Origin of the sequence: Microbulbifer sp. MI-G (assembly GCF_030440425.1) — a bacterium.
GTDB classification, from domain to species: Bacteria; Pseudomonadota; Gammaproteobacteria; order Pseudomonadales; family Cellvibrionaceae; genus Microbulbifer; species Microbulbifer spongiae.
Window position 1 is genome coordinate 1987507 of the sequence record NZ_CP098023.1, and the last position, 57671, is coordinate 2045177.

Here is a 57671-nt window from a genome sequence, read left to right on the forward strand (position 1 = left end):
TTTTCGGCAGCAAGGTCCAGGTTACTGCCGCACAGGCCCAGTTGAGACAAACGCAGTCGCCAGAGTGTACGTTGCTGCACGAGGCGTGCCTCGTTCCACCGGGCGATATCTGTCTGTGCAATGGTGGCCAGGGTTTCGTGGGCCACGGTACCGGCGTGGCGCAGCCAGCGCTGGGCAACCTGGCCCAATTGCGGAATATTATCCTCCCCGTGCTCCCCCGGCTGGTAATCGCGCATACGGTACTGCGCCAGCCAGTGCTGTTGCGGTATCGGTTGAGGTTGCCACCGGGCGGGCATGCGCAGCAGGTAATTGTGATTTTGGTTGATAGGGCTTTCGGATTCCGGGGCGGGCTGGGTTTCCAGCCAGTGGCACCAGCGGCTCTCCCGGTTTTGTATCACCGAGGGCCAGATACTGGCGAGCAGTGCGTCGCCTCCCGGCGCCTGCAAGGTCCCTTTCTTTTCATCGCGACTGACGCAGGCAAACAGGTGCAGGGAACGGATGGCGCGGGTACAACCAACGTAGAGCAGGCGTGTGCCCTCCAGGCGTTCGCGTTCACTATTGTCGTACTTGAGGTACTCGTAGAGTGGATCAGTGTCGCCGCGGGCATTGTTCGGAGCCAGCAGGAAACGACTTTCCCCGCTGTGGCTGAGCCACTCGGTCCAGCGCAGCAGCTGGCCGCTACCGGGCCTGTCGCACCGGTCGAGACCGGGTATCAACACATGCTCGAACTCCAGCCCCTTGGATTTGTGGATGGTCATCACCTGTAGGCGGGCATCCCGGGCCGGGCGTGCATACAGCGTATCCAGGGCGTGGGTGAACTGCAGCCAGTCGGAAATGGTACCGCCGCTGTCAAAGCGCTCCAGCAACTGCAGGAAATCCTGCACATTGTCCAAGTCCCTTTTATGTGCCACGGAGGCGGGGCCGCCCAGGGCCAGCCAGAGACCTTCAATCCAGTTGCGCAGGGGTTTGCGGCTGCGCTGCTCCCAGGCCTGCAACAGCTTCCGAGCAACCTGGGCCAGGCGCGCTCGCCCCTCTTCACTGAGCAGGGGGATCTGGTCTGCCTCTCCCAGGGCCAGCAACAGGGGGCGTGCGCTGCTATCGGTGGCCGCGATATCGCCGTTACCCCAGTTGGCCAGAGTAAACAAATCCGGCAGCTGCAGCCCGCACCAGGGTGCGCGCAGCACCGCGAGCCAACTGGTGCGGTCGCTGGGGTCGAGCAGGGCGCGGGTGAGGCTGAGCAGATCCAGTATCACCATTTTACTGGCCAGCGGCGCCAGTTCGGGCGCCTGGAAAGGGATTCCGGCGGCACTCAGGGCCGGCAAAATCTGCTGCAGGTGACTTTTCCTACGCACCAAAATGGCAATGCGTCCCTGCGGGTCGCGGCCCTGCAGGCGCTGAACCAGCTCGGCAGTGTGTACTGCCTCGCTGGTGCGGGCCCGATCATCGATACAGCCGTAGACATTCACTGCAGGACCAGTCCACTCGGTACCCTTGAATGCCCGGGACACGCGGTAGCGCACGGCCCCGCGACCGATATTGTCGGCTTGGGGGAAAGCTTTTGCAAAAACCTCGTTGACCCAGTGTACCAGCGCGTCCTCGGAGCGGAAGTTTACCTGCAGGTCCAGCGCCTCCAGGGCGACTTCGCCAATACCCTGTGCGCGGGCATTCAGGAAGATGCCCACGTTGGCATTGCGGAAGCCGTAACAGGACTGTGCGCCGTCGCCCACAATAAACAATGTGCGGCCGTCACCGGGCTCCCAGCCGGCAGTGAGTTTTTCCAGCAGCTGTAACTGAATTTGTGCGGTGTCCTGAAATTCGTCGACCAGAATATGTCTGGTCTTAAGGTCCAATTTCAGGGCCAGGTCTGTGGGGGCCTCACTATTTCCCAGGGCAGTCAAGGCGGCCTGGGCCACTTCCGCATAGTCGGTGGTGCCGAGTTGCTGGAAGACCAGTTTCAGTTCGGCCACCAGTTTCGGCAGTATTCGGGCGAGTGCCTGCAAGAGCTGCCACTGGCGCTGTTGCAGCCCGGAAGGCAGTTTGCCCATTTCCCTGAGCGCAGCATGCAAGGGCGTATTGTCTGCCATTTCTGTCAGCAATGCCTGCATACGCTGCTTGTATTCTTCCGCCAGCGCGCGTGTCGGGTCGCGCTTGCCCGGCAGGCCGAAGCCGAGTTTTCTGTTGATACCACCGATTTTACGCAGATCCCCGCTGGCGGTGAGCAACAGCCCACCCAGCGCCAGCCAGCTGTGCAGACCGCTGCTGGTGGTAGCGGGCAGTGCAGTGAGTTCTGCACAGTCGCAGAGGGGGTGGGCGGGGTTGTCCCGCTGCAGGTTGTGGGCGGCATAGCGCGCCAGCTCCAGTAATTCGCCCGTGTAGCAGCCAAGTGCGCACTGGAGGCTTCCGAGTCTTTCTGCCACCAGCTCATCAATGACAAAGTGGAAATAGTCCTGGGCATCTTCATGGCGCACGCTGAGCAGGGGCCCCAGCCACTGCTCGCGTTTCTCCAGCAGGAGGCGCAGCAATTTATTCAGTTGGCCCAGATCGTTGTCCAGATGCAACAGCAATTGTTGCAGGTCGCGATCGGGTTGATCACCATCCAGGTGTTTGAGCAGATTCACCACGGCCAGTTCGAAGGGGATACGGGTGTGTTCCAGGGGTTCTCCCGGGGCACCCAAGCCACTCTCGATGGGGAGCTGGCTGGCGAGACTTCGGCACAGACCATCAATGGTCTGTATACGCAGGCGCTGCGGTGTTTGCAGCAGCTGCCAATTGCGTTCGCGATCCCGTTCCAGCAGTGTCCGGGCCAGATCCCAGGTGGCGGCTTCGTGGGCACCTGCCGGCCGTGGATTGTGGTGAGCGCAGTGCAGCGCTTCGAGCAGGCGTGCGCGCATTTCGCCGGCTGCCTTGCGGGTAAAGGTAATCGCCAGTACCTCTTCGGGCTGCTGGCAGGTGGCCAGTAGCTTCAGTATCCGCTGTGTGAGCAGGCCGGTTTTGCCTGAGCCTGCCGGTGCAGAGACGGCAAAGCTACCGGTGATATCCAAGGCGCGGTTGCGAGCTTTGGCATCGATAGGGCTCTGGGTCTGAGCGGTCGCTGTATCGTTCATTCGTATCTCTGCGCCCTTTCGGGCCAGCGGTTGAGGGGCCAGAACTCCGTGGCGTTGTCCGCGGGCCGATCGAAGGTGAGGGCAGCGGCACCGCTGCGGTATTCGCCCGCGAGCGTTTTCAGGTTTTCGCGCCAGTGTGCCACCAGGCTGTTCCAGTTGCCAAAGGCGGTATTCTTCTCAATATCTGCCACGGCCTTGATCCCTGCTATGGGCTGCTCAAGCGCTCCGCAGCCATGCCATTGACAATCGCCACTGCGCACCTGGCCGAAGGTGATAGCACGGGCGCGGGGTTGGATCAGTGCATAGAGTGGCAGCTGGGGTTCGCGAATACGCGGAGTGAGCCAGTCGCGAATAGAGGGGGTGCCGGTCTTGTAATCAATCACCAGCCGCTCTCCGCTGGGCAGTTGATCCAGGCGGTCCAGGCGCAGGTTGAAATGCAGCCCATCAATCTGCACTGCCTGTTCCCACTCAATGGCCTTCACGGAGAAAGCGGGGCGCTGCAATTCTGTGGCCAGCCACTGGTGCATCAGCCGCTGCAGGCGCTGTGCCTCCAGGGCCCAGAAACCACCGGGGAGGTGGTGGTACTTCCGGCGAACACCAGCCAGCGCACGCTCTATGGCATGGGCTATTTGCCCATGGCGCTGCGTTTCATCCATGGCCTGCAGTTGCGCCAGGGTGCCACATCGCTGCCAGAACTCCGCCAGCAGCCTGTGCACTATATTACCCCGCTCGGCCGGGCTCAGGCCGATATCCGGCGTGCTATCCCTGCCAGCACCGAGGCGATAACGCAATTGCGCGTTGAGCGGGCAGAGCGCCTGTGCCTTGAGGACAGAGGCCCCGCCGCGCACCTGCTGGCAGTCTTTTGGTGCCAGAGGGGGGAGCCATGCATCGTCGATTTTTTCCAATGGCACAGCCTTGGCCAATGTTTTGAAGTGGCATTGCAGGGCATCACCGGCAAAGTACTCCGCCGGCTCGGGATGTCCGAACAAACTGCTCAAGCCCTGTTGCGCGCCGTCTTCCTCACAGGCATAACTCACGACAATATCGCCACTGGCATTCAGCAGATCGGTTGTGATTCCCTGCGCCAAAGTCAGTTCCCGCTCTACACTGGAGCGGGGCATTTTCCAGTGCTTTTGCCATTGGATTGGCAGCAGGGGGTTGGGCGCGGGTGTCGGCGGCCACTGCTGTTGGCCGAAGCCCACCAGGCGCAGGTGATCGAAGGCGAGGCCACCGGCTTCCAGCACGCCCAGAATCTGCAGGGGGCCGTCGCGGGTCTCCGCCTGAAACGGTGTGCGTTTGGCGATCTGGTGCAGCAGCTGCAACGCCTGTGCCAGGGTCAGGTCGCCGGCGTAGGCGTTGAGGGCTGCGAGGTTTTCCAGGGTGGTTTCCCAGAGTATCAGTTGTTGGTATTCCTGGCTATTGGGGGTGCGGGTACCGGGCCAGCCGAGATCGGCCAGGGTACTGGACAGACGCTTCGCCCAGATTTCTGCAGGTGCATGCTGCCAGCGGCGGGAGCGTTCGGCAACAAGCGCCAGTTGCCCGGGGAGTCGGGGGGACTGCAGGTGCAGGGTTTCTGCAATGTGCTCCGCCCAGTAGCGCAGGGTAGCGCCATCGATACGGCGCAGCTGCAGCTTTTGCAGGCGCCGATACAGCGCACTGCACAGCCAGGTTTCGCCGCTGCCGCTCCAGAAGGGACAGAACAGTGTATTGCGCAGCGCATCGCAGTCCCATTCATCGCGCAGGAGATCCAGCAACTGCAGGGCCGCACTGCCAACGGGGGTCTGCGCCAGTGGCACACCGGCAGAAAAATTAAAGGGCAGGGTGTAGTGCGGTTGCTGGGGGTCGAGGCACTGAGGCTCCAATACCTGCGAAAAAACCGTTTCCACCCGGGCGCGGCACTGACCCAGGTTATTCACTACGATACCTATACTGTCCCCCGGGTGTTGCGCCAGCATTTGCGCAGCCCAGCGCGCGGCCTGGCACAGTTCTTCTTCGCGATCGGCACAGGCGGCGGCGCGCAGCTGGCTCGACTGCCGGACAGCGGCTGTCTTGTATACCTTATGGGTGGCGGCCCGGATAATCTCCCCGGCCAGCGGCGATATCTGCGTAAATCCGGCCATAGTGATTTGCGGTAGGGGTTTCAGTACCCCCTCCCGCAGTGCGCGCAGGATCAGTTGGTCACGCTGGTCCGGGGTAATGGCGGCATACGTGTGCAGCGTTTCGGCAAAGGCCCTGATCATAGTGCACAGAGGCAGTTCTTCCTCCTGCAGTGACAGGGCAAACTGCTCCATCAACGGAGTGATGGCTTTATCGAATGTCTGGATGTCGGTAACCAGCTGCCACTGTATCAGCTGCGACACAGCGCGATCGGCATCCCGACACAATTGCTGGCGGTTGAGCAGTTGCCGTTTCAGTGACTGGTCCAGAGCGCGGTGCCAGAGCAATTGCCGCTGTTCGCGGTTGAGAACCCGCTTGAGCGCAGGCCGCCAGTGACATTGCTGCAGTTCAAACCAAAGTTTGTCCAGCCAACTTTGCAGGGATTCCACCGGCGGCGGCAGCCAACAGCTGCCGGGCGGTTGCTGCACAGCATAGACCTGCTGGCAGCGATTGCGCAGGCGGTTGTTGGGGGTGAGCAGCAGTCCCCCGGGGGGGAGCTGCGCGAAAATCTCAAGGGCGGGAAATGCCGGTTTCAGCATGGATTTGGGTACCGGTGGGGTCCTGTTATGAAGGGAAACGGTCGCGGTTTGTGCTTACACTGTCAAGGGCATTTGGCGGCGCTGTGAGTTCAGGAGTCTGGTGCCAGAGGTTCGCTGAGGGGGGCAAACTCCTGAAAAGCCTGCGCGATGCTTCCGCTGTGATCGGCGGCGCTGGTAATCAATCGGCTGGGTTGTGGTGTACCTGGCAGGGTCAATTGCAGTTCCTCAACCCACCAGCGTACCCGGCGCGCTATGGCCTCGCCGGAGTCCACCCATTGAATCGAGCGCGGGGCAAATTGCTGCAGCTCGTCGCGCAACAGGGGGAAGTGGGTGCAGGCGAGCACCGCGATGTCCACCTGGTCGCCACCGGCGGTGCGGAACACCCGCTGCAACACCGGCTCCAGATCCCCGGCGGACACAGCCTCGCCGCGCAGCTTTTTCTCGGCCAACTGGACCAGTTCAGGCGCCGCTATATTGATGATCCGATTGCCATTGGCGAACTGTGCGATCAGTTCGCGGGTATAGTTGCGGTTTACCGTGCCCTCAGTGGCGATCAGTGCGATGGTACGGGAGCGACTGGCCCCCGCGGCGGGTTTGACCGCAGGCACCACGCCCACTACGGGTGCCTCCAGTGTGCTGCGCAACTGCGGCAGGGCCAGGGTGCTGGCGGTATTGCAGCCCACGATCAGGATATCGGCTCCGCAGTGGGCCATCATGGCCTTTACCTGCTCCACGATACGGGGGCGCAGTTCCTCTTCGCTTTTGTTGCCGTAGGGATAAAAGCCGTTGTCAATACCCAGATGCAACGTCAGCCCAGGCATCAGGCGGCGTATCTCCCGTGCAATACTGATGGCACCCACGCCGGAGTCAAAGACCAGTGCGCTGGGAGTGAGGGGGGAGAGGGCGCTTTGCTTGTACATCTGCTTGCTTTGGGTTCCAACATCACAGGGCCACTCCCCAAGAATACCTCAAATCCCCCAAAAAATTCCTGTCGCGCCAGAATATGGGCGTACTTTCCTGTTGCCGTTGGCAGTTCCGGTCGTTGTGGGAGGCTAAACGCCGCGGCAGCTCCAATTGCGTTTTGGGTTGTATAAGAACCGGGTTCTGTGTTGATTTGCTGCAATCGCGGCACTTTCGATGGGCAAGCTGTTAGAATGGACATTTCACCCGGGCGATCATCTGGGCCTGCCAGGCGCGAATGGCCTGTTTCCATGGAACATCCAAACGGATACCGCATTCGGGGTCTGGGAGTGTCTCTCTATGGCTGCGTTTACACTACAACTGAATGCCGATCACTTGGCACTGGCGGCACTTGTCCTGCTCATTTTATTGGGGATTGTAATTTGGCTGTCCCGTGCCGGCAGTCGCCGCAGCCTCTCACGTGCTGAAGCCGCACTGCAGGTGGCCGAGGCCCGCCTGGACAGTTGTCGCCAGCGGGAGGCCCAACTCGACAGTGAGATAGAAGGCCTGCGTGCAGAGCTGGCCGATAAACTGCAGCAGCTGACCCGCAGCCAGGTATTGGTTGAAAAGGGCGAAGCGGCCCTGGTGGAGCAGCGACAGGTCATGGAGCAGATGCGCCGTGCCCTGGGTGAACAGTTCGAGAATCTGGCCAACCGTATCTTTGAGGAAAAGCAGCAGAGCTTTATGCGCCGCAGTGAAGACAGCCTGCGCAAAAGCCTCAATCCCCTGGAACGCCAGTTGGGGGATTTTCGCAAGCGCGTGGAGCATGTCTACGATCGCGAAAATGCCGAACGCAATACCCTGCTGGGGCAGATCAAGGCCCTGCGCGAACAGACCCAGCGTATCGGCGATAAGACCCTCGACCTCACTGCCGCCCTGAAAGGGGATCGCAAGTTCCAGGGCAGCTGGGGCGAGGTGGTATTGGAGCGGCTTCTGGAAGAGTCCGGCCTGAGGAAAGGGTGGGAGTATGAAACCCAGGTCAGCCTGACCAGTGACGGCTGCCGGCGCCAGCCCGATGTGATTGTGCGCTTACCGGAAAATAAAGACCTGATTATCGATGCCAAGGTCTCCCTGGTGGGTTACGAGCGGTACAATGCTGCCCAGACCGACGAAGCGCGTGCCCAGGCCCTTAAACAACATGTCAATGCTCTGCGCAATCATATCTCGGGCCTCAACAAAAAGGCCTATGAGCGGTTGGAAGGCGTGCGCACCCTGGACTTTGTATTTATTTTCTTACCCATAGAGGCAGCATACCTGCTGGCCATGCAGGCGGCCCCGGACCTGTTCCGCTTTGCCTATGACAAGCAGATAGTCTTGGTCAGCCCCACCAGCCTGATGGCGACCCTGCGCACCGTGGAAAATATCTGGCGCTATGAAAAGCAGAACAAGAATGCGGAGAAAATTGCCGACGAGGCAGGCCGGTTGCACGACCAGTTTGCCTTGGTGCTGGAGTCTCTGGATGCGCTGGGTGATCGCCTGCGTCAGGCGGAGGACGCTTACCAGCAGACCTACAAGCGCTTGGCCAGCGGCCGTGGCAATGCGGTAAAACGTATCGACAACCTGCGCAAGCTGGGAGCCAAAACCCGCAAGCAGATTGCCCCGGAATTGCGCGAGAGGGCAAATGCGCCGGAGGCGGGGGTGTTGCCCCAGACGGCGACAGTCGTTGCGAAAGAATAACCCTCTATGGAACACCTTGCCTTTGCGCTCTCGGTCACCGGGCCTATTTTCCTGATGATTATTGCCGGTTACCTGCTGTCCATAAGAGGTGTGGTGCGTGAGCGCTTTATTGACGATGCCTCCAGGCTAGTTTTTCACATTACCTTGCCGGCGTTGCTGTTTATCAGTATTTACACTTCCAATGCAAAACCAATGGAAGAAATCCCGCTGTTAACAGCAGGGATTTTGGGGTCTTTTATTATGATCCCAATGGCCTGGTTACTGGCTCGCCCTGTAATGCCAGGTGACCGGAGTGCCTTTATCCAGGGCGCCTATCGGGGAAATGTTGCGATCATCGGCCTGGCCTGGGTGGAAAAGGCCTACGGTGTTTCCGGGGTCTCCCATTCGGCTGCATTGGTGGCGGCACTCACCATCCAGTTTAACGTGATTGCAGTCGTTTTATTCGTGCTTTACAACCAAAATACAAGGTTTGGTTGGCGAAAGCTGGCGTTGGAACTCTTTAAGAACCCGCTGATCCTGGGAGTAATTGCTGCGATCCTGTGCCGGATACTGGAAGTCAAACTGCCGGTTATGTTACGCGATACCATTCAGTACCTGGCCTCTGTCAGTTTGCCTTTGGGGCTTATCTGTATCGGGGCCAGCATGAAACTCGGATTGCTGCTGCACAGCTCACCCACGGCGCTTGTCGCTTCCCTGCTCAAGCTGGTTGCAGCGCCGGCCATTGCACTTGTGATTGGCTGGATGATGGGGCTGCGCCCTGAATATCTGGGTTATCTATTGTTGATGACGGGGGCTCCCTGTGCCATATCGGCCTTTGTCATGGCGCATTCAATGGGCGGCAACAGCCAGCTTACCGCCAATATTGTTGGACTCAGTACATTGCTCTCTGTGGTTACCGCCAGTATTGGACTGGCGCTACTGAAGGTGTATTTTTGATGGCGTTATTCCCAACTTGGCTGCTGATTGTGGCAGCCACGGTTGTTGTTATTCTCTCTGTGCTGGCAGGTTACTTTCTGCACAAACTGTCTGTGGCACAAAAGCAGCAGGCAGAGCAACTGTCTGCACTGGCACAGGCGGCGGCCGGCCAGCGCCAGAGGGCCAACGAGAGTATCCAGATCATCGCGCGCGCACTTCTCGATAAAGGGATCGGTTTGACAGAAGCATCAATACGTATCCGTGGGCTTCTGGATGCGTTACAAGTGGATCAGGCGGTGCGGGATGAATTTGTGGCCTTTTATACCCTTGCAGAGAAAACCGCGCATATTCCCATTTTGCAGGAATGGAAACAGTTGTCCCGTAAACAGCAATTTCAGTTTGAACTGGAAATGGCCCGCCTGGAGGCGGAGTACGGGGATTTCGCCCTGGATGCCGCTGAGCGAATGATTGGCCGCTCTTTCTGACAGTCAGGCGAGGGTGAGGAGGGCTTCGAAGCCTCCACGCTCCGCTGGCGCACGGCTCAGAATGGGGTCTGGCGAGCTCCGACTATACAGTCAGGGGCGCTTTGGATTTGAATGGAGTTTATGCGATCAGTGCGTTTGAGTTGTGCAATAAACTATAAGCCCAGCCTTTACCTGTCTTAAGACAATACGGGATAATTAGCGCCAGAGTTGTCCTGAGTCAATGGATATTACGGTCCGTATTCCATTGGGTGCAGGTGGGCATTAAATTTGAAAGTCTGGAGTGATGGGTGACAACAACAGTTGAACGCAAGGCGACCAATGTTCATTGGCACAAGGGGGATGTGACCCGTGAGAAACGGGCGGAGATTCTCGGCCACAAGGGAGTGACCCTATGGTTCACAGGCCTGTCCGGTTCCGGTAAGAGCACAGTTGCAGTCGCTTTGGAACGGGCACTGACCGCCCGTGGTGTGTTGAGTTACCGGCTGGATGGCGACAATATTCGCCTGGGTATCAATGCCAACCTGGGTTTCTCTGCGGCGGATCGCCAGGAGAATATCCGCCGTGTGGGTGAGATTTCCAGGTTATTTGCGGATACTGGCATTGTGGTATTGAGTAGCTTTATCAGCCCTTACCGGGAGGACCGTGAAAAGGTCAGGAAAATGCACGAGGTAGGGGGGTTGCCTTTTATAGAGGTGTTTGTTGATTGCCCCTTGGATGAGGCGGAGTCCCGCGATCCCAAAGGCCTATACAAGAAGGCCCGTGCAGGAGAGATCAAAGGATTCACCGGGATTGATGACCCCTACGAAGTACCGACTTCGCCAGAATTGCACTTGCATACAGCTGAGATGACCCTTGAGCAGGAAGTGGCGCTGATATTCTCAACTCTGCAGGAAAGAGGCATTATTCCCAAAGATTGATCTACTGAGTCAGGGTGGGAGGGGAACCCTAATCGGTCGTCTTCTACCTCCTATTGTCTGAAACCATGGCGTGTGGTTGCCGCCTTGCGCTATGTACTACGCTTAGCCCTCCTTTTTGTCTATTTAGACGCCAACTGGCGGCTGTCCTTTCCATCCCTTCATATACTCAACCTGTACCAGATAGCGAAGTTGCCAGTTGTGGAGGCGTCTATGTCGGTAAGGGGAGCCTGGTTTGTCACTGTTTTTCTGCTGGTAGTGGCAGGATTGCTGGGTTTGGGCGCTTGGTATGGATATCAGAAGCTGCCAAAGGTGCACGGAAAGGCCAATGCGCCAGTGCTGGGTGTGCCGAGGGGCGCGCTTGACTATCCCGCCCTGCCGGCCTATGCCGGTCCACACCCGAGGATGATGGTGCGCCCGCCGGAATACTTTCCCTTTCCTATTGCCATTGGCGAAGTCGGGCCGGTGGAAACCCTGTTTGCGGGCGCCTCAAGGTATCCTTTTTTCTGCGGCTGGAATGCGATTACCGGCAGACAACCGCTGGTGGATAATCAGGCGGGAGAGGGAGTCCCTGTGTTTGCCCTGGATGGTGACGGGCAAAAGACAAAAGAGGTCATTGGGTACAGCCGTGATTGCAGTCATGCCACTGAGGTCACCTATTTCTACCGCAGTACAAGGGATGGCCAGTTTTACAGTCTGCATGAAGCCCGTAACGATGTGCAGAAAGTGACCGTTAATGGCCGGCAGGTGGATTTTATTGTGCGGGTTGAAACAGGAACCATTAACCGGCATTTCTATGCTATCGCGGTATTGAAGGGAGAGGGGGAAGTTGCGCAGGTACCCAACAGCAGCAATTGGAACCGGCGCTTGATCTACCAGTTCCGCGGGGGTGTTGGTATTGGATGGCGCCAGGGAAATATCAGTAAGGGGGATATCACCACCCGGCGCGTGGACCAGCTGGCACGGGGATACGCCATTATCTATTCGACTGCAAATCAAACCAGAAATCATTACAATATATGGTTGGCGGAGGATGCCGCACGACGGCTCAAGAAACAGTTCGAAGCTCTCTACGGTGAGCCCATGTACACGGTGGGTATCGGTGGCTCGGGTGGGGCCATTCAGCAATATTTGTTTGCACAAAATGCTCCCGGCCTTTTGGATGCAGCGATTCCGCTCTATTCGTACCCCGATATGGTTACCCAGACTATTTACGCGTTCGACTGTGAGCCTTTGGAATATTTCTTCGATGTCCTCGATGCCGCCAATACCCGTTGGCGCAACGCCGAAGAGCGCTCGATTATCCAGGGGCTTTCGGCCAATTCTAAAGCGAACAGCCGCTTTGATTTGATGAGTATGGCGGCGGGGTTGTTTGATAGTCGCTATAGAAGCCGTGCGCGCGGTACTACGGAATGTGTGGAGGGTTGGCGCGGTCTGGTGCCGCTGGTCAATAATCCCAATTTTGTGCACTTTTTCAAAAGTTTTTCTGAGGACTTGGTGAGTAAGGTCCACTGGACACACTGGGAGAACCTGCGCAACTTCTACGGCTCCGGTACCAATGGATATGCCAACACCACTTGGGACAATGAAGGTGTGCAATACGGATTGAAGGCCCTTGTAAATGGAGATATTAGTATTGATACCTTCCTGAAACTCAATGCGTCGGTTGGTGGATGGAAGTCTCAGGAGAATCAGACCGAAGAGTATCTTTGGTTTTTAAATGGCAGTCTACTCCCTGTTCGCCTTTCTGTCTGGAGTGAGCAGAACTTGAATATGGGAAGTCTCGAAAGCCCTGCGAGGCGGAGTCGGGCCAGTCTGGAGGCCATCAAAGGAATTTACCGCTCCGGCCATGTATTTCTGGGTGATGTAGAAATCCCGATTATTGATTTGCGCCACTACTTGGATAAAGAGCCCGATATGCACCACAGCTCCGCTTCCTTTACTGCGCGTGAGCGTATTCGCCGCGCTCGTGGCCATGCCGACAACCAACTGATCTGGATAAGCCACAAAGAGTATTATCCCCTGGATGAAGCACTCGATGTGATTGATCGCTGGATGGGGAATATTATCAGAGACCCTACAGCGGGCGTGGTGGGCAATCGCCCTGCAGAGGCCAGTGATCGCTGTTTTGACCGCGAGGGCAATGTGCTGGCAGCGGGCCCCGAAGTTTGGGATGGGGACTGGAATCGCCGGTCCTCGGGAAAATGCACCAGGATGTATCCAATTTACAGCACTGCGCGCCAAGTGGCTGGAGCGCCAGTGACAGATGACGTTTTTAAGTGTGCCTTGCAACCCATAGAGCGCGCGTTGGCAAAAGGCATATACGGTTCGCATACTGAGGAAATTGCCGGGCGCGTTGAAGACTTGCGACGAATTTTTCCTACCGGCGTGTGTAATTACAATGAGCAGGATGTGGCGCGTCCACGGGAGCAGTTTATTCCCAGGGAAATCCCTGTGAAAATTGCAGGCCATTTGATCGACCCCGACTATCGGCAGGGTAAGATGCTGCAGGAAGCCAGAATGGGTGAGGGCGAGATCGGGCACACGCCAGTGTCGCTGTCCGACGAAGTAAACCCGAATCTCAAATAACGCTTTTGGCGCTAAAATTATTGACAGAAAAATCCAGTCCGGTAGTATGCGCTTCGCTCTGGGGGCAACCCTTCTGAGAGCAGAGGAGGGTGGTTAGCTCAGTTGGGAGAGCGGCGGCCTTACAAGCCGTAGGTCACAGGTTCGAACCCTGTACCACCCACCAACTTCTCACCGGGAAGAATGCTATCGGGGACCGGTAGTTCAGTTGGTTAGAATGCCGGCCTGTCACGCCGGAGGTCGCGGGTTCGAGTCCCGTCCGGTCCGCCAGACGATACAGGTATTTCATTTGTTCTAAGTCTGGATATTACTTCCCTGATCCCGTTTTTCTATTTGCTTTTGCTAAAGTTGCCCGTCTTCCATTAGAAAAGACTCTTATGGAGAGCAGGGTTATCCTCAATCCTTCCTGGCACACGGTTCATTGCCGATTGTCTGTCAATGGTTTATATTTTGGGCGCCTAGCCACTCAAAGGCAAGATGTATGAGCCCCACCTCAAACTTCCGCCCGCAGTCTAGTGCTGGTATGGTACTCACAGAAGACCCCCTGAATACAGTCGCTCATTTGGCAATGAAGAAGGGAGAGCCTGTAGCTATCATTCACCTGGATGAGCGGATCTTGAGACGAAAGTCGGGGCAGGATCCGGCCAGCGCCCCTGGCCAGCTTGCATTGTTATTGGCCCGTGCTTACCGGGTGGCCTGTATACTCTGAGGCAATAAAGAGGGTGCCCCGCCGCTGGTTTGTTACTGCTTACCGGGCATTGAATGACGTTTTTCATGAACTGGTGAACCGGATGGGAGATCGGGTGCGAATTGTGACTTACCCCTAGTGCAGACGTGGTTTTCCTGGTGAAATCAGGCGACAAGATAGAGATTGTCCATTTTGTATTGGATGATTTTCTGGTAGATGGTCTTTTACTCAGGCCGGCATAGCAATTAAGGTACAAAGGTTAGTCATGTCGCTTCGCTTTTGGGATTGTCTGGATCATCAGACCTTTACAGATACTGCCTGCGAGGTTCCATATCAGCAGATTAAGGGCGACTTTTTTCCCGGTTTCGATGTTTGGGTGCGTCGAGACGATTTAATTGATCCAATCATTTCAGGAAATAAAGCCTACAAGCTTTTTTTCAATCTGATTGAAGCGAAAGATCGAGGTGCAAAAATACTGATTACCTGTGGCGGTGCCTGGTCAAACCACATTCATGCTGTTGCGGCTGCGGCTGCGGCTGCGGCTGCGGCTGCGCGTTTTGGGTTTCAAACTATCGGTATCGTACGTGGTGAAAGACTTGCCATATTAAATGCCAGCTTGCAGGATGCGCAGCGATTTGGTATGAAATTGAAATTCGTTACACGAACTCAGTATCGAAAAAGAAATCAGTCTGATTTTCTTCACGAGATGGGTTTGGATTCCGGTGCAGCCTATTTTATACCAGAAGGTGGCTCGAACCTGCTTGGGATCAAAGGTATTCAGCTACTGGGAAAGGTGATTGAAGAGACAGTGCCAGCCACCTTTGACCAGATGTGGGTTGCCTGTGGGGCTGGAGCCACATTTGCGGGGTTTTCAGCAGGTATCCGCAATATTTCCGTGATAGGGGTTGAAATTCTGAGGGCTGGAGATAGCATTTTTAAGGAAGTGGATCGCTGGATAAAACGGTTGAACCTTACTGCACCTGAGCATCTTGAGAAGGGTAGATCAGGAACACTATTATCCTCGGACAGACTCTCAGACCTGAGATTGCGCTTGTTAAATCAATACCATTGTGGCGGGTACGGCCAATACCCGAAAGTGCTAGCAGATTTCCAAAGAGAATTTGAAGGTCAAGTGGATATTCCCCTGAATCCCATTTATACAAGTAAGCTATTTCATGCAATCAAAAATTCTAATGACAGGGGTGGGGGGCAGCGAGGGGCGAGATTACTGGTGATTCATACTGGGGGTCTACAGGGGCGGCGTGGCGATTAGTTAAAAAGCTGAACTCGTTTCTATATGCTAAATGTGAACATTTCGGCTATGTCTGATTATTTGACCCAAAATCTTACTCGCACATCATTCGTCATTTGGTGTTGTAAGAAGCTTAAGAAGTTGACCTGATGAATGATTGGGCTGACCGACAGAGTAAAGTAAAAAGGTGCACCATGGGGGATCTGTGTCAGAATTTCAAAATATAGGCTTAGTCGGTCGAACGGAAAGTAACAGTGCCGTTATTTCTCTTAAGCGCTTAATGATTTTTCTCGAGCGAGAGGGTTATTCGGTCGTATTAGAGGCGGAGACGGCAAAAGCAGTATCAGGTCATGGTGTCCGCGTATCCTCAAAGGATAAATTGGGCGAGTTATGTGATTTGGTAATTGTTGTTGGTGGTGATGGCAGTCTTCTTGCTTCAGCACGAGCGCTTGCTAAGTTTAATGTCCCTTTACTGGGTATTAACCGCGGCCGCCTTGGTTTTCTTACAGATATCACACCAGAACAGGTTGAGGAAAAAGTTGGCGAGGTTTTATCTGGAAAGTACATGGCCGAGAGTCGGTTTTTGCTCGATATGGCTGTTACCAGAAATGGTAAGCCGATTGGCAAAGGTTCGGCCTTGAATGATGTTGTACTTCATCCAGGCGAATTCATTCGGATGATTGAGTTTGACTTGTTTATTGATGGGCAATTTGTTTATAGACAGAGATCGGATGGATTGATAATATCAACGCCTACCGGTTCTACCGCTTATGCGCTTTCGGGCGGTGGCCCGATCATGCATCCTAAGCTGGATGCAATCGTAGTTGTTCCTCTGAATCCGCACACACTGAGTAGTCGCCCAATTGTGGTAGAGGGCAGCAGCGAATTTAAGATCATTATTGGTGAGCATAATATTGCCAAGCCCTATGTAACTTGCGATGGTTTCGAGCAGGTGATTACTGAACTTGGCGATGTCGTTCACATTCATAAAAAACCACATAGGTTAACGCTAATTCATCCAATTGATCATAATTTCTACGAAACATGTCGTACAAAGTTAAATTGGCAGGTGGGAAATTAAGGAATCTGCATGAAGAAAGTTCTTATTGTATTTGGTACACGCCCAGAGGCAATCAAAATGGCTCCTCTGATCAAGATGTTTGATAGAAATTCTGAAACTAAGTGTAAAGTTTGCGTAACCGGCCAACATCGTTCAATGCTTGATCAGGTTCTACAATTATTTGAAATTACACCTGATTGGGACCTGAATATTATGCAATCTGGACAAGATTTGACTGATATAACTAACAAAATATTGTTGGGTATGAGGCCTATTTTAAAGAGTTGGTGTCCCGATATTGTACTTGTTCACGGTGATACTACAACTACACTCGCGGCATCAGTAGCAAGTTACTATGAAAAAATTCAGGTTGGACATGTTGAAGCGGGGTTGCGGACAGGTAATATTTACTCACCGTGGCCAGAAGAAATGAACCGGAAAATTACTAGTTCTATTGCTGCATACCATTTTGCACCTACCCAAAGAGCAAAGCAAAATTTGCTTAATGAGGGTATATGTAATTCGACTATACAGGTCACAGGCAATACTGTTATTGATGCTCTGCAAGAGGCTCTCTCTATTATTCGTAAAAATCCAAATCTTGAAGGACAGATTTTACAACAATTGTTATTTTTGAAAGAAAATCGAAGAATTATATTGGTCACTGGCCATAGACGAGAAAATTTTGGAGTGGGATTCGAAAATATTTGCACTGCGATAAGAAAGATAGCTGCCTTTTATCCTGATGTATTAGTCGTATATCCTGTTCATTTAAATCCGAGCGTTCAGGAGCCAGTACATAGGATTCTTGGAGATGCAGATAATATTTTTCTAATTGAGCCACTCGAATACCTTCCGTTCGTATATTTGATGAGTCGATCATATTTGATCTTAACTGATTCCGGTGGAATTCAGGAGGAGGCCCCTTCACTTGGAAAGCCGGTTTTGGTTATGAGGGATACGACAGAACGCCCTGAGGCCGTGGATGCCGGTATAGTTAAATTGGTAGGTACAAACAGCAATTATATTGTAAATGCAACTGAGCAGCTATTAACGGATAATAATTACTACCAGGCGATGTCGGAAGCTCATAATCCATATGGAGATGGGCGTGCGTGTGAGAGAATTGTTTTAAGTGTCATTAAACAAGTGAAATCGGTTGAAATAGAAATGGCAACTCATTAGTTGGAAGTGGAATGAATATCAGTAAGAATTTTAAATCAATGACGGTTATGGGGCTAGGGTATATAGGTTTGCCAACTGCTGCAGCATTCGCAGCACGAAAGCTACAGGTTTGCGGTGTTGATATTAATGAAATAACAGTTAATACCATTAATCAAGGACAGATTCATATTGTTGAACCAGAATTGGATATCCTTGTTCACTCAACTGTCACAGAAGGCTATTTAAAAGCCTCACTGAAGCCTGAGCCTGCAGATGTTTTTATCATAGCTGTACCTACTCCTTTCAAAGAAAAAAAGCAGCCCGACTTGTCTTATATAGAAGCCGCCGCTAATGCTATTGCACCTGTTCTGAAAAAAGGTGATTTAATAATACTTGAGTCTACTTCTCCTGTTGGCGCGACGGAACATATGGCCAAGGGGCTACAAGAGTTTAGAAAAGACTTGAATATCCCAATGGAGAATCAGGGAAAAGGTGAGTTCGATATTTACATTGCTCATTGTCCAGAAAGAGTGCTGCCAGGACACGTTATGCGTGAGCTTGTGGAAAATGATAGAATTATAGGAGGTATGACTACTAAATGTGCTCAAAAAGCCAAAGAGCTTTATGAAATTTTGGTTGAGGGAGAATGTTTGCTTACTGACGTGCGTACAGCAGAAATGGCTAAGTTAACAGAAAATGCATTTCGGGATGTGAATATTGCTTTTGCCAACGAATTATCGTTGGTATGCGATAAGCTTAAGGTAAATGTATGGGAGTTAATTGAGCTTGCAAATAAACACCCAAGAGTAAATATTCTTCAACCAGGCCCTGGAGTTGGAGGGCATTGTATTGCCGTCGACCCTTGGTTTATAGTTAGCCAAGCTCCTGAGGAAGCACAACTAATTCGCACTGCACGTGGTGTTAATGATAGTAAGCCCCAATGGATTCAAAAGAAGATTGATAAGTCAGTTGATCGGATTCTCATGGAAAACCCAAATTGGACTTTCAAAGATGTAACAATCGCATGCTTTGGTCTGTCTTTCAAGCCAGATATTGACGATTTGCGTGAAAGCCCAGCACTTCAAATTGCAAATAATGTTTCGAATACTTATCCGGGGCGAGTACTTATAGTTGAACCAAATATCGAGCAGCTTCCAAAAGATAGTTTGCATGGTGCTAAATTAGTAAACGAACATGAGGCTCTCGATATGGCAGATATAATTGTTTTGTTAGTGGATCATAAACAATTTAAAAAAATTCCAACAAGAAGCATAGGTCAGCACTATTTAATTGATAGTCGAGGAATCTGGCAGAATTAACGTTTCAGAAACTTGCGGCGTTAATGGAGTTTATTGTATGAGCTATTTTAAGGAGATCGTGGTCGATAATTCTAAATATGGAATATTTTTGCCTAACAAAGATACCGATTATATTCAAAAAAAAATATTTACAGAAGGGCTTCCTTACGAACTTGAAATGTTAAGAGGTATGGCAAGTTACATGTCTCCAGGTGACCTGGTTTTGGACGTGGGGGCTAATGTAGGAAATCATACTCTTTATTTGGCAAAGATAGCGGGATGTCAGGTACTTTCTTTTGAGCCAAATGAGTCTCTGTGTAATGCTATAAATAATAGTCTTGTGTACAATAAGCTAAATTCTAAGGTCGTTGTCCACTGTGTTGGTGTGGGAAGTAAACCCGGAAAAGCACATTTTAAGCAGTTCGACGAAAATAATCTTGGTGGGCAATCATTAGTGATTGGAAATGAGCTGGAGGATAGTATCCAAGTTATTAGGCTTGATGGCCTTGATCTTGATCAGCACATCTCAGCAATCAAGGTCGATGTGGAGGGCATGGAGCTTGAGGTACTTGAGGGAGCTGTTGAAATTATCAAACGCGATCTTCCAAATTTATATATTGAGTGTCAAACAGAACAAAAATTTAACGAAATTCATACTTGGCTTTCTCAATATGGATATATCTATTGGCATACTTATAATGCAACGCCTACACATTTATTTTTAAAGGCAACAAGTGTGAATATAAAAGATATATCTGATCATTTGGTAAAAAATGTATCATACAGTGAATATTATCTAAAAAAGCAAATAAAAGATTTAAAATTTAGCCTTAACAAAGCTAATGAAAAGTACCGAGGTGCAACGAAGAACATACAGTTGCTCAAGGAAAAATCTAAGAAAAATATAACAAGTAAAAAGATACGAGATAAAGAGCATCGATTAATGGAAGATATGCTCGAAATGCTACAAAATGAAATATCAGGGTTTAGCGAACAGTTAAAGTTGAAAAATGAGGAAATATCCCAGCTTGATAGATGTTTTAGCTTGGCACAAAAAGAAAAGGATCAGCTCGATGAGCGATTAAGATTGATCCAGGAAGATAAATTTCGGCTCGATACCCGGCTACGATTAGTGGAGGAAGAAAGATCATGGCTTTATTCTCAGTTAAAATTGGTAGAGGAGGAAAAATCTCGGTTAGACTCTGAAATTAATTTAGTGCAAACAGAAAAGCTAAAATTAGATGCTCAGCTTAAATTGGTGCAGGAAGAAAGAGATATTTTTAACACACGACTTGGTTTACTAAAAAAACAAAAAAAACAACTTGCTGAGGGGAATGTAGCACTGGCTGCGCGTTTAAATACAGCCAATTTGAAGTACCGAACAGTCACTTCTCAATTTCTTGAAATCCGCCAAACTAGATCCTTTAGATTCGCTTTATATTTTAGTCGACTGGGCAAATTAATGAAAAGGGTGGTATGGTCACCTATAAGATTATTTAGGAAGCTACTGCAGTTTGTGCAACAGTGCGGAACATGCAAATCCAGTCAATTTGAGACAAAGAGAAGAAATGATGACGGGCCTCCATCACCAAAGCCGGCGTCCTCTAAAGCTATAAATAACTTAATTGAAGGACAAGTGAAAAAACAGCGCATTGCCTGTATCATGGATGAATTTACTTATAGCTCTTACTCTCCAGAGTGTGATCTCTATGCACTGACGCCTGATGCTTGGCAGACTGAACTGGAGGACTGTAAACCACAAATTCTATTTGTTGAATCCGCCTGGCGTGGTAAAGATGGATTGTGGGGAAATAAGGTAGGACATACAAGTCAAGAAGTTAAGGGCATAGTACGCTGGTGTCAAGAACAAAAAATTCCGACAGTATTCTGGAATAAGGAAGATCCAGTTCATTTTGGAACCTTTCTTAATACAGCACGGATTTTTGATTTTGTTTTTACAACAGATATTGATTGTATAAGCCGTTATAAGAGTATTCTCTGTCATGGGAAAGTATATTATCTGCCTTTTGCATGCCAGCCAAAGATACATAATCCCATTGAGCAATTTAATCGTAAAGATGCTTTTTGTTTTGCTGGTTCTTACTATGCTCATTATCCTGAAAGGATGCGTGATTTAAGTAACTTTTCAAAATATCTCACCAAATATAAACCGCTAGAGATTTATGATCGTAATCATGGTGAAGACCATCCCGATTACAAATTTCCAAGTATTTTTGATCCATACATTATTGGAAGCCTTCCATTTGAAAAAATCAATATGGCATATAAGGGGTATCGATACGCAATCAATCTGAATTCCATTAAGCAATCACAAACGATGTTTGCACGTCGGGTTTATGAATTATTAGCCTCTAACACTATTACTGTAAGCAATTATTCCCGTGGTATTCGCTTGATGCTTGGAAATCTGGTCATTACTGGAGATGATGGAGTAGAGTTAGTTCAACGAATTGAGTCATTAGTAAGCTGTGACCTAGCTTGGCGAAAATTTCGGTTGGCAGGGTTGCGAAAAGTAATGCTTGAACATACTTATCAAGACCGACTTGCTTACGTAACTGCAAAAGTGAACGAAGAACCATTACCAAATATTCTACCATCAGTCCTAGTAGTAGGTTACGCAAATGATGACAAGCAATTGTATTGTTTGGTTACACAATTTAAAACTCAAAATTACTCAAATAAACAGCTGATAGTTGTAGTTTCTCAGCATGTACAAGTGAGCAATTTGGTTCCAAACACGTCTATTGAAATTATACCTATAGTAGATGCTAAAAAATCGAAGTTGGCTGACTATACCGGAAAATTTGCTTGGTTGGCTGGCATGGCGGCCGATGATTATTATGGGCATAATTATCTTACAGACTTGGTCCTTTCGACGCGATATAGCGATGCTGATGCCATCGGAAAATATGCTCATTATGCCTGGGGTCGACTTGGCTTGAAGCCTTCGAATCTTGAAGCCGAGTATAAACTCGTGAATAGCATACCATTTCGCGCAGCAATTATTCGTTCTCAGTGTATTGTTAATATGTCTCTTTATAAATTTGCGAGAATATTACAAACAAATAAAACTGAAAAGCTCACGGTTTTTTCAAGTGATAGATTTAACTATTGCCGATCAGGTATGATAGAATCTGCTGATCAAGTTACTATTGCCAATATGGTGGATGACTTACCCAAATTGGATGCGGGCGTTAAGCTTTCTCAGTTGTTACTCAAAGCGGAGAGCGTTGCTCCAGAGAAAAGGTGTGCGGATGATGCACCAGTAATTTCTGGCAGCGAATTCGCTTCATATTTCAAACAAAAATCCGATAAAAATTATCAATCAAAAGTAGTTGGTGACAATTGGAGGCTGGAATCAACATTACAGGATGGTAAGCACGATTACCTATATGCAGCGAAATATATAACTCCGTGTGAACTAGGCTACCATAGAAAAGCCAAGTTTTATCTAGATGTTGCTTTAGGTTTAAATATACAAATGGTTCTATTCTTTTTCGATAAAGAAAAGAAACGAGTTGGTGCAGAAATACGTCAGGCCAATCGTAATCATGAAGTTGAAATACCTAAGGAAGTTAAGTTTATCAGGTTTTCTATTCGCATTTACGGTAATGGTGCGGCTGATATCAGGGGATTAGTTTTGGGTCACCGAAAAACACATCCCATTGAAGTCATGGGCCGTAACAAATACCTTTTGCTTACCAATCATTATCCAAGTTATGATGATTTATATCGAAATGGATTTGTTCATAGCCGAGTAAAGGCATATAAGGAATGTGGAATAAATGTAGATGTTTTCCGCATGCGTAAAGACGAACAAGTTAGTTTCCATGAATTTCAAGATGTAGATATTGTTACTGGCTGCCAACAAGCACTGCATACGATGCTAATAGCAGGTGATTACGAACATATATTAGTGCATTTTCTTGATGTAGACATGTGGGATGTACTTAAAAGTTATATTGAACATATAAAAGTTACAGTTTGGGTTCATGGATCAGAAATCCATCCTTGGTATAGGAGAAAATCAAATTTTGAAAATTTAGATCAAGAAAAAAAAGGAAGGGAATTAAGTGAACTACGTATGGATTTCTGGCGATATTTGTTAAAATCGATGCCATCAAACCTTAAGCTTATTTTTGTATCAAAAATATTTTCAGAACAGGTAATGGAAGACTTGGGATTTCGGTTACCTGAAAGGCAATATGCGATTGTGCATAATCCTATAGATACAGATCTATTTAAATACCTGCCTAAGCCCACCTTACAAAGAAAAAAAATACTTTCTATTAGGCCATTTACTTCCAAAATTTATGCTAATGATCTTTGTGTTAAGGCGATTATCATTCTCAGCAAAAAACCTTTTTTTAAAGATTTAGAAATTTGTATAATTGGCAAAGGAAGACTATTTGAGCAGACGGTACAACCATTGAAAAAATATTCAAATGTGCTTTTGAAGCAGAAATTTCTTACTAGAGAAGAAATTGCTGAAATACACAAGGAGTATGGTATTTTCTTGTGTGCATCTCGAATGGATACTCAGGGGGTATCTCGAGATGAAGCGATGTCATCTGGTTTAGTGCCGGTGACAAATCACATTGCTGCAATTCCAGAATTTGTTAGTGAAGAGGATGGAATGTTGGCTCCGGCAGAAGATGCTCAGGCGTTAGCGGAAAGTATAGCCTTATTGGTTGAGGATGCAAATCGATTTGAGCGAATATCGGCTAATGCTGCAGCGAGAGTTCGTAAGCAATCCTGCAAATCTTTAATCATTGAACAGGAAATTAAACAGTTTATTAATCAACAAGAAATGATTGATAGCGTATCTATGATGAAGTAATGGCTGAAACTATAAATTTATCGAATGAATGTATATCAGCTCTTGTTGGAGAGTGTAAATTAAATTGTGTAACTGCTCATGCCTCCGTATTCTGAACCGGAGAATACCGTGAGCAAAACTATGAATAATCAGGATTTCGAACAGCAGCTGCAAGGTAACCGCTCATTCTACGGCGTTAAAACTTGGGATTTTAACGGTAAGCAACCATAGGAGGTTCAAGTAGAATACTTCGGATCAAGGGTAAACAGTTGGGTTATAATACCTATCCCCAAGAATACGGTGTTTTCTTATGTCCAAGTCGAATGGATACCCGAGGTGTTTCTCGATATAAAGAAATGACACCTGGCTTGTTACCTATAACTTATACGATGGCAGCCATACCTGAATTTGATAAAAGTTCAGATGGATATATGGATCAGAAGGAAAATTACTCAGAGTTAGTGGATGCTCTTGAGGCTGTTACATTATATGATAAAGAGCTTAAAGCAAGATCAAAATCTTACCTAATTACCACTCTTGCTAAGCCATACTTAACTGTATATAAATCCAGCTATCTTATTGATCTGCAAGGGGATCCGCCATGGCGTGCAACAAAGTACAGTTTCAGAAAGGTATCAGTCTGACTGAGTTCCTCACGCAGTACGGACAGAGGAGCAGTGCTTCGACGCACTTCATCGCTGGCGGTGGCCGGAGGGCTTCCGCTGCCCTCATTGCGGCCACAATCAGTGCTGCCAACTGTCCTACAGGAAGCTACAGCAGTGCAACCGATGCCATCGACAGACTTCAATTACCGCTGGCACCATATTTGACTCCCAAACTACCTCTTACCGTCTGGTTTCAGGCAATCTACCTCATCACCCAAGACAAGAAGGGTATCTCCAGTATGAAGCTGGCCCGTCACCTGGGAATCTCCTACAACGCCGCTTGGCGCATGAAACAGAAACTCATGCAGGTAATGGTGGAGCGAGACCAGCAGTACAAGCTATCTGGCTTCATCGAGTTGGACGACGCCTATCTCGGCGGCGAGCGTACCGGGTGCAAGCCGGGGCGCGGTGCTGAGAGCAAGACGCCTTTCGTAGCCGCGGTTGAAACCACGAAGGAAGGGCAGCCCACCCGGATCAAACTCTCTGTAGTCCAAGGCTTTCGAAGTACTGAAATCGCCACTTGGAGCAAGCGCTATCTAAACAAAGGCAGTACCGTTATCTCAGATGGCCTGGCGTGCTTCAATGCTGTCACTGAGGCTGGCTGCGACCACGACAAGATCGTCTGCGGTGATGGCCGCGCCTCCGTTGAGGAGCCCGAGTTCTACTGGGTGAACACGGTACTCGGCAATTTAAAAAGTGCGTTGCGCAGTACCTACCATGCGATACGACCGAAATATGCACAGCGCTACCTGGCGGAGTTCCAATATCGTTTTAACCGCAGATTCAACCTGTATGCATTTATTCCCCGGCTTGTCTACGTTTCTCTCCGGACGCCGCCAATGCCGGAAAGATTACTGAAGCTCGGCTTAGCTTAGATGGTAATTAGGAAATCTTATGCAATAAACATTTTAAAGAATCGATCTAATCCAGAAGTAATCGAATCCGAGTTAAGAATATTTTAATTAGGTAAAACATGAGCATTGAATTAAGAAAGTTTCCATTCCCTTATAAAGGTATGTTGGCTATCTCGAACGATATTGACTCAACTACTCCTGATTCATTTGAGTATATACATGAGATAATGAAGCACCCCAAAAATAACATCGAATTAAACTTTTCTGACTCTATCTGGATGTATGCGAAGAGTAGCAGAAATGGAAAACAGTTATCGTTTTTTGATATGACTGATGAGCAATTAACGCCTTACTGGCGCAGACTAAAGTACTATGTATCTAAGGGATGGATTGATACCTTACACTCGTATGGAAACTTCTCCCAGTCAGAGTCATCCTTCGCTTTTAGTCGTAGATATGCAGAGCTCTCTCTAAACTTCTTAAAGAAACATAAAATTCAGTTTGATGTTTGGGTCAATCATGGGGACGAAAGTAACACCCAGAATTTAGGTAATTATTCTTATATGAAAGGGGCTACTTTAGGGGATGATTCTTATCACTTTGATCTGTGTAAAGAGATTGGAGTCAAGTATATATGGAATCCTAAACAAAGAGATATTTTTGGGCATAGCTCAATGCTAACTCCGATTAAACTAAAAAATGGAGAAAGTATTTGGAGCTTTCCTCGCTTTCATAGTTGCTTTGTGAGTTCTAGAGATAAAACTACCTACCAAGAAAGAGGGGCTAATTTTTGGGGAGAGAATAAAGATGAAGCTGTACTATGGCATCCATCATTGTTGGATTTACAAATAACTAAAGAGAGATTAGATCAACTTTGTATTGATGGCAATTATTCTATAATTACGCAGCACTTTGGCAACATTAAATTTAGCTCGAATAGGTTTACACAAAGTGCGATAGATGCACTTAAGTTACTATCTTCATATTCGAAAGAGAAAATCAATGTCGTTTCTACCTCTAAGCTGCTGAATTATAATCGCGTTAATCAGTTTTTAAATTATGAGATTATTGAATTGGAAACGGGTAGTATTATTAATGTGTCTTCAATTAATGATCCTGTTCTTGGTATTCAAAATGACTTAACGATTAATCAATTGGATGGAATAACTTTTTATACAGATAAGCCACAAAGTACCTTTTTTATGATCAATGGAACAATGGTAAAACCCGAGGCTACAAAGAGGAATGTTAGTGATGGAATTAACAAAAGTATTACAATTTGCAGTGGTATGATGGGGGTCGCATCTGACATCTCTGATAGATTTAAAATTACTCAAGAATTCTTAAAAAAATGCAAGGCAAATAAGAAAAATATTGCTACCTCAATTTCTAACGACGAAAGACTGACTAAAACTACATCTATGAGTTTATGGGAAAGGGCAATAAAAAAATCAAAGAACTTCAATAAAAAAAATGCTAAACCAAATAAAAAATTAGCCCCTGCAATCTGTATTGGTGGTATGAAATGCGGTACAAGCACTCTTTGGGATATGCTTACACAGCACCCTGAAGTATTAGCTTGCTCTGTTAAAGAGCCAAGTTATTTTGCCGTGAGAGATAAGGAAAATTTAAGCATTGATGAATATTATTCTATTTGGCCTTGGGATGAGAATGATGAGGAAAAGCGAGTAATTTTTGAAGCATCAACTCATTACTCAAAATTTCCCGCATCTAATGTTGCAGCCGATCAAATAGAAGAAATTATCCCTAATGCAAAAATAATATATTTAGTGAGGGATCCTATTAGGCGAATTGAGTCTCAGTTAGCACATCATATATCAAGAGGGGAGTTGAGCTGCAATTTATTGGATAAAGGACGGTGGAAAAAAAACACTCATTTATTTAATTTGTCTCGATATGGCGAACGTATACTGCCTTATATTAAGCATCTTGGGAAAGAGAAGATTTTAATTGTCTCATTGGAGGAGCTTATTGATGATTACAAGAAGGCACTATGTAAAATTGAGAATTTTCTTTCATTAACACCATTCAATGGATATACGCAGCTGAAAAAAAGTAATCCTAGAAGAATGAGTTTAGGTGCAGATAAGGTCTCTTTTGAATATGATGATATGACCTATATATATAAAATGATCAATGAGGATGTTCAAACATTTATTGATGAGTTTTTCGTTGATTCGAGCTTATGGAGGGCCTGGAGTAAAGTCGATAATGAACAATAAAGTTAAGTTTAATTCAATAGGTTGGAGCACCTCTACTAATGAAGCTAAAGTTCGAGAAGTTGGAGGTGCTAAAACTAAAATAGAATTTAATATAGAAAAAATTATACACTCAGGTTTGTTTATTGTTCATGAGCTGGTTACTGATGGTTTACCTACATTAGTAAATTTTGACATGCAATTAGAATGTGAGTCCAAACAGTCAACATGGATCTCTGTTGACGTTGGTTACCATATTGACAATAAATTTTATTTTATTACCTTTAAGCATGAACGCTTTAATAAATTGCTAAATGTTAACTTAGATCCGGCCAGTATCCCTTTTTTAATCGCTAATGATTACAATACACCCTTAGAGTGGTGTAATGTTAAAATTCGAATTCGAGTGCGCTTAAATGGAAAAGGAAGTGTAATATTAACACTGTCAAAGCCGATGCAAAGCAACCGAGAGCAAGGCTATTCGCTGCGATCAACTATAGATAATTACAACGAGTTTGCTTTACATAGTCGCTTGTTATCTGGATCTAATCTAGAGCTAAAATCTGCTTTCAGAAAGATGTATGTTCTTGATTCATATTGGACAAAACATAATGAAATTGAGAAGGAGGCTGCCAAATTATTTATGGAAAAAGGAGAGCTTCATTTTTCAAAACTTCCACCAGTTAAAATTGATAGTTCCTATCCTCCTTTGAGTGTAACTAAGTATCCAAACTATGAAAGACGCTGGTATTCTTTAGAGCTTGTTCATATATTGTTGAGCGACTGGCGGTATAATAACAACTCTAAAGCTTTATTGGCTGCTACTATTGCAGCTGAAAAATTTATCTCGTTAGATTTTTATGGCGTACCAGAAAATATTAAATATATTTGGTACGATCATGGTACTGCGGATCGCATGGTCATATTGACAGAATTATATTGTTGCTTAATTGATGGTGGTGGAGATAAAATTACTTTAGAGCGTTTATTTTATGTTATTTTTCGACATGCTCAAGCTTTATCTTGTGAATCGTTCTATTTGCGAAACCAGAGATTTAAATATCATAACCATGCAGTTTTTCAAGATCGTGCACTAATTATTATTGCTGAGGTATTTCCTGCAATTAAAATTTTTCAAGCTTGGAAAGATCTTGCAATTAATCGGTGTGCAGATCAGTTTGAAAACCTGATCAACTTTGAAGGCGTATCAATTGAAAATAGCAGTGGTTATCATATTGCAATGCAAGGAATTGTCTCAGATATGATTAAGTTTTATTCATCGATTAAATTAACTGAACATTGTTTGGCGCTCCAAGCGTTAGAAAAAAACATGGATAGGTTCTCAACTTCATTATATTATCCTGATAACACTATTGTTGCATTTGGCGATACCTCATACAAATTAAATAATAAACGTCCCCCCAAAAAATTATACGTGCTCGAAGAAGAAATCAACTATTTTGAAGACTCAGGCTACTTTTTTATCACTGGGATGACAGATAGAGGGTGTGCTTTTAAATTTAACTTAATTTCATCGAGTAATAGTCTAATACACAAACATTTTGATAACCTATCCTTTACGCTGTGGGTCGAAGGGATTGAATTTATAGTAGACCCTGGTTTTTTTTCACATGCTCAAGATGAGGATTCTGTTTTCAGTAAGGGGCCTTATGCTCACAATACATCAATTCCAGCAGGTTTTAGTTGTGAGAATGATTGGCGAGAGTCAATTACAGAGTCCACTATTAAAGTTTACATGTCTTCTTGTGCAAAAAAATATAAAATTGTAGGCAAGCATAGTTGTTATTTGGGTCAAAGTTTTACTCGCAGCATTTTTATATATGTGAGTAAGGGATATATTCTCTGCCGAGATAAGTTTCAGGGCAATATAAATTTAGTTAACAATATTCAGTTGGGTGATACTTTGCAGGTTAAACAAGAGAGCAATAAGGATTTTAGTATCTCATCATTAATAAGAAGCGAATCAATTAAGATAATTTATGATGATACTGTAACAGCTGAATGTGTAATCGGGCAAAATAAACCATTTATTTCTGGTTGGGTTTATCCTAAAGTCGGAGTAAAGGAAGCTGCTTATGCGTTGAATAGCAAGAGTTGGCAAAACCAACTCAGCTTTGCTATCTCGCTTAATAATGAGTCAGAGATTGAAATTGCAGATATCGTAAATCACTTCTCAGGAGTAGAATGGAATGATTCCATATAATAGCTTTATTAAACTCGGAGGGTGTTCAAAACTCTGTGTCAGCCAAATAGTCTCATAGGCTGATATATTTCCCCAAGCGATCCGGGAAGTGGATGGTCGGCTGTGACAGAATCAAGTTTCAGTTCTGGATCGGGCCCCCTATGTCAGCATAGTTGTCGCGCCCACTTTTTAATCATCACTGTATTTGGGGACGGTAATTGAGTGGAGAATGTCACGATATAACGATGGCTTTAAAGAGCGAGCAGTTCAAATGATGATTCCGCCGAATGCCATGTCAGTAGCCCAAGTCAGCCGGAAGACCGGCGTTTCCGAGCCAACCTTGTACAATTGGCGTAATCAATTTCGCAACCAGGGTGTAGCGGTGCCAGCTGATCCAAAGAACCCCGAGAATTGGGGTGGAGAAAACAAGTTAGCTGTAGTGATCGAGACTGCGGCCCTGAATGAAGAAGAGCTGGCAGAGTATTGCCGCCGTAAGGGGCTTTACGTTGAACAGGTGCAGCGCTGGCGTGAGGCAGCCGTGGCCGGAGCCAGTGGCCCTGATCGGTTGTCTATAGAGGAACGTCGGGAACTGCAGAAGGAAATAAGCGATCAAGTAACCCCATCTGAAAGACCGAACAGTTTTTCTCTACTCTCCTGATTTTTAACGATCAGGAGATTGAAATGGCCACTCATAGTAAATCTGATTTCTGGCAGCAGCACATCGGTGCCTGGAAGAACAGCGATCTATCCCAGGCAGCCTACTGCCAGCAGCATGAGCTAAAGCTCAGCACCTTCACCTATTGGCGCAACAAGCAGAACAAGCCCCGACCTAAGCTGATGCCGGTGCCCATGCCAGCTTTAGAGGCTTCGGTTGAGCTGGCATTGCCCGGTGGTATCCAGATGCATGTAAGCTTCCCCTGTAAGTAGACAGTTTTAAACTTAGCGCATTCTGACAAACTATGGTCAGGAGGCCGACATGAAGAAATCAAAATATTCGGACAACCAGATTGTCTCGATCCTCAAGGAGGCCGAGGCGGGGATGAAGGTGAAGGAGGTGTGCCGCAAGTACGGTATCAGCTCCCCCACCTACTATGCGTGGAAGGCCAAATTCGGTGGTCTGGATGTGTCGCAACTAAAGCGTATCCGGGAGCTGGAGGCAGAAAACGCCAAGCTGAAGCGCATGTACGCCGATAAAGCCATGGAAGCCGAAGCCATGCGGGATCTGATCGAAAAAAAGCTCTGAAGCCGATCGAGAAGCGTGATGCCGTAGTACATCTGGTTAAGGCGCACGGGCTATCCAAACGCAAAGCCGCCCGCTGTATTGGGCTATCGCGATCGGCCCTGTATCAGCCGTTGGTGGACTGGTATGAGCGAGATCGGGACGTGATCGAGCCCCTGTTAAAGCTGGCGGAGCAATGTCCGGGGCTCGGTTTCTGGAAGCTGTTCGACCGGTTGCGGCGCCAAGGTTGTACCGCCAACCATAAACGCGTTGGGCGTATATACCGGGAATTAAAGCTCAATAGGCGTCGTCGCACCAAGAAGCGGCTGCCGGTGAGGAAGCCTCAACCGCTGGTTGCACCCCAGCAGCCTAACCAGGTTTGGTCCGCCGACTTTATGAGTGATGCACTGTATCGAGGCCCAAGGTTCCGCACTTTCAACATCGTTGATGACTTTAACCGAGAATGTCTGGCCATTGAAATTGATACCTCACTGCCCAGTGCGCGGCTAATCAGAGTCTTCGAACAGCTCAAGGAAGGGTAATCACCCCGAAAACCCACCGGAACCAAAAGTAGAATTTTCCCGTAAAATACGCGCAGGAGATTCTGCATGAAAAAATCGAAGTACAGCGACAGCCAGATTCTGGCGATACTCAAGCAGGCCGAAAACGGCGTGCCAGTGCCTGAACTATGCCGAGAACACGGTATGAGCTCAGCGAGCTTCTATAAGTGGCGATCCAAGTACGGCGGCATGGATGCCTCAATGATGGCCCGCCTGAAGGAACTGGAGGATGAAAATCGACGCCTCAAGAAGATGTATGCCGAAGAGCGGTTGAAGGCTGAAATCGTTCAGGAAGCTCTGCAAAAAAGTGGTAAAGCCATCTCGGTGAAAGGAGATGGCGCGGCAAGCCGTAGCCACACGGTACATCAGTATTCGAATTGCCTGTGCGGCTTTCGGTGTCAGTGAAAGTTGCTATCGTTATCAGCCTGTTCTCAGCGATGAAAACGAGGAGATTGCCAATTGGCTTATCCGGTTAACAAATGAGCAGAGTGACTGGGGCTTTGGCCAATGCTTTCATTACCTACGCAACGTGGAGGGCTCTCAGTGGAACCACAAGCGCGTTTACCGGATCTACTGTGAGCTGGCGTTAAATATGCGAATAAAGCCAAAACGTCGCCTCAAGCGCCAGGCACCAGAACCTCTGAAAGAACCAACAAAAGCGAACCAAGTATGGTCAATGGACTTTATGCATGACCAGCTAAGCGATGGCCGGAACTTCAGGCTGTTCAATGTCATTGATGATTACAGGCGTGAAGGACTGGCAATCGAGGCCGGTTTTTCACTGCCAACGATACGTGTGACTCGCGCTCTCAACCAGCTACTTGAATGGCGGGGCAAGCCCAGCACTATCCGCTGTGATAATGGCCCTGAGTTCATCAGTCATGAGTTTGTAGCATGGGCGAAAAAGCGGCGAATACGGATCGAGTACATCCAGCCAGGCAAACCACAACAAAATGCTTATATCGAGCGAGCCAACAGAACCATTCGGTATAGTTGGCTCAGCAAGCACCTCTTCGACAGCCTTGAAGAGGTTCAGGATTATGCAACTGAATGGTTATGGTTTTACAATCACCGCCGGCCACACAAAGCAAATGGCGGTAAACCACCGTTGATGGTGGCTTAACCTCTACTTTTGGTTGCAGGTAAAAATGGGGAGATTACCGTCTTGCCGTACAGCACCCACGTCTTACTTTGATCCGAGGCCGGAGCTTTGCACCAGTGACGTATCAGTGGCTTCAGCCGAGAGCGATGTTTCCGCCCCAGCCAGTGAGCCAGTTTCCAGAACGCGACTCTGTCAATATGACTGAATATCTGGGCTTTGAAGTCAACGAACTGATAGAACGCTGACCAGCCTTTCAGCTTCCGATTGACGGTCTCAATCATATCATTCTTGCTTTCGCTGTAGTTGCCTGACAGTAGAGCCGTTAACGAGGCAGCAAAGTTTCTCGCCTTCTCTCGGGGTATCGTTGTGACCACTCGCTGGTCGCCATAGCGACTCCGTTTGCGAATGATTCGGTGCCCCAGGAAGACAAAGCCATCATTGACATGAGTGATCTTCGCCTTCTCCATGTTTAATGTCAGCTTGAGAGCTCCCTCCAGCATTTGTCGGCATTCTTCTCGGATGTCTTCCGCCTGCGCTTAGTGCCTTAGTGCCTTTGACAATAATGACAAAGTCATCGGCATAGCGACAGTAAGCGACCGCTGGCTTCCATTGCCAGTTTTCGCGTACAGCAGTACTGCGACCTTTCTGGATACTGTTATTCCAGTACCATCTGCCTTTCCGGGCCTTCTTGCCCAGGTAGTGCTCATCCAGGTACTGGTCGAACTCATGCAGCATAATATTCGACAGTATTGGTGAGATAACACCGCCTTGGGGCACTCCTTGGCTAGCCGCCCGGAAGAGCACGGCATCGATGTGCCCAGCCTTTATGAATCGCCACAGGAGGTTCAGAAATCGCTTGTCTGAGATCCTGCGGCGTACTGCCTTCATAAGTAGCCGGTGATGTACGGTATCAAAGTAGCTGGAAAGATCCCCCTCTATGACCCATCGTCCCCGAGTTTCCCGGTTATCCGTCAGTTGCAGTTTCACCGTGCGAATCGCGTGGTGGACACTACACTCTGGGCGGAAGCCATAGGAGAGCGAATGGAAGTCACTTTCCCATATGGGCTCCATGGCCATTAACAGGGCTCGCTCGACAATACGGTCGCGCAGAGTTGGGATTCCCAGTGGTTGCTGCTTGCCGCCGGCTTTGGGGATGTAGACCCGTTGGGCCGGCTGCGGTTGGTATGTATCCTCAAGCAATTCTTCCCTGATTTGCTCCAGAACACCCGACAATTTGGCCTGCAGAGTTGACTTGGTCTCCCCATCTATCCCTGGCGTGTTGGCGCCTTTGGATGACAGCGTGATCCGAGCCGCTTCTGCCAGCCAGTTGGGGTGTGCTATCAGGCGCAGCAGCCTATCTACCCGCCGGGTTGAGTCGGCCGTTGCCCAAGTGGCAAGCTTGCGTTGCATTTCGCTGATTATCAAAGGTCTTCACCTTACTTGGTCAGGTAGTTTGCTTGGCAAACACGTTTAAACTGCTCCCCTTCGTCATGTAATGGGCTTTCCCCATCGCGGACTACTACGGGAACTCCGCCAGTCAATGCGGCATCAGGGTCATGCCCCCTTGGCATCCGTCATCAACCTTCCCCGGTTTACCGATCTGGACTCGAACATGTTGGGGAGGCTGCCCATCGCACTCTTTACCCTTGCTGTCTGCAAGTTGACAGGAAGCTGCAGGCCGTTCTGTGATGGGTGCTGCTGGCCCGGAACCCGGCCTACCTGTCCAAGTTCCTTTGTTTGGCAGCGTCTACATATCGAGCTGCCTCACCTTCCTGTACGGCCTATTAGGTCACGTAGGCCGTGGTGACGTTTCAACCCTCAGAGGCGGATTAATGGGTTCATGTTCTTCAGCCTTCCAACACTCAGCCTAGAGGATCATCTTGGCTTAGTGACCTCGCCTCAATCCCCGTTGTCAGCGGGTTACATCACTCTGTGGGCATACCACAGGTCACTGCCGCTCAGGCTCTCCACCCTCACAGTGGGAGGGATTGACTGGTTGCTTCATCCTGAAGCACCTCGCCAACATTCCAGATAGACTCGTGGCTCCTTTGAGCATCCGTACTCGCCCTGAGCTCCGGGCACACCATAGGTTATGTCGGCCACCCAAAGCTGGTTGGGGCGCTCTGCCGTAAACTCGCGATTCACCAGATCCAGCGGCTTATCAGCCAGCTCATCCGGGATAGTCGTAACGCAACGTTTGCCTCTTCGAACACCTTCCAATTGCAGTACCTTCATCAGCCGTTCAACTGTGCAGCGGGCGACCTTTATGTCTTCACGGTTAAGCTGCTTCCAGACCTTGCGTGCACCATAGACGCGGTGGTTTTCTTCGTAGATCCGCTGGATCTCAGGCTTCAGCTCATCGTCACGTTGAGCGCGCGCACAGCGTTGCTCTGGATTGGCCTGTAGATGCTTGCAGCGGTAAAAGGTCGATGGTGCAATCGGCAGAATCTCACAGATTGACTCGACACCGTACGCCTCACGCTCCTGGTCAATGAATGCCACCATTACTTCGGTTTGCGGTCGAGCTCCGCCTGGGCAAAAAAGCGGCAGCCTTGCGCAAGATCTCGTTAGCGCGTTTCAGCTCGCGGACTTCGCGCTCCAGCTCTTTGAGACGGGCTGCGTCGCTGCTGGTGGTGCCGGGCCTGGTACCATTGTCGACTTCCATCTTGTTGATCCATGATCGTAGGGTCTCGGGTGTGCAGCCGATCTTGGAAGCGATAGATGTGATCGCTGCCCAGCGTGATTGGTGCTCGTGCTCGCCGGTCAATACCATGCGAACTGCGCGTTCCCGTACTTCGGGAGAGTATCCAGGTCGTTTGCTCATTGGCTAATTCTCTCAAGAAAGTTAGCCTCCGAGAAACCCGGGGGATTCAACCGGTGACGCAGGCGAACCGACATCCGCAGGGAGTCGGTGGAGGGAAGGGAAAGCTAATTCATCACACCCTCAGGAGGGCAACATGGCGGAGACGCAGAGCTTTGATCCCATGTCCACCTCACTTTTGAGGCTAGCGACGCGAGGTAGGGAACAATCGTAGAGATGCTTTACCAATCCCAATCTGTATCTGGCGAAAGATCTGCTGTGCGCGGCTTTTCATCAAACGCGCAAGGACGGCGCTCCAGGGGTGGACGGCCAATCTGCCGCCGACTATGCCCAGACATTAGATGAGAATCTCGAGAGTCTTCTGTCTCGGGCAAAGGACGGTTGTTACCGAGCACCGCCGGTCAAGCACAGCTATGTGCCGAAAGGCAAAGAGTGGCGTCCAATATGGATCCGACCTTCGAGGACAATGTGCTGCAGCGGGCCGTAGTCCTGATACTGGAAAAGCTCTACGAGCCCATCTTTCACCCATACTCCTTTTCGGCTACCGACCGGGGAGGAGTGCTCATCAGGCGCTGTAGGTGATGGACCGGCGACTGAGCTGGGTGGGAGGTGGCCACGTAATCGAGATGGATATCCAGGGGTTCTTCGACCACCTGGACAAATACCAATTGCGGACATTTCTCCAGCAGCGGATAGGAGATGGCGTGACACTGCGCTTGATTAACAAATGGTTGAAAGCGGAGGTGATGGAAGAGAGAGGCCTTCATTATCCCGAGAAGGGAACGCCACAGGGTGGGGTGATCAGTCCGCTGCTCGCCAATGTGTACTGCACTACGTGCCGGACCAATGGATTGAGCCGGAAGTTAAACCCTGGCTTATCAATGGCATTTGCCTGATTCGCTTCGCGGATGACGCGGTGTTGCTGACGAGAAACACCGAGGATGCTATTCGGACTACTGAGATACTGCCGAAACGGTTCAACCGCTTTGTCCTGACCCTGCATCCAGACAAGGCCTGTGTAACGGAGTTCAGCCCAAGCAGAGAGCCAGTATCAATTTTCTTGGGTTTACGCACTACTGGAAGAGAAATCGTCGAAGGGGCTGTGGAGCCTTGGGCGCAAGACCATGAAGTTGCGGTTCGCGCGTGGGCTCCAAGCCATAGCGCATTGGTGCCTGAGTAACCGCCATAAGCCACTGCCGAAGCAGCATGCTGCCCTATGTTAGAAGATTAGGGGCCACCACGCTTACTTAGGGTTAAGAGGTAACAGTAAGGCACTGAGGCGGTTCTTGTATCCAGTCAAAAGAATCTGAGTCAAGTGGCTGCGGCGGCGCTCGCAACGGCATGCGCTAAACTGGGAGGCGGCTGGAAGACTGCTAAAGCGTTATGCACTCCCCCCGGCGAAGCTAATTGCCATGAAACCTGCAACTGTGGAGAGTTGAAGAGCTGGATACGTTAATCGCGCACGTCCGGATCTGAGGGGAGCGACAGCGGTAACGCTGTCGTCTACCCGACTGTCATGTCTTTATCATTAGCAAAAAAGAGATGACCTATGACCAAACCTACTTTCGATATAGATGTTGCTGTCAAGGCGCTGCGTGAGGGCAAAGACCTCAGCGGCAAAGATGGCATTCTGTCTCCTCTGATCAAGTAGCTTGCCGAAGCAGCCATGAGCGCAGAATTGGAGGAATTCCTCGCCGGCGAGGGCAAGCCCAGCACACTTTAGATTAATCAATATTTCTTGCCAAAACGCTGCATACTGATTTTGGAATTGACAAATTTAGGAATATGTTGTAAAATTTATACTAATTTTTCGTTTTTTATAAAATTTTATCTCAATTTATTAACAATATGGGCAAAATACTACTATTGACGGTGGGACTCGAAAGCGATCTGATGTTCCGTTACTTAGTGGGATATGGCTTCCTGTGAGCTGGAAAATTCTTACTAGAGGCATATGATAGATTGTCGTAGCCAATAAAGCATCAGCATGGTTTGTAGTTATCAAATAAAATATATGTTGCAAATTACCAGAAAGCAATAATTAAGACTGCAAGAGGGGTCAGAACTTTATTTGGTGATCTTTGTCGCTAGTGGGCCATGCGGAAGAGCATCGCAAAGTCAATGGCATCCCTAAAATCACCTAATTTCTGGTAAAATCGGTCCAACTATCTCTCAGGTAGAGGTTATGCCAAAAATGCAGCCAAGCTTCTTAGATCTCGAAGAACGACATCGCAAGCTGAACGAGCGCGACCTGCTAATTATTCTGCAAAAGCTGATTGATTGGGAAGACTTTCTAAAAGCTTTGAATAAAGTTCATACAAAACCGCGAAAAAGCAATGCAGGACGAAAGCCCTTCGATGTCATTCTAATGCTCAAAGCGCTGGTAATGCAGCCTTTGTACAATTTATCAGACGATGAACTAGAGTATCAGATACGCGACCGCTTTACATTTTGCCGGTTTCTCAACCTGAATCCGAAAGACAGAACGCCAGACGCCAGGACAACCTGGCTGTTTCGAGAACAATTGGTGAGCGCCGAGCCTATGAGGTCTCTCTTGCTCGAGTTCGATTTGCAGCTTGATGCACAGGACTACAAGGCTCAGAAAGGGCAAATAGTTGATACCAGTTTTATTGATGCACCGAAGCAACGCAACAGTCGAGATGAGAACAAGGAAATTAAGGCCGGCAAAGTACCGGAAAAAATCGAGAAAAAACCAAACGTAAAGCACCAGAAGGATCTGGATACGCGCTGGACCAAGAAAAATAATGAGACCCACTACGGGTATAAGAACCACGCCTGCGTGGACAACAAGCACAAACTGACCCGAGAATACGAGATCATCTCCGCCGAAGTGCACGACTCCCAAGTGTTCCTAGAACTGCTGAGCGACAATACTGTTTGGGTAGACAGCGCTTACTACAGTGAAGAAAGCGAGATTACATTGGAGGCGATGGGATGCCGCAGCCATGTGCATAAGAAAGGGAATCGGGGTAAGGCTCTTAGCAAGCGGGACACGGAAGAGAGCCGTCGCAAGTCCAGAGCTCGAGTTAGAGTCGAACACATATTTGGGTCAATGGAAAATGAGCAGGCGGTAAGTTCGTGCAGACTATTGGGATTTTGCGTGCTGCGGTTAAGGTTGGCATGATGAATTTGATGTATAATATGCGTCGATTTATAAGCTTGCAGAGCCGACGTAAGTCGGCTGCATGAGGAATAAGGAGGAATCTTCCACGGAACAGGTCGAAATAGCGCTAAAACCCATCAAATATCATTTTTTTGCGGATTTCAGTAAGATTATGGTCGATAAAAAAGGGGAATCTCGAGGGCACTAAATTTTGCAGCTTTATGTGGATTTATAGAGGTGCTTCAAGTTTTTAATTTGAGTATTTTGCTAATAATTAGTGTATTTGAAGAGAGGTTTCACTTGCAGGCATCTACTGATCAGAGGCTACTTAGTTGACACTTTTGGTTTAAATGAGATGATGATTCGATAGTACATTTACAATAAAGAGGCTGAAGTGTATCGTCAAGAATAATCGATATTAGTAGGGTATAATTACCCTCTTTGAGGCTTTTACCGCGCCGCCGACTAGATGGCTGCAGATTCAATTTTAAAATATCTTCTGAAAAACTAATGAACACTAGAGATCATTTACTTGAAGTATTACGCGAAGAGATAGCTTCTTGCGAGTCCGAACTAGAAGGGGTTCGGAAAAGCCTTCGATATAAGGTTGGGGGATGGGTAATTGAAGCTTTTCCATTTGGCAGTAATACTATTTCAGTTTGCTTCAAGCTTGCAAGAGTTTATCTAAGTCGAATTAAAAAACGATCTACTGCAGCTACTTCTGCTTTCCCTTCTAAAGATTCATATCATACAAGATCATTGTCTAAGGTCGTGGTACTAGGAAGTAAACTTCCAACGAACTTGTGTGCTAAAGCCGCATGGTGTACCGAAGACGTCGAATTGCTAACGAGAAGGTTAGATCAAGATAATCTGGGCGGCATTCTTATATTGCGAAAACCAGACATTCGAGTTTTAAAGCGAGTAGAGAGATTGCGATTAATTGGGTGGTATGTTATCTGGTCTCCTCAAAAGGAAAGCTTATTGGGTTCAGAGGCATTAGTGGCTTATATAAAATCACACGCAGATCAGTACTTGGAAGAGAGTTGGGGATGAAAATTCTTTATGCATACCGATACGGTATAGTTGGCGGCGTTTATACTCAGCTCGCTTTACGTCGTAATGCGCTTCAGAGTTCTGGATTTAAATGTGAACTTTTTTTCAGTCAGGACAATAATCTGGGACAGGTACTAAGAGAGCGTCATGGTATTCACTTTGGAACTGAGGTGTCATTTCGCAAGCTTGTACAAAAGGGCCGATTTGATTTTGTAGTGGTGATTGACTCCCCCGAGCTGCTTCGCGCCGCTGCAGGTCCTCTATACCGTCGTAATGCTGTTTATCTTGACGTGCACACTACCACGAGTACGGGGCTGACCTATCTTGGAGATATAGATCCAGCTAAATTAGCCGGTATAACTGTCCCGACTCATTATTCTGCTAAACTTGTGACGAAATGTTTAGAGAAAAATGTACCGGATATCCATGTGCTGCCAAATATTCTGCAAACATCGCTTTTCACTCCTGCTTCTAAACCCAGAATAAAAGCTGGGTTGAAAAAAAAACAACATGCTTCGAGAGAATTCGTTTGGGTTGGAAAGCTCGATCACCACAAGAATTGGCGCTTGGCGTTGATATATATAGCAATGCTTCAAGATCATTTGGGTGACGTCCGTTTAAGTATAGTGGGTGGCAGCACGGCATCAACAAGCCAAACCGCGGCTTTCTTTGAGTTAGCTTACAGGCTTGAAATTTCAGATAGAGTGTATTGGGTTGATAGAATAGATAACTCTAAGCTAGTAGAGATCTACAGGCAATGTGCTGTTACTGGTGGGGCTATGTTGGTGACTTCTCGAGACGAATCTTTTGGCATGGCAGCTGCAGAAGCATTGCTATGCGGTTGTCCATTAATCACTAACGATCTTCCAGTTTTTCGAGAGGTTTATCCTGATTCCCCTCTAATAAATCGGGTCAATATTTGGAATCCTAAACAGGTTATTAAGGCGGCCGAGACACTCTTCAAGCAGCAAGACAGAGCTGAGGTGATCAACTTGCATTGTTATCTGGCAGAAAAATATGGCCCTGGGACTTTTATCGATTCATTCAAAGGTTTGTTTGGAGTATGAATTCTTCTGATTCTAGAGAGGCTCTAGAGCGTGAATTGGCGGCGTTGCAGGTAGAGTATCACCGAGTCCTTGAAAGTAACAGCTTTCGGCTGGGGCGCTTGCTTATTGAGGCGACTCGCTCACCGCTTGCTCTATTGCGTCTGCCAATAACTCTTATAAACTTTTTTCGTACGCTGAGACGTCAAAGCCGACCACCTGGGCCAGGATCTATACAATACGAAATGGTTCGCAAGCAATGGTTGAGTCTTGTTGAAGAAATAAATAAATCAGGTAGTAAAGAGCTGGTATTTCTTTTTTCCGGTACCACCTGTATTCAAGGAACACGAGGTAATCGCCCCATACGTCAGGCGCAAGCCTTGCTAGCGCGTGGCGTACCCGTTTTCTTCAGCTACCATCGAACAAGATTCACTGAAAGTTTGCCTGTTCATAATTCAGTTGGACTGGTGCAAAGCCCTGTAGATATTACATTGCAGTTACTCAATGATATTTCAGCTGTTAGTTTAGGTGATATTCGCAAGCTATTTATTATATCCTATCCATTCGAGGGTATTGAAAGCTATGTAGACAAGTTTCGTTCACAGGGATGGTCCATTATTTATGACTGTCGGGATGACTGGGAAGAATTTGCCAAGGTTGGAATGGCAAAATGGTTTCATGCTGAAGTTGAACGCAAATTGGTGGCTACTGTCGACCGGACTTATTGTGTGTCCAGACCTCTTGTAGATAAATTGAGCCTGCTGGTGCCCGACAGTTGTGTGAAGTTAATGCCTAATGCAGTGGGGAAAGATATTATTCCGAATAACTATAAACATGAACCGGCATTATTTCCTAGGGTGGTGGGTTATTTTGGACATCTTTCCGCAGCTTGGTTTAATTGGGAGGCTTTCAAGGAGATTGTTCAATTACTCCCGCAATATCAGTTTGAAGTGATTGGGCACTCAGCTCCAAGCGAATTTGAATTACCCGAGAATGTGCTTTTTCTAGGTCCAAGGCCCTGGCAGGAGCTTCACCGTTACGCAACACGCTGGAGTGCAGGTATTATTCCATTTCGGATGGGGCGTCTAGCCGATGGTGTCGACCCAATAAAAATATATGAGTACTTAGCATTTGGCCTGCCAGTAGTTTCTTTTGTAATGCCCCAGATCAGCGATTATCCATATACTACCACTGTAAGCACAGTGGAAGAGTTTTGTTGCGCTCTGAAAGCTGCCTGTGAGGAAGTGCCGAAGCATGAAATAATAGAGGCTTTCCTTACCCATAATACCTGGGAAGCCCGTGCCGAAGAATTACTATCTATTTTCGGAGATCCGGTATCGTGATAGCTGATGTTTTAAGCGTGTTGCGGTGGTGTATTTCCTTAGCAAGTAAGTTTGGTAGAGTGGTCTTTTGGCGAACAGCGTTAATAGTTTTTCTCACGCTGATTTCTCAGGTTTCCACCCTGTTGGCATCATTTCTACCTTTGAAAGTTGTTATTCTGCTTGGCTCTGAGCGCATGCCAAGCTATCTGCCAGAATGGTTGGCTGCCTATGGTAGAGAGCCGCTGATTATTGGCCTTAGTATAACCACTATTGGTTTCTTTCTAATACACATGCTAAGTGAGCGCTTGATCGTAGTAGTTACCACACAAGGTGCCCGCCGCATATTAGCCAAAAACTACAAAATGGTCTTGTTTGAAAACCAAGAAGAAATTGCTGCTAACGCTTATTTAAGACTTTCCGATGCTCTAGCGTCCGTGGTTTTTTCTGGATTTGCATTGCTTGGAATTTTTATTTTATATAAAGATATGGCTCTGCTGGTAATTGCTTACTTTATTGTGGCAATACTGATGTTTTTGAGTGTTGTGAGATCAAATTTATTTCTTCGCGAATATCTAGAAGGTAAATTTCAAAAAATTATAACTTTTGCATCAGGTATAGGCTTCTTTTGTGTGTTTTTCTATTTGGTGGCGGATTTCATTTTTTTTGAACCACCCTCGGTATTTGTGGCGATAGTATCCTTGTTGTTGAGTCGCCAGTTACTAAATAGAGTGGCTGCTTTCATACGAGATGTAAATGCTTTGAATATTCTTAGGGTTAAGATTGATGCACTGTTTTTTCATAACAAAGTATTACTTTCTAACCAGTCAAAAAAACGTAAATCGATTTGGCCTCTGTTTGGGCCTGATATTCGGAAGAGTTGGGTGAATACCATATTCAAAGAAATTGTTCAAGGCTGGTATGGCATAGATCAGATTCGCTGGCACCCCTCAAGTGTAAACAATTTGGGTCTCCTCAGAGTATCGGGAGAAAAAAAATCTGAAAACTATCTGATTAAGCTTTACGACAGGAATCGCAAGTCTCTTGCTTTGCATGAGCTGGATCTGTTGAGGGATCCCCCAGATGGATTGCTTGCGCCACAGTTAATCGGAGTCACGACTTTGGATGATTTTCCATGCCAAGTGTATAAGTTTCAAGAAGAATTTTTATTATGTTCGTTAAAAGACGCAAGAGCTGCAGTAGCTGAAATAAAGAAACAATTGCTCACAGTGGAGCCACCAAAGATACTAATTCAGCGCTATCAACGCTCGAAGGCTCATATTTGGCAGCGATTGTGTGAGCAAAAAATTTGGCAATTAAATATTGCAACATGTACTGCCGAACAAGAACAGCAGGTGGCAAAGTTAATGAAACAGTGGCCTAATTTGAAGAAATATTTAGCTGTGTTGCCACTAGCTTTTGTCAATCCTAACATGCAAGCACAGAATATTATGACTATACCTGAATCCAATACTTTTTTACTTATTAATTGGAGTAGATGGTCGTTGGAGCCCATTGGCGTTGGCTTTGAGATAGATAGAATTGGGCTTGATCAACTGGAGAGAAGCTTGTTGGCAGCATCAGTAATTCGTCCTTCACTAAGTGATGTTGATCTGAAAGCGGTTGAGTTATCTGCTTTGGTCGCAGTATTAGAGCAGCATTGTATTCGACAGCAATTTTTGGAAGGGTTAAAGATTGTTTGTCGAATACTGAATTGCCTCGAGATACTAGAACAAAAAACCACTAATAAAGAAGTAGCAATTGAATCTTGCAAATTGGTAAATTGATTTACAGGCTTGTATTTTCTGAATTTTGAAAAACAGGGAGTCAAATGTATTTAAGTTTTACCGTTGTTATTCCAATTTATGAGCAATGGCATTTTATTCCTGAACTTCTTGAGTGTCTGAGTGTTCAGACATATAGAGCCGGACTTGTTGAGATTTTATTAATTGATAATGGATCAACTCAGGTTTGTATTCCAAAAGAAATTCCTGACAATGTAAAAATTCTATATTGTAATACCCGCGGATCCTATGCCGCAAGAAATTGTGGTTTGCATTATGCCCGCGGAGAGTGGATATTCTTTACTGATGCGGATTGTTTACCATCTGAAAATTGGTTCGAAGAAGTGGTCAAAAAAATATACTCTACCAAATTGAATGATTTTTTTATTGCTGGTAGAGTAGACTCGATTAGTGAAAGAAAGAAACCTACAGCTTATGAAATCTATGATATTGTTAAGGGGATACCCCAGGAGCATTATGTTAGAAGAGGTTATGCTGCGACTGCGAATTTAGTAGTACCCAGAAAATTGATAAAAAAAATTTCTGGATTTAATGAGCGACTTTATTCTGGGGGAGATGCAGATTTTTGTCGTAGAGCAAGACAAAATAATTTTAAAATTGTCTACGCTCATTCTGCACTAATACGACATCGAACTAGATCGAGCTGGGAGGAAATTGCAACAAAGGCACGTAGAGTTAAAGGTGGACAGTTAGTCTGTAAATCTTTAAAATATAAAATCTGGATTTTTTTTCGTACTTTTTTATCCCCAATTATTACAATATTCCGTTTATTAAAAAAAAATCAGTTTACAGTGAAGTATAGATTGCTCGCCGCGTGGGTATATTTGCGTGTTTGGGTGGCTGAGTTGATGGAGATGTTTCGTGTCATGTTAGGTGGTAAACCAGAGCATCGATAAAATTGTTATTGCTTAAGTGTATTTTCTTATTTTAATCATTACGTGAATTCAACTCTGATATGTATTATTTGAAGAAGTAGGAAAAGAGGTCAGGTGAGGGTAGATTTAATCGCTTTTTCTTCGATCAAAGAGATGAAGTGATGACCAAGGATTGCAATTAGATAACTTATTATCAAAGATGCCAAATTTCAGGCTAGTCAAAAGTGATTTGAACCAAAGAGCGGTATTTTAAGCCATCGACGTAAGTCAATTTACAATGAGTAGGGAGCTGGCAAGAAATACTGGTGGTAGAGGATGTCGTCACAAGCAGGCGAAAGAAAAAGCATAACAGCGGCGCAAAGGTGCTGCCAAACTCACTAAGCTGACACCTTAATTATTAAGCACTCACTATGTTTAGAGTTCAGTCCAGAAAGATCTCGAGTTGGCTTCTGAATAATCGAGAGCAGCTGATTAACCACGAGAACATCTATTCCATATTTGGACGGACAGGCAGTCTGAAGAAGGTCTTTATATATACCTAAGTTGTAAGAGCAAGAGATACGTCAAGCGTCGTAATGGTAAATCGGCACGGGGCAGATAAGGAATCGAGTGAACATGGATGACTGCCCTATGGTTGTTGACGAAAAATCATGCATAGATGATTAGCAAGTATATATAGGGATAGTTAAAGGTCGCAGCGATGCCTAGGTAACCATCGTAGAGTAGATAACGAGCTTCATAGTATCCATACAGGTTAACTGCAAGAGTGCAGCAGACATTGCCCAGGCTACTATCCCACTGCTTAGCCTATTTAAGTATATTGTTCAACCATTGCAGCTGACAACAGGAAAAAATTGACGTATCATGAAAAATTAGTTCGTTGCTCTCTACTGATGTCTTCTTTTTAACCCGACCCTTTAGCTCTTGTGCGGGAGGAAAATACTAAACTCTTGCTGAGCCAATATTTCCTGAAAGATATAAGCTTGAAGAAACTGATGTGGATAGAGGTGCGAAGTCCAATTTCTACCCCGAGAAAAGAGCTGGTGTATAAAACATCAAGCCAGTTATGGGCAGTTATAGAGCTGTTTTAATAGCATAGACTGTGATGCATTTCGGAATTGAATTTAAATTTTATTAGGTTTAGTAACTATTTTGATGTCTTACAAAATCGAAAACAGCATAAGTGTTGTAATGCCCGCCTTTAACCTAGCTAAGTACATTGAACATTCGATAGAATCGGTTTTGAATCAAACGCATACAGATCTCGAGCTTATTGTAGTTAATGATTGCTCTACAGATGAAACAGGTAATTTAATTGAAAAATTGGCTTGTTTTGATTCAAGAGTGAATGTGTTTCATAACAGAAAAAACCTAGGAGGAGCTGGTGCTAGAAATATAGGTCTTGCGGCAGCACGTTTTAGGTATATCGCTTTTATTGATGGGGATGACCTTTGGCATCCAGAAAAATTGGAAAAGCAAATAGAAATTCTAAAAAATAGTGATGTACAATTAAGCTATACAGCTGTACAAAAGATTGATTCCTCTGGGAAATATTTTGGGGCAGTACAACAAATCAAACCTTTAATTAATTATGATGGCCTCCTAAGTAACCCACTTATCGCCTGTTCAAGCGTGCTTTTGGACTATGATGCTGTAGGTAGGGTTCTGATGCCAGAAATCCGAAAGCGGCAAGATTTTGCTTTTTGGCTTAAACTTCTTCGAAAAGGTATTGTGGCGAGAGGTATCAATGAACCATTGACTTACTACAGAGTGAGGCATGGATCACTGTCTTCAAATAAGTTAAGTGCTGCTAGATACACTTGGCAGGTTTATCGATCTCATGAAGGTTTACCATTCTGGCGGGCCCTCCCTAATTTTCTTTCTTATGCTTTACACGGGGTGTTGAAAAAACTTAATCTGTGAATTTTGAATGCGGTTAGATCAATTTATGATCCGTGAGTTATATTTTTTCCTTAAAAATTTCAGATTATTCAAGCACGGATTCAATCTTGAAGTGCGTATCATTTATTCTGATTGCATCGCTAAATAAATAATTACCCATTAAGTTTTCCTGTGTCGAAATCTTAATATTTTTTTGATCGGTTATTTAAATCGTTTACCTATATATTAATCTGATCCTGGGTTATCTTTTAAAGTCGAAAGCGATTATGCAATCTCGCCTGCAAGGTCGGCCACATTTTCTCTACTCTTCGTGTTTTCAGCATACTACCAGACCATGTTGTTGCTAGTAGGCTGCCTGGAATAGATTGATGTTTTTCCAAGCACTAATGTGCCGCTGCCAGAAATCTTATTTACTCTGAGTAGGAATTTGAATCCCCAGGTCGTTAAAATCAGGAGAGCAGAGAAAAATGGTCCGGTCTTTCAAATGGGGTTACGTGATCGATTATCGTTATTTTACCACATAAGGTCATCGGGAATCTTGAAGTCAGCGTAAGGGTCGTCTTTGTCGTCTGGGTTCGTAGTCTGCGCCTGCTTCACTACGATATCACTATTGCGCTCGGCGATCTTGTCTGCGATCACCCTGGGAACCAGATCAAAACGTTGCTCCATCGCAACAATTGCCAGCCGGCCGGTTATCAAGTGCTCGTATAGTGCTTCAGTGACGTAAATCGTTTTGACCTTTTTGTCGAAGGTAAAATTATAGGCAATGTCTCCATTGCCCTGAGATTGGCGGTTATTGTCCACCAATTGCTTGATCTGTGCGGCGATGGCTTTCTGCTGGGCTGCGGCATCGCGTTGGGCATTTAAGGCGCGATCCCGTGCCATTTTATCGGTGCGGGCCTGCTGTACAGCCAATTTCGTTTCATCGATTCGTATTTCTGTGGACTTTTTGGCAACTTTTTGTTGCTTGCGTTTTTCCCTGCTGACCTGCTTGGCTTTCTTTTTGTCGACAAGCCCGGCTTGGAGCAGTTGGTCTTGAAGTGAGGTCATGGTGTGTTTTCCGAAATATTGAGTTGAAACAGCTTAGCTTGTCACCGTTCAGCTTGACGGGATGACCAACAAGTCAATTTTCATCCAGATTTTATACCAAAAGGATACCGCAGGCATTTTACCCGAACTTAACCGATCTGCCGCACTATTAAAAGGGTAGTTCCTCCAGATGGCCTTTCTTATAAAGAGACAGCGGCCAGTTGCTTGGATAGAAAGAATCCGCGCTAGCTGATGAAATCAAAAGGTCACTTCTTTTACTGCCCGTGCCACAGTATCAGCTTGCCCGCTGGAGGCTTTGGCCACAATTTCCTCGACACTGGCTAATTCGGTGCTGGCACCGCCGAGGGCTTTGAGCAGATCCTTGATCAGGGCAGTAAGTTCCAGGGCCATCACTGAGAAATCCGCATCGAATCGCTCAGCCGCCCCATCGGCATTTGTGTTGTCGGCTTTTTCCAGCAGTTCACTGCTGAATCTGATGCGTTTCAGGGCAAGTTGGTCATCCAGCAAAAATGTGATGCCATCGCGCCAAACCAGCCCTAACCTGTACACCTGCATCCCGGCCAGCAGATGATTTTGGATCTCTTGTGCGCAAAGGTCCTGATTCTTGCAGCGGATCACACTGCCACTGTCTTTGGGATTGCGCAGTTCACACTCATGCTCGAAATCAAACTGTGCTGGTGCCTGCGATGTGGCGAGCCAATGGGTCATGGCCTGCTGCGGCAGGTTTTTGGCGGAGAGTGGGACCACAGCGAGGCTGCCGATGGCCTCGCGGAGGTTTTCCAGTAACTCCTCTGCGGCAGAAGCGGAAGAGGCATCAATTACCACCCAGTTGGACCGGGGGGAGAGGTAGGCGAAGTGCAAGCGGGAGCGCGCGAAGGCTTGGGGGCGCATCTCCAGCAGGACATCGTCCTTGAGGTTTTGCCGCTCCTTGCGGCCTACCTGGCGGGATTCCCTGTCGCTGATAGCCTGTGCCAGCGCCTCCACGCGTTCATTGACCACTGCGGCGGGAAGGATCTTCTCCTGCTTTTGGGCACAGATCATGAGATATCCATTGGTGGCGTGCACGAGCTGGTTGCCGTGCCGGCCCAGAGGGGGTACCCACCCGTAGCGGACAGAATCCTGACTTCCGCAGGGAGAGAATGCATGCGGCTCCAGCCATTGGTTGAGTGTTTCGGCGTTGAGGGTGAATTCTCTGGTTAAGCGATAAATACGAAGGTTTTTAAACCACATACAGCTGGCCATCTGTTATGAGTTGCGTGTGAAGCTGCAATTATGCGAAAACAGGTGTGACACAGCCAGTGTATTCTTCATGCGTACCGGGTTGGTTATTTCTTGTACTGCTGCGCCGATTTGGAGGGTTGTGCTGAGGCTTCGGTACCCAGGGCACCACAGTGGAATGGCGTGAAAAGCCAAGCCAACAGCGCGCCCTTTTTTTCAAAGAGGGTGTTCTCTATGTTACTCAGGCAGCCCCCAAGAGTGTGTGGTTTATTGCGTGTCAGTTTTACGGAGGATTCTGGCGATTACCGGACCGGCACGCTTGTCAAAATCACCGGGGGTAAAGCCCAGTAGTCTCAATGCGGTTGCTGCCACCTGATCCTGATACAGGGTTGCGCCGCCGGAAACCTCACCGATGTGCTTGATATCCGGACCCAGTGCTGCCATCCAGATCTCGTTGGAACCGGGTATTCCCCCCTTGTGCGGGTGATCCTTTTTGCCGAGAAACTGGGTGAGTGCCGGCCCGCTGGCATGGTGCGGCCAGGTTTCAGCCGTATTGCCGCGCCCGTGGTCCACTGTGACAAGCAGGTTGGTATTATCCCGGTAGCCTTCAATCGTTTGCAGGGTATTCCACAGATCCGCCAGGATAGCATCACTGCGATGAGCAGACTGCAGATACTGGTGATACTGTTCATCGTGGGCGAAATCATCGGTCTCCCCCAGGGCGATGTAGAGCACTTTCGGTTTTTTCTGAATCAGGTATTCCTTCGCCAGGCCATAGGTGAAGGCATCGGGGCGTACGTCCTTCCAGAAAATCGGCAACTGGCCTTGCAGTTCATTCAAAAAACGGGCGCGCATCGATAGCTGTGGCCAGATGGCGGGTTCCAGCCCGGCATTGACAAAAATACCGCTGCGTTCCCGGTTAATAATGGCAGAAAAAACACCCCAGCTGCCAAACGCAGCGATATTTCTTTTGAAGCCGGGTTTTTTATGCAGCCATTCCAGAAAAGTGATATTGACATTGGGTATGGCCTCATTGGATTGGATGTTTGGGTCGGCGCGTCCGGTGAGTATTTCGTTGTAACCGGGGTAGGAAAACCACCAATTATTGGTAACACTCGCCCGGGATCCTCTATTGCGGTTGCCGGCGAGCACCCCGTGCTGTTCTACTGTGCTCCATATAAACGGCAGGAGCTTTTGACGTTTTTCCTGGGCAGACTTTCCCCCAAATTGCTCGATCAGTTGGGCCCTGTTTTCGGTGTATTTGTCGTGTTGGATAAGCTCCGGATCGTAGCCCGAAAAGACCTCCTGCCAGCGTAAACCGTCGATCGTCACCAACACCAGGTGATCGGCAGCGTGGACATGGGTGCAAAGTATTACTCCCAGCAGCGATATCCATACTTTGTGCATTGAGCCTGTCTCCCGCGGGAATTGTGCCCGCTTTCATTTTTATCTTATCCTGGTATATGGCTATACAGCTTGGTGCCTGCCGGATTCTTTACAAACACGCTTTGATGCCGGTTGTGGAGTCGGCTCAGAAGTCTCTCTGCGATGGATGGGGCAATCAAAGAGCGCGCCTGCTGATCTGGCAGCGCTCCTTGAAATACCCACCCGGTTGTAAAAATACCTCTATCCCGGCGGTCCGCCCCAATCCGGGGACGGCGGTAGGTACTGTGTGACTTGCCGATGTGCTTTCTCAGAAATCCACAGAGGCTGAGAGCGAGAGCGTGCGGGGTGCGCCGATCCAGGCACCTCCGGATACCACGGTGCCCAGATAGTCGGTATCGAACAGGTTGTTAACCACGAGGTTCAGGTTCACCGCAGTCAGCGCCGGGTTAATCTCTATGAGGTTAATGCCAATGTAGGCATCGGTGGTGATATAGGCATCGGCCACCCAAGTATTATTGGTATCCACATAGCGATCTCCGGTGAACTTGCTGGAAACACCGCCGTACAAGAGTTCTGAATTCCAGTCCAGTCCCACCACAAACAGCTGCTCCGGGATGCCGACTACCGTATTACCGGGAGTGATACCCTGGGCTTCATCGACTGCGGCATCCCCTGAGCCGAGGTAGGTGGCATTGATCAGGGTATAGGATGTGTAGAGATTGAAGGACTCTCCGAGGTCATAGTCCAGCAATAATTCCAGGCCATTTGATTCGATACCACCGGCATTGAAGTAAGTGCCATTGGTACCGATCAGGTAATTGGGGCCTGTGGTGGTATTGTTGTCCAGGAAAATAATCCGGTTTTCAAATTGATTCTCGAAATAGGTGGCGGTAGCTGTGAAGCTATCCCCAGTGTAGCGCAGGCCAAGTTCAATGGTTTCCGAAGTTTCGGGGTCGATATTGTCCAGGTCCGAATCTGGACGTTCGAGCACACTGTCTCCTATTGCCTTAAAGTTCTCCGCGTATCCGGCAAACAGTTCAGTGTTTTCTAATGGGGTTGCCCAGAGCAGTCCTGCGGAGATCAAAATATCGGAGTCGGAATTGATACCCACATCAGGTGATGCGCCGAAAAAATCCTCCCGCTGAACATCCACGAAGAACTGCTTGGCTCCCAGTGTCAGGGTGATTGCGTCGATAACCAGAGCGTCCTGCAGATACCACTGGCGGGTTTCCTGAGGGTAGCTGCGATCGTACTGCACCCAGTAAGGCGCTGCATCAAAATCGGCACTGCGGGTGGCATCGGTGATTTTGTGCCAATCGCGGTGCTCGTCACGCGTGGCGTCTTCGTACCAGAGGCCGCCGCGCAACTCGTGCTCGAAGCCGGCGATCAGACCATTGTAGGTAAAGTCCGCTATCAGGCCGGTCCGTTTCTTCTTGTAGTGGGTGTGACGGTAGGACATAACCGGGATAGCATTTGCGGGATAGCATGCTGGGTCATACTCCGGTCCCGACTGGCCGTAGATATTGACAACTGAAGAAATGCAGCCGTCTATAGGTGTGAGCGCATTGCCATTGGCATCCACATAGAAAATCTGCCCTGTCTGAAGGCCACCATAAGCGGTGGAACCGCCGAGGAATTCCGACTGGCCTGCATTTCCATCATCGGTGATGTCCACCAGATAGGGGGGAACCCAATCGCCGCGTCCCGAATTGGTGTGGTAATAGAGCCCGGCATGCAGGTTAAGACGTTCCGTGAGGTCATACTCGAATTGCGAATAGGCCAGCAGGTTCTTGCGCAGGGTAGACCAGCCACGGCGGTAGAGTTGATCGATATAGGGGATGCCTACCCATTTTCCGCGCAAAAAGTCGTCTTCCGGGAATTCCTTAAACTGCGTTTCGGAATAAATACGCTGGTAGTTGTTTTCGTGAATGTCATCATAGGAAACGTAGGTGTTGACAGTGCCATTTTCCAGTGTTGTGACCAGTTTTGCAGCAATATGCTCGCGTTCGTTTTGCGCGGTTTCGGTGATCCAGTCAGTGGCTTCCTGGTTGGCGTAGGAGATCCACGCTTTACTGTTGCCGGCAAAGGTACCGGTGTCGAACCGATAATAGAAGCGCCGGGCATCGAACTCGCCTGCGGAAAGCTCCATGCGGCTGCGGCGTGTGTCCACGGGGTCTTGGCTGCGGTAATCAATAGTGCCACCCAAGGCATCCAGAGAGCGGGAGGCAATATCCGAAGTGCCCTGAGAAACCTCTATGGAGGCGAGGTTGGCGGGGTCGATAAAGCGGTTGGCCTTGGCGCCGCCACCATAGTTGGAACCGCCATTGGGGATGCCATCAATGGTAGTGCCAATTTGCTGCTCATCCAGGCTGATAGTAAAGCCGCGCACACTGATATTGGTAGACCAGTCATCAAAGCCATAGGCATCCCCCTCGTTGACGGAAACACCGGGCAAATTATCGATCAGGGCGTTGACACTGGTAATGGAGGACTGCTGCTTGCGCATGGCCTCGGATACTGCGCTGCTGTTAAAAGTGGCACCCGTACCCAGCACAACGACCTCCTCCAGCTGACCGTCGTCTGCCGGTTCGGCCAGCGATTGATTCGCGGCGATCAGCGTGGTTAGGGAAATGGCAGAAGCCAGGCAGGTTTTTCTGGAATTCATCGGGGTACCCCTGTTAGTCGTATATGGCAATTCGAAAGCCGGGTCCTATGTGCCCGGTCTGGTTTGCCCGCGTACATTGAAGCGTCTTGATGAACGATTCATTACAGCCAAATTAAACTCTCTTGAAGGGCTTTTGCTTGCGGTCTGTACCATTGATTGAGTGAGTAAGGGGAGTGTTGGTTGCCCTCTGCGAACACAGGCCATTGCCACTAGGAAAGCGGACGTTTTAAAGGATTGGCATGATAGGAAAGCAAGATCGGCGCAAGTACACGGGGTCGAGACAAACCCGTTTTGAGAGCCGGCAACCTGGCAGGAAGTTGGTATCCAGGGCTGGCTCTGGTCAGCCCCGGCAACAGGGAGTTGTTAATTGGCTACCTTGAGGGATATCCCTGTGCAGGCCTCTATGGCGCTCCAAAGAACACCGACGATCGCATTCCAAACTTTCTCGATAGTCACAGCGAGCAGGCCACGCAGGGTCTTGGCAAAATTCAGGGCCATGTCCTCCAGAGAGTCCAGAAAATAGTCCCGTAAGTCTTCGTTGATTTCTCTGTTCAGAATGGCTTTGGTAATCAACTGAGCCTGCAGAGCCAGGGCCGACAATTGGCGCTCTGAGAAACCGCGAATTTCAGTGATGTCGTGGGCGATAATGGTGGAAGCTGTATCTTTAATATTGGAGATCAGTTGGTTAACGTCAAGTGACATGTTGAAGTCCTCAGCGATGTAAAAACGATTCGTAGGTGAGTGCCTGGTCCATGGAGATCAACACCTCATTCTTAAACAGTGCAACCGCACCGGCGTGCAGCCCCTTGTCTTCGTCCTCCTCGCGCATTCTACTCAGGCTGGTTGAAATCCTCTGCAGACAAGTGACACTGGGCGGCTGTTCCTCAAAGAGGATATTCGCCTGTGTTGCATCCAGATAGTGATTAATCTTTTTTAGGGTATCCCGATTGGGGACAGGGCGGGTGTTTGACTGCATGGCCAGTGCTTCAATCCTGCCAATCAGTGCATGATAGTTCCCATTTCTCTCTGTATAGGTGTTCTTATTGGTGCCATGGGCCACTGAAGAGAAAAACTGCATCAACTCGACATTGACTTCGGTGAGATCAGAATAGAGTTCAGCATCGTATCTGGGTGCCAGCTGTGTGCAACTACTGACCAGGAGCGTCAGAAGAAAGAGCAGTGCCAGCACTATCTTGGGATGATTGGAATACATGGATACTTCCTTTGACTAAAGTGTATTTTTGGTATTTTCTGAGGTGATCCGTTACCCGCAGATACCCCGAAGCAGGAATAATACCGCGAACTGCGGGAAGAGATGTGCAATCAATAAAAAATAGATAGCTGGGGTTATGGGTGTTTTTCTCTGTGGGCCCGAAGTGGAGCCCTTAGAGGGCGGGCTCCACCACAGGAGGATAGGTTAGGGGTGGGTGAACTGAAGCCGGACCTTTTGCAGCCTCAAAAGATTGGTTGCGGCATCAAAGCGGATACGTGCCAGGTAATAACAGCTTTGGGTGTCGATTGGCCGTGCTGCCGTGCTGATTGCTGCGGACCCATTGGGGTTGTCAAGGCTTGTATCGGTGGCGACTGTTGTGAACGTGATGGCTCCGCCGGCGAAGTCAGGCTGACATATTTCGAAAAGAAATACCGCCATCATCGAATTGGGGTCATTGTCGGACCACCACCACCTGAGAAACTGTAATACGCCGCCGTTAGGCAGATCCTCAACTTGCGCGTCGGCGAAGCGCTCTGTACCGAGACGGCTGAGCTCAACCCCGTTTCCAGCCGAGTAGAGCCATTGCGAACCGGTAGTATCGACCCGGCCGATGAACTCCTTCGGTGAAACCGGTGAATAATCTGTGCTTCCAGATGGAAACAGCATGGCCTGGATATCGGGGTCAACAGCTGGTGATGGACCTGAATCCAAACTGTCCCTCAGTGCAATGCCTGGCGCCATGTAGACGTTGTCTGCATCCCGCGCAAACCCCATTGCTTCGAGTGTAGCTGGGTCAGTCACGAGAATGTCATCGCTGGCAAGTGCTGCTTGAGCAGTGGTGGTGAGGCAGAAGCTTATTGCAAGGGCACAGCCAAGCCACGGGGTTTTAAGGTGTTTTAGCATCTTGTAATCTTCCCTGATGTTAAAAAAATTGATCCCCAACATTCCCTTTGGATATCTGTGCAGGTATGACTGAAATGATCCTGGTGATGTCAGGGGTTTTACACAATGATGACAATGATCGATCAGAGACAGGCAAATTGATTATCACCGATACCCGTCAAAGATGGTGAGAGTTCCTAACCTGCACGGGCTTGAATGCCTCCCCAAAGATTTGGTACATTTTTTTTCTGTGGGGTGTCCTGTGCAGGATTCTTTTGCCTGAAACCGGCCGATACCTACCACAGCACCACAATAGCATAGGTCCCCCTCCTTACCAATTTTTCAGCTGGATATTTCGCCTTTGTTCAATGTTGTACGGGTGTCTTTATAGTAGCTAAGGGTTTGCCTATGGACTCGAGAAAACACTCTGGTGCTGATCGCAATGATCCCTGGCGGGAATCACAATGTTCTTTATTGTCATTGCAGTAACTTATCGCTATCACATGCATGTTTCATGATTCCAGGGGCAGAATCGACAATAGGGTTTGGGGATTTTTTTAAGAGGCTCGATCGAGTAACAGCGGTCATGTGAGCGCCTGGCACTAGGGCATTTTCGACGACGCTGATGCCCGCACCTCGAAGGGGCGCATCATATCGTAGTCCTCGTGGGAGAGCAGGTGGCAGTGCCAGACATAGATGCCCTCTCGATCAAAGTGGGCGATGACCCGGGTGACCTGGCCCGGTAGGGCTATAACCGTGTCCTTGGGGCCGCGCTCCTCGGCCCGCGGCGGAAGTAGTTCCCCGGTAAGCGCCTCGATTTTCAGCCGAGCACCCTGGAAAGACTTGTCGGTATGCAAGAATGGCTGGGACTTTGGAATCAGCTTGCCCTTGAAGGGTTGGCGATCGAGCACCTGAAACTCGACCAGGTGAATATGGATGGGGTGTGCAGACCTGGTGGGATTGTAGATTTCCCAAATTTCAACTGCGTTGTGCGCAACAATCTCCGTCGCAGGGTCTCCGAAGAACAGAGAACCGTCGCGCAGGGTGCCGAGCAGCAGGAGGTTGCGACCGTAGGGGTCATCCAGGCGGAAAGTGGCCAGCTGCCGCGAGCGGCTTGCCTGGGCTTCGGTCAATCTGTGGAGCGGCGGACGCAGGGGGGTGTCGGCCTTGAGCTTAAGGTCCCCCACCAATGCCCGTGGCTCATCCCTGGCATTGGTGGCAGATCCAGTGGTCGGCATGACTTCAAATTGCAGCACCTGGCCGCTTGTCTGCGGATCGGTTGGCGGGGTGGTGCCGCCGCGACCGTCGCTCAACACACGGTTACCGCCACGGTTATACACCAGTGCGAGGGAGTGTTCGGGGTCCTGCGCCTCGACAAATCCTTTGAAGGGGACGTCGGGCCCGAAGTTGCGCATTATAAGCTTGCGACCCGAATACTGGCTGAAGTCCAAAAGCACATCCGCGCGCTCCGCGGGGGCCAACACCAGTTCAGACAGCCGGACAGGGCGGTCGAGAAATCCACCGTCGCTGCCGATCTGTAGAAACGGGATATCGCCGTCGATTTTGAGTACAAGCGTGCGCGTATCGGCAGCGTTTAACAGGCGCAGCCGATAGACGTGCGGGGAGACGCTGACCTTTGGCCAGACCATGCCGTTGACAACCATTACATTGCCGAAAAACTCATCCAGGTGTGAGGGGTCTGGCCAGTTGTCCTCCACGGCCCGGTGTAGAACCGGTGACGAAGGCTGGCCACGCCGCCCCGGAAAATAGAGTTGTCCCTCTTGGGTAAATAGGCGGTCTGCGATCGCGACAGCAATTGTGCGATGCTCGCCGGGCAACAATTTCTCGCGGATCAGCCGGTCCTCATTTTTATCGCCGATAAGATAAAAACCGAAAAGCCCGGCATAGTTGCTAAGGCGGGTCATACCCAGCGTGTGGTCGTGGTACCAAATCGTCGCGGCATCCTGGGAATTATCATAGTGATAGGTTTTTTTCTTGAACAATGGACCCGTTTCTATATATCCCCGGGTGTACCATGCGAGTGGATTTCCGTCACTTTCCCACTCGCTGTGGCCACCATGCAGGTGGATCACAATGGGCACCGCATCCGGATCCTTGGTACTGGCGAGATGAATGGAGCGGTCGACGGGAAAAAGGTGGGGGCCCGACAGTTCATTGAGCCACTGCACCGCAATTGGCCGGTCCGTGCGTGCCCGAAAGGTGGGGCCGGGGGAGTGGAGTTGTCCGGCGTACTCAAAGCCCCACACGGTTGTCATCAGACGCTCGCCGTCTCTATCGCGCAGGCCCATCCAAACGGGTCCGGAGCGGACGGACAGCTCGACCGGAGCAGAGCCTTCGTGCCGGATCTCGATGGGGCGCGGGAGCTCGTGGATGAATTTCTCGATCCCCATTGGATCGAGTAAAATCACCGGGCTTGAACCATTGACAGGCGGTGTTTCCTCCCCGAGAGCAGGTGTTGTTGAGAGTGAGGCAAGGAGGCCGCAGCATAGCAATACCCACCGCAACTCTGCCGCCCAGTCCGCATGGCCTGCCTTCTTGCTGGGATCAGAGGCTTGCCTATTGGGGCAGTGTTGTGCCTCGGGCAACCTGTCTCTCGGAGGTTTTCTGGCGGGTAGCTCTTTAAGCCAACCCCTCTGTGTGGCGGGCGCGAAGAGGACTGTTACCATATGCGTTGATCCTGAATGAAGCCGTTTTTGTCTGTTGGGGCTTTATATCGGGTCGTCATGTCACAGGTATCAAGGTGTGCAACCCAGTTTGCATTGTAGTCGCCAATCGCTGCGCTGAAGTGTGTCTGGCACATTGTCCGGGGTTTGAAAGGTCAAACCAAAGGACA

The 57671-nt window shown here is 48.4% G+C and carries 37 protein-coding genes, 2 tRNA genes, 4 pseudogenes and 1 other annotated feature (1 of these 44 running past the window's edge); of the genes and pseudogenes, 29 read left to right on the top strand and 14 right to left on the bottom strand.

From position 1 onward, the window contains the following. From M8T91_RS08445 to murI, 3 genes are all read right to left on the bottom strand, one after another. Positions 1 to 3104 carry the 5' portion of a UvrD-helicase domain-containing protein gene (locus M8T91_RS08445; RefSeq protein ID WP_301418704.1) on the bottom strand. The gene continues 355 nt to the left of window position 1, outside the view, so only the first 3104 of its 3459 coding nucleotides appear in the window; the start codon lies at positions 3102 to 3104; the stop codon falls past the left edge of the window. Beyond that, positions 3101 to 5800: a PD-(D/E)XK nuclease family protein gene (locus tag M8T91_RS08450; RefSeq protein WP_301418706.1), complete on the bottom strand. Its 2700-nt coding sequence runs from the start codon at positions 5798 to 5800 to the stop codon at positions 3101 to 3103. The genes M8T91_RS08445 and M8T91_RS08450 overlap by 4 nt, the downstream gene beginning before the upstream one ends. An 89-nt stretch (positions 5801 to 5889) precedes the next feature. After that, positions 5890 to 6720 (bottom strand): glutamate racemase, encoded by an 831-nt coding sequence (gene murI, locus M8T91_RS08455; protein ID WP_301418708.1) that lies wholly within the window; start codon positions 6718 to 6720, stop codon positions 5890 to 5892. A 217-nt stretch (positions 6721 to 6937) separates the two neighbouring features. On the opposite strand from murI, the gene M8T91_RS08460 reads away from it, so the two are divergent. The 21 genes and pseudogenes from M8T91_RS08460 to M8T91_RS08560 all read left to right on the top strand — a co-directional run bounded on the left by M8T91_RS08460 (position 6938) and on the right by M8T91_RS08560 (position 32482). Beyond that, positions 6938 to 8437 (top strand): DNA recombination protein RmuC, encoded by a 1500-nt coding sequence (locus tag M8T91_RS08460; RefSeq protein WP_301418710.1) that lies wholly within the window; start codon positions 6938 to 6940, stop codon positions 8435 to 8437. Between the two features lie 6 nt (positions 8438 to 8443). Continuing rightward, entirely contained in the window at positions 8444 to 9373 is a 930-nt protein-coding gene (locus M8T91_RS08465; protein WP_301418712.1) for an AEC family transporter, read from the top strand. Further along, positions 9373 to 9837, top strand: coding sequence for a DUF2489 domain-containing protein (locus M8T91_RS08470; protein ID WP_301418714.1), 465 nt, complete (start codon positions 9373 to 9375; stop codon positions 9835 to 9837). Before M8T91_RS08465 ends, M8T91_RS08470 begins: the two co-directional genes overlap by 1 nt. 287 nt (positions 9838 to 10124) lie before the next feature. Then, on the top strand, positions 10125 to 10754 hold the full coding sequence (gene cysC / locus M8T91_RS08475; RefSeq protein WP_301418716.1) for an adenylyl-sulfate kinase: 630 nt from the start codon (positions 10125 to 10127) through the stop codon (positions 10752 to 10754). A gap of 210 nt (positions 10755 to 10964) precedes the next feature. After that, a complete protein-coding gene (locus M8T91_RS08480; RefSeq protein WP_301418718.1) occupies positions 10965 to 13340 on the top strand; it encodes a DUF6351 family protein in 2376 nt (791 codons plus the stop codon). A gap of 87 nt (positions 13341 to 13427) precedes the next feature. Continuing rightward, a tRNA-Val gene (locus M8T91_RS08485) sits at positions 13428 to 13503 on the top strand. Positions 13504 to 13530: 27 nt separating this feature from the next. Beyond that, positions 13531 to 13607 (top strand) — tRNA-Asp (locus M8T91_RS08490). Between the two features lie 683 nt (positions 13608 to 14290). After that, positions 14291 to 15298 carry a 1-aminocyclopropane-1-carboxylate deaminase/D-cysteine desulfhydrase gene (locus M8T91_RS08495; protein ID WP_301418720.1) on the top strand — a complete coding sequence of 336 codons (1008 nt, stop codon included), beginning with the start codon at positions 14291 to 14293 and terminating at the stop codon, positions 15296 to 15298. Positions 15299 to 15482: 184 nt separating this feature from the next. Continuing rightward, positions 15483 to 16358, top strand: a complete 876-nt coding sequence (locus M8T91_RS08500) for an NAD(+) kinase (protein WP_301418722.1) — start codon at positions 15483 to 15485, stop codon at positions 16356 to 16358. A 9-nt stretch (positions 16359 to 16367) separates the two neighbouring features. Then, positions 16368 to 17522: a non-hydrolyzing UDP-N-acetylglucosamine 2-epimerase gene (wecB, locus tag M8T91_RS08505; protein ID WP_301418723.1), complete on the top strand. Its 1155-nt coding sequence runs from the start codon at positions 16368 to 16370 to the stop codon at positions 17520 to 17522. Between the two features lie 11 nt (positions 17523 to 17533). Beyond that, entirely contained in the window at positions 17534 to 18820 is a 1287-nt protein-coding gene (gene wecC / locus M8T91_RS08510) for a UDP-N-acetyl-D-mannosamine dehydrogenase (protein ID WP_301418725.1), read from the top strand. A gap of 37 nt (positions 18821 to 18857) precedes the next feature. Next, complete coding sequence (locus M8T91_RS08515; RefSeq protein ID WP_301418727.1) at positions 18858 to 23660, top strand: FkbM family methyltransferase; 4803 nt, start codon at positions 18858 to 18860, stop codon at positions 23658 to 23660. A 248-nt stretch (positions 23661 to 23908) separates the two neighbouring features. Further along, on the top strand, positions 23909 to 24283 hold the full coding sequence (locus M8T91_RS08520; protein WP_301418729.1) for a hypothetical protein: 375 nt from the start codon (positions 23909 to 23911) through the stop codon (positions 24281 to 24283). Further along, positions 24241 to 25179, top strand: a pseudogene (locus M8T91_RS08525) (IS1595 family transposase). The gene M8T91_RS08520 and the pseudogene M8T91_RS08525 overlap by 43 nt, the downstream one beginning before the upstream one ends. Positions 25180 to 25277: 98 nt before the next feature. Next, a complete protein-coding gene (locus M8T91_RS08530) occupies positions 25278 to 27401 on the top strand; it encodes a sulfotransferase family protein (protein ID WP_301418731.1) in 2124 nt (707 codons plus the stop codon). Continuing rightward, positions 27391 to 29601 (top strand): heparinase II/III domain-containing protein, encoded by a 2211-nt coding sequence (locus M8T91_RS08535; protein ID WP_301418733.1) that lies wholly within the window; start codon positions 27391 to 27393, stop codon positions 29599 to 29601. The genes M8T91_RS08530 and M8T91_RS08535 overlap by 11 nt, the downstream gene beginning before the upstream one ends. A 208-nt stretch (positions 29602 to 29809) precedes the next feature. Continuing rightward, positions 29810 to 30238, top strand: a complete 429-nt coding sequence (locus M8T91_RS08540; RefSeq protein ID WP_301418735.1) for a transposase — start codon at positions 29810 to 29812, stop codon at positions 30236 to 30238. A 23-nt stretch (positions 30239 to 30261) separates the two neighbouring features. Next, positions 30262 to 30507, top strand: coding sequence for an IS66 family insertion sequence element accessory protein TnpA (gene tnpA, locus M8T91_RS08545; protein ID WP_301418737.1), 246 nt, complete (start codon positions 30262 to 30264; stop codon positions 30505 to 30507). A 49-nt stretch (positions 30508 to 30556) separates the two neighbouring features. Then, entirely contained in the window at positions 30557 to 30823 is a 267-nt protein-coding gene (locus M8T91_RS08550; RefSeq protein ID WP_301418739.1) for a transposase, read from the top strand. A 113-nt stretch (positions 30824 to 30936) separates the two neighbouring features. Next, positions 30937 to 31341, top strand: coding sequence for an IS3 family transposase (locus M8T91_RS08555; protein ID WP_301418741.1), 405 nt, complete (start codon positions 30937 to 30939; stop codon positions 31339 to 31341). Positions 31342 to 31407: 66 nt separating this feature from the next. Then, positions 31408 to 32482 (top strand): annotated as a pseudogene (locus M8T91_RS08560) (IS3 family transposase). On the opposite strand, the gene M8T91_RS19005 reads toward M8T91_RS08560, so the two are convergent. From M8T91_RS19005 to M8T91_RS08570, 3 genes and pseudogenes are all read right to left on the bottom strand, one after another. Continuing rightward, positions 32479 to 32961: a group II intron maturase-specific domain-containing protein gene (locus M8T91_RS19005; protein WP_436970329.1), complete on the bottom strand. Its 483-nt coding sequence runs from the start codon at positions 32959 to 32961 to the stop codon at positions 32479 to 32481. The pseudogene M8T91_RS08560 and the gene M8T91_RS19005 overlap by 4 nt on opposite strands. Then, on the bottom strand, positions 32897 to 33886 hold the full coding sequence (locus M8T91_RS08565) for a reverse transcriptase domain-containing protein (protein ID WP_436970330.1): 990 nt from the start codon (positions 33884 to 33886) through the stop codon (positions 32897 to 32899). The genes M8T91_RS19005 and M8T91_RS08565 overlap by 65 nt, the downstream gene beginning before the upstream one ends. 660 nt (positions 33887 to 34546) lie before the next feature. After that, positions 34547 to 35285: pseudogene (locus M8T91_RS08570) on the bottom strand (IS3 family transposase); the annotation flags it as partial. Continuing rightward, positions 34892 to 35007 (bottom strand) — a sequence feature (AL1L pseudoknot). (Overlaps the previous pseudogene by 116 nt.) A 578-nt stretch (positions 35286 to 35863) precedes the next feature. On the opposite strand from M8T91_RS08570, the gene M8T91_RS08575 reads away from it, so the two are divergent. The 8 genes and pseudogenes from M8T91_RS08575 (at position 35864) to M8T91_RS08610 (ending at position 46424) form a co-directional block, all read left to right on the top strand. Further along, complete coding sequence (locus tag M8T91_RS08575) at positions 35864 to 36178, top strand: reverse transcriptase domain-containing protein (RefSeq protein ID WP_301418743.1); 315 nt, start codon at positions 35864 to 35866, stop codon at positions 36176 to 36178. A gap of 1298 nt (positions 36179 to 37476) precedes the next feature. Further along, positions 37477 to 38492, top strand: a pseudogene (locus tag M8T91_RS08580) (IS5 family transposase). Between the two features lie 424 nt (positions 38493 to 38916). After that, positions 38917 to 39459, top strand: coding sequence for a hypothetical protein (locus tag M8T91_RS08585; RefSeq protein ID WP_301418745.1), 543 nt, complete (start codon positions 38917 to 38919; stop codon positions 39457 to 39459). Beyond that, positions 39456 to 40526: a glycosyltransferase family 4 protein gene (locus M8T91_RS08590; protein ID WP_301418747.1), complete on the top strand. Its 1071-nt coding sequence runs from the start codon at positions 39456 to 39458 to the stop codon at positions 40524 to 40526. The genes M8T91_RS08585 and M8T91_RS08590 overlap by 4 nt, the downstream gene beginning before the upstream one ends. Further along, positions 40523 to 41845 carry a glycosyltransferase gene (locus tag M8T91_RS08595; RefSeq protein WP_301418749.1) on the top strand — a complete coding sequence of 441 codons (1323 nt, stop codon included), beginning with the start codon at positions 40523 to 40525 and terminating at the stop codon, positions 41843 to 41845. Before M8T91_RS08590 ends, M8T91_RS08595 begins: the two co-directional genes overlap by 4 nt. Next, positions 41842 to 43608 carry an MFS transporter gene (locus tag M8T91_RS08600; protein ID WP_301418751.1) on the top strand — a complete coding sequence of 589 codons (1767 nt, stop codon included), beginning with the start codon at positions 41842 to 41844 and terminating at the stop codon, positions 43606 to 43608. The genes M8T91_RS08595 and M8T91_RS08600 overlap by 4 nt, the downstream gene beginning before the upstream one ends. A 44-nt stretch (positions 43609 to 43652) precedes the next feature. Beyond that, positions 43653 to 44522 (top strand): glycosyltransferase family 2 protein, encoded by an 870-nt coding sequence (locus M8T91_RS08605; RefSeq protein WP_301418753.1) that lies wholly within the window; start codon positions 43653 to 43655, stop codon positions 44520 to 44522. 1134 nt (positions 44523 to 45656) lie between these two features. Beyond that, positions 45657 to 46424, top strand: coding sequence for a glycosyltransferase family 2 protein (locus M8T91_RS08610; RefSeq protein ID WP_301418756.1), 768 nt, complete (start codon positions 45657 to 45659; stop codon positions 46422 to 46424). Between the two features lie 492 nt (positions 46425 to 46916). On the opposite strand, the gene M8T91_RS08615 is transcribed toward M8T91_RS08610, so the two are convergent. From M8T91_RS08615 to M8T91_RS08650, 8 genes are all read right to left on the bottom strand, one after another. Then, complete coding sequence (locus tag M8T91_RS08615) at positions 46917 to 47453, bottom strand: DUF2058 domain-containing protein (protein ID WP_301418758.1); 537 nt, start codon at positions 47451 to 47453, stop codon at positions 46917 to 46919. A 237-nt stretch (positions 47454 to 47690) separates the two neighbouring features. Further along, positions 47691 to 48683 carry a recombination-associated protein RdgC gene (gene rdgC, locus M8T91_RS08620; RefSeq protein WP_301418760.1) on the bottom strand — a complete coding sequence of 331 codons (993 nt, stop codon included), beginning with the start codon at positions 48681 to 48683 and terminating at the stop codon, positions 47691 to 47693. 255 nt (positions 48684 to 48938) lie between these two features. Then, positions 48939 to 50078 carry an alkaline phosphatase family protein gene (locus M8T91_RS08625; protein ID WP_301418762.1) on the bottom strand — a complete coding sequence of 380 codons (1140 nt, stop codon included), beginning with the start codon at positions 50076 to 50078 and terminating at the stop codon, positions 48939 to 48941. 286 nt (positions 50079 to 50364) lie between these two features. Next, a complete protein-coding gene (locus M8T91_RS08630) occupies positions 50365 to 52722 on the bottom strand; it encodes a TonB-dependent receptor domain-containing protein (RefSeq protein WP_301418764.1) in 2358 nt (785 codons plus the stop codon). 363 nt (positions 52723 to 53085) lie between these two features. Continuing rightward, on the bottom strand, positions 53086 to 53424 hold the full coding sequence (locus M8T91_RS08635; RefSeq protein ID WP_301418766.1) for a hypothetical protein: 339 nt from the start codon (positions 53422 to 53424) through the stop codon (positions 53086 to 53088). Between the two features lie 10 nt (positions 53425 to 53434). Then, positions 53435 to 53935 carry a hypothetical protein gene (locus M8T91_RS08640; RefSeq protein ID WP_301418768.1) on the bottom strand — a complete coding sequence of 167 codons (501 nt, stop codon included), beginning with the start codon at positions 53933 to 53935 and terminating at the stop codon, positions 53435 to 53437. Positions 53936 to 54139: 204 nt separating this feature from the next. Beyond that, positions 54140 to 54880: a hypothetical protein gene (locus M8T91_RS08645; RefSeq protein WP_301418770.1), complete on the bottom strand. Its 741-nt coding sequence runs from the start codon at positions 54878 to 54880 to the stop codon at positions 54140 to 54142. 539 nt (positions 54881 to 55419) lie between these two features. Continuing rightward, positions 55420 to 57423, bottom strand: coding sequence for a multicopper oxidase family protein (locus M8T91_RS08650; RefSeq protein ID WP_301418772.1), 2004 nt, complete (start codon positions 57421 to 57423; stop codon positions 55420 to 55422). Positions 57424 to 57671 lie beyond the last annotated feature (248 nt).

Coding starts and splice junctions, on each gene's coding strand:
- M8T91_RS08640 (WP_301418768.1), bottom strand. CDS start 53,935: ATGTATTCCAATCATCCCAAGATAGTGCTGGCACTGCTCTTTCTTCTG.
- M8T91_RS08465 (WP_301418712.1), top strand. CDS start 8,444: ATGGAACACCTTGCCTTTGCGCTCTCGGTCACCGGGCCTATTTTCCTG.
- M8T91_RS08495 (WP_301418720.1), top strand. CDS start 14,291: ATGTCGCTTCGCTTTTGGGATTGTCTGGATCATCAGACCTTTACAGAT.
- M8T91_RS08535 (WP_301418733.1), top strand. CDS start 27,391: ATGAACAATAAAGTTAAGTTTAATTCAATAGGTTGGAGCACCTCTACT.
- tnpA (WP_301418737.1), top strand. CDS start 30,262: ATGGCCACTCATAGTAAATCTGATTTCTGGCAGCAGCACATCGGTGCC.
- M8T91_RS08585 (WP_301418745.1), top strand. CDS start 38,917: ATGAACACTAGAGATCATTTACTTGAAGTATTACGCGAAGAGATAGCT.
- M8T91_RS08605 (WP_301418753.1), top strand. CDS start 43,653: ATGTATTTAAGTTTTACCGTTGTTATTCCAATTTATGAGCAATGGCAT.
- M8T91_RS08635 (WP_301418766.1), bottom strand. CDS start 53,424: ATGTCACTTGACGTTAACCAACTGATCTCCAATATTAAAGATACAGCT.
- M8T91_RS08630 (WP_301418764.1), bottom strand. CDS start 52,722: ATGAATTCCAGAAAAACCTGCCTGGCTTCTGCCATTTCCCTAACCACG.
- M8T91_RS19005 (WP_436970329.1), bottom strand. CDS start 32,961: ATGCTGGAGGGAGCTCTCAAGCTGACATTAAACATGGAGAAGGCGAAG.
- M8T91_RS08530 (WP_301418731.1), top strand. CDS start 25,278: ATGAGCATTGAATTAAGAAAGTTTCCATTCCCTTATAAAGGTATGTTG.
- M8T91_RS08515 (WP_301418727.1), top strand. CDS start 18,858: ATGAGCTATTTTAAGGAGATCGTGGTCGATAATTCTAAATATGGAATA.
- M8T91_RS08460 (WP_301418710.1), top strand. CDS start 6,938: ATGGGCAAGCTGTTAGAATGGACATTTCACCCGGGCGATCATCTGGGC.
- M8T91_RS08480 (WP_301418718.1), top strand. CDS start 10,965: ATGTCGGTAAGGGGAGCCTGGTTTGTCACTGTTTTTCTGCTGGTAGTG.
- M8T91_RS08610 (WP_301418756.1), top strand. CDS start 45,657: ATGTCTTACAAAATCGAAAACAGCATAAGTGTTGTAATGCCCGCCTTT.
- M8T91_RS08550 (WP_301418739.1), top strand. CDS start 30,557: ATGAAGAAATCAAAATATTCGGACAACCAGATTGTCTCGATCCTCAAG.
- wecB (WP_301418723.1), top strand. CDS start 16,368: ATGAAGAAAGTTCTTATTGTATTTGGTACACGCCCAGAGGCAATCAAA.
- M8T91_RS08595 (WP_301418749.1), top strand. CDS start 40,523: ATGAATTCTTCTGATTCTAGAGAGGCTCTAGAGCGTGAATTGGCGGCG.
- rdgC (WP_301418760.1), bottom strand. CDS start 48,683: ATGTGGTTTAAAAACCTTCGTATTTATCGCTTAACCAGAGAATTCACC.
- murI (WP_301418708.1), bottom strand. CDS start 6,720: ATGTACAAGCAAAGCGCCCTCTCCCCCCTCACTCCCAGCGCACTGGTC.
- M8T91_RS08450 (WP_301418706.1), bottom strand. CDS start 5,800: ATGCTGAAACCGGCATTTCCCGCCCTTGAGATTTTCGCGCAGCTCCCC.
- wecC (WP_301418725.1), top strand. CDS start 17,534: ATGAATATCAGTAAGAATTTTAAATCAATGACGGTTATGGGGCTAGGG.
- M8T91_RS08540 (WP_301418735.1), top strand. CDS start 29,810: ATGTCACGATATAACGATGGCTTTAAAGAGCGAGCAGTTCAAATGATG.
- M8T91_RS08645 (WP_301418770.1), bottom strand. CDS start 54,880: ATGTTGGGGATCAATTTTTTTAACATCAGGGAAGATTACAAGATGCTA.
- M8T91_RS08575 (WP_301418743.1), top strand. CDS start 35,864: ATGGACCGGCGACTGAGCTGGGTGGGAGGTGGCCACGTAATCGAGATG.
- M8T91_RS08590 (WP_301418747.1), top strand. CDS start 39,456: ATGAAAATTCTTTATGCATACCGATACGGTATAGTTGGCGGCGTTTAT.
- M8T91_RS08615 (WP_301418758.1), bottom strand. CDS start 47,453: ATGACCTCACTTCAAGACCAACTGCTCCAAGCCGGGCTTGTCGACAAA.
- M8T91_RS08470 (WP_301418714.1), top strand. CDS start 9,373: ATGGCGTTATTCCCAACTTGGCTGCTGATTGTGGCAGCCACGGTTGTT.
- M8T91_RS08625 (WP_301418762.1), bottom strand. CDS start 50,078: ATGCACAAAGTATGGATATCGCTGCTGGGAGTAATACTTTGCACCCAT.